The following is a 57671-nucleotide window of genomic DNA, read 5'->3' on the forward strand; positions in this document are numbered from 1 at the left end:
ACAGCCTCGATCCACGCGCCCAGCTCCGGCCAGCAGCCGGTAACAGGAGGAAGGAAAATTACCGGCACCACACCTCCGTCGAGAAGGGCGCTCACCGGAGGAAAGCACCAGCTCCGACTAGGGGTGGCTTCGCCGGAGCAGAGGCGAGCGCAACACCATCACCTCCGCCGAGCCCGTGTTCGTCGGAGAACAGCCTCGATCCACGCGCCCAGCTCCGGCCAGCAGCCGGTAACAGGAGGAAGGAAAATTACCGGCACCACACCTCCGTTGAGAAGGGCGCTCACCGGAGGAAAGCACCAGCTCCCGCGCATACCTTAAAAAATGTCGGATATAAGCAATCAAATGGCATGGAATCCACTCCGGAACAGGGCTAAACTGTAAAGTGACAGTGGGCAAACCCACGGATGAAAGCGCATACGAGAGAGGGCGGATAAAATGATAGAGCAAAAATTCAATGACAACTGGAAATTCTGGGAGAACAAGGACTCATTTGCGTTGGTGTGGAATGTGCCGGAAACTGCCAAGGAAGTAACGGTCCCGCATGATGCGATGTTCGAAAAGAAACCGCACGCGGACAGCCTGAACGGCGGCAACACCGGTTATTACGATGGCGGATTCTATAACTACGTCAAGACGCTCCACGCGCCGGCCGATTACAAGGACAAGACGGTCATGCTGAAGTTCGAAGGCGTGTACATGAACGCCATGATCTACGTGAATGGCGAGTTGGCAGGGAAAAATATGTTCGGCTACTCGACTTTCTACGTGCCGCTGAACGCATTCCTACGCTACGGCGAAGAGAACGAAATCCGCGTCCAGGTCCGCAACGGCGCGATGACGAACAGCCGCTGGTACTCGGGCGGGGGCATCTACCGCGATGTCTACCTGCTGGTTTCGGATGTGACGCACCTCGTGCCGGAAGGGATCCAGATCAAAACGGCGGAAGCCGACGAGACTTTGGCGGTGCTGGACATCGCGACGGAAGTGAAGACAAGGCAGTATGCGCCGTGCCAATTGGTGTTGGAAAATGTGATCCGCGATGCGAACGGGAACGAAGTGGCGAAAGAACGATCGCCGTTTGTGCTGTTCGAACAGGAAGAACGCGTCATCAAGCAGCGCGTGACCGTGGAAAATCCTGCTCGCTGGTCTGACGAAACGCCTAGCCTGTACACTTGCGAAAGCAAGCTGTACGCCGAGGGGGAATTGTTGGACGAAGCGGAGACGACTTTCGGCATCCGGACGCTGCAGGTGGACGCGAAACGCGGCTTGCGCGTGAACGGCGAAACGGTGAAACTCCGCGGCGCCTGCATCCACCACGACAGCGGCCTGCTCGGGGCGGCGACGTACGAGGACGCCCAATTCCGTCAAGTCAAACGGCTGAAGGAAGCCGGCTTCAACGCAATCCGGATGTCCCATCAGCCGATGGCGCCTGCGATGCTGCGCGCCTGCGACCGTCTGGGCATGTACGTGATGGACGAAACATTCGACATGTGGAACCGGATGAAATCCGACTATGATTATGGCCTCTACTTCCAGGAATGGTGGGAACGCGACGTGACAGCGATGGTCCGCAAGGATTACAACCATCCGGCGGTCATCCTTTATTCAGTCGGCAATGAAATTCCCGAAATCGGCCTGCCGCACGGAGCGAAAGTCTGCCATGAACTTTGCGCCAAAATCAAATCTTTGGACGACACCCGTTTCACCTTGGCGGGCATCAACGGCGTTTTTGCCGCAGGCGACAAGGTCGGCCAGATCGTCGGCGATGTCGTTTCGGATCTGCAGGAGAAAGGCGAGATCGAAGGCAACGTCAACGACTTCATTACGCTGATGGATGGCCACTTGGACGATATCGTCGTGCATCCGGCCATTTCGGAACGGTTGGAAACGGCCTGCAGCGCAACGGACATCGCGGGCTACAACTACATGACGGCCCGTTACGAGGGGGACAGCGTGGCCTACCCGAACCGCGTCATGGTCGGCAGCGAAACGTATCCGCCGGAAATCGCCCGCAACTGGGATCTGATCGAAAAACTGCCGCAGGTGATCGGCGATTTCACCTGGACCGGCTGGGATTATCTGGGCGAAGCGGGCATTGGTGTGCCGGCTTATCAATGGGGCGAGGGCGGTTTTGGAGCCAGATTCCCTAACCAATTGGCATATGTGGGGGATATCGACCTGACCGGTGTCCGTCGCCCGGCTTCCTACTTGCGCGAAATCGTCTTCGGTTTGCGGAATAATCCTTACATCACGGTCCAAAATCCGTACAGATACGGCCAGCACCTGATGAAAACGCCTTGGGTCATGAGCGACAATCTGTCCAGCTGGACTTGGCCAGGCTGCGAAGGCAAACCGGTGATCGTCGAAGTGTACGCGCCGGGAACGGAAGTCGAACTGTTCCGCAATGGCGAATCGTTGGGCAAACAAGCTGCCGGGAAAGCAGCAGGCTACCGCGCACTTTTTGAAACCGTCTATGAGCCGGGCATGCTGACAGCCGTCGCATACGAAAACGGTGCAGAGATCAGCCGCTTCGAGCTGGCGACTGCCGGAGCAGAGCGCAGACTGGTCTTCGGTCTGGAAGAAATCATGGAGGAACTCATTTATGTTCCCGTCACTTATTGCGATGCAACCGGAACGGTCGCGACCGATGCCGACCAAACCATCCGCTTGGCTGTGTCCGGCGGGGCCGAACTGGTTGGCTTCGGCAGCGGCAATCCCCAACCGGAAACGACGCTTGAAAACGACGAGACGCAAACATTCAATGGCCAAGCGCTGATCATCCTCAAGAAAAATGGAGAAGCGGAGAACGTCGTCTTGACCCTGACGGCAGCGAACGGGGCTGTGGAGACTTTGGAACTGCAGCTGGCAGAATCGGAACTGGCGAGCCAAGGCTTCGCGTTCCAGGAGGCGTGATGCGATGATCAAGAATCCGATTTTGCCGGGCTTCTACCCGGATCCATCGATTTGCCGGGTTGAGGATGATTTCTATCTCGTGACCTCCAGTTTCAGTTATTTCCCGGGCGTTCCGATTTTCCACAGCAAGGATCTGGAGCAATGGGAACAGATCGGCCATGTGCTCGATCGGCCGGAACAGTTGCCGCTCACGCATGAGATGATTTCGGCGGGCATTTTTGCCCCGACCATCCGCTATCATGACGGCACGTTTTATATGATCACGACCAACATGAGCATGGGCGTCGTCAATTTTGTCGTCACGGCTGAGGATCCGGCCGGGCCTTGGTCGGAGATGCACATCATCCAAGGCGCGGACGGCATCGATCCTTCCCTGTTCTGGGACGATGACGGAAAATGCTACTACACCGGGACGACCCGTTTTGATGACGAAGCCGGGTCCAGGCAAGGCATCTGGTGTTCCGAGATCGATTTGGCCACATTCGAACTGGTCGGCGAGCGCCGCATCATCGGGACGGGGGCGCAGCGGGATGCGGAAGCTCCGGAAGGCCCGCATTTGTACAAGAAAGACGGCTATTATTATCTGATGATTGCGGAAGGCGGGACGGAACATTTCCATGCGGTCACGATCAGCCGTAGCCGGTCGATTTTTGGGGAATATGAAAATCACCAAGGCAATCCGATCCTGACCCACCGCCACCTCGGCAAAGGCTTCCCGATCTGGAATGTCGGCCACGGGGATCTGGTCGAACTGGAGAACGGCGACTGGTACATGGTCTGCCTCGGTTCGCGACTGGCTGAGGGGCAGCACAAACTGTTGGGCCGCGAAACGTTCCTCGTGCCGGTAGTCTGGGAAGACGGCTGGCCCGTCGTCAGCAAAGGCACCGGTAAAGTCGAGTGGAGCTATCCCTCGCCCGGCTTGCCGGATTGGCAACCGCAAACGCGGGCGGCCAATGATTTCAGGCAGCCCGTTGTGGAGAATTTCGACAATGCGCTGGGCTTCGAATGGAATTTTCTGGGCACACCCCGGCAAGATTTCGCCAAGGTGGAGGACGGCTGTCTGCGTCTGACACTGCTGAAAAATGCGACAGTGCCGTGGGAATTCGACAACACCGACGGCAGCGTCTTCAGCCGCATCGCAACGATCGGCAAGACGAAAGAGAACGTCAGCTTCGTCGGCAGACGCCAGCAGCACCTGGGTTTCGAGGCAACGGTCACTGTCCGATTTTCGCCGGAAGAAAGCGAGACGGCGGGCATCGTGATCCTGCAGAATGACGCGAACCAACTGCGCCTGGAAATTGCGAAAAACCAAGAGGACGGTCCCGTCGTAAGATGTATGCAGGTAGTATCGCACTATGATCAGGAAGGCATCCAGCATTTCAGCGAAACCCAGCTCGGCGAAGTTCCTGCGGATTCCTTGCAATCTGACTTTATGCTGCGGGTGAAAGGAACGGGTGCGCGCTACAGCTTTTATGCGGGCAGAAGCGCAGAGCGGCTGGAGCCGGTTGCGGAAAGTGTGGACGGATCCTTCCTGGGTTCGGAAACAGCCGGCGGTTTTGTCGGCGCCTATATCGGGCTGTTCGCTTCCGGAAACGGGCAAACGAAAGAGAAATACGCAGCGTTCGAAACCTTCAGCTACGAGGGTTTCGATCAGGAAGGGGAACAACAGCGATGATGGATGTGCAGACGCAAAAAATCGAAACGTTGCTTGCGGAAATGACTTTGGAGGAAAAAATCGGCCAGCTGCAGCAATGCGGCCCGTCCCTGGTGGGCGCTTTCGAGGTCAGTTTCGAGGAACTGCTGGACATGATGTTCGACGGACGGATCAGCCAGGAAGAGTTCGGCAAACTGATGAGCACGGCCGAACAGGATTTCCATGAGGAGGACCTCCGCGCCGGAAAGATCGGTTCGTACAATGGCGTCGGCGATGCCCTGACGGCGAACCGGCTGCAGAAAATCGCCGTCGAGGAAACCCGCTTGGGCATCCCTTTGCTGTTCGGCTATGATGTCATCCACGGTTTCCGGACGGTGACGCCGATTCCGTTGGCGGAAAGCTGCGCCTGGGATCCGGCTTTGTGGCAGCGTACGGCCAGGATGTCCGCGCAAGAAGCTACGGCGGCTGGCGTCCATATGACGTTCGCGCCGATGGTCGATGTCGCCAAGGATGCCCGTTGGGGACGCGTCAGCGAAGGGGCAGGCGAGGACACGTTGCTGAACGGCGACTACGGCGCAGCCAAAGTCCGCGGGTTCCAGGGCGACGATCTGGCGCAAACGGATGCGCTGGTCGCTTGCCTAAAACACTTTTCGGCCTACGGTGCCGGAGAAGCGGGCAAGGATTACAATCGGGTCGACATGTCGCTGCAACGGTTGTGGGAAGAGTATCTGCCGGCCTACAAAGCCTGCATTGATGCGGGAGCGCGGGCGGTCATGCCGGCTTTCAACGATCTCAACGGCGTGCCGTGCACGGTGAACGACTGGCTGCTGCGCGCTGTTCTGCGCGACGAATGGGGCTTCGACGGCGTCACGGTGAGCGATGCGAATGCGATCGCGGAGTGCGTCAACCATGGCGTCGCGGCGGATCGGCAGGATGCGGCCAAACAGGCGCTGCAGGCGGGGGTCGATATCGACATGACTTCGAATGCCTACTCGGAGAATCTTCAAGGCTTGATCGAAGCCGGGGAAGTCGCGGAGGCTTTATTGGACGAAGCCGTCCAGCGCATCCTCAAACTCAAATTCGAATTGGGCCTGTTCGATCAGCCTTACCGGACGGATGCGGAAAAAGAAAAATTGACTTTGGTGAAGCCGGAATACCGGGCGCTTGCCCGCGAAGCCGCGGCCAAATCGATGGTGCTGCTGAAGAACGAAGGCATCCTGCCGCTGCAGCCGCAGCAGAAGATCGCCGTGATCGGCGGCTTGGCGGATGATGCCGGCCAGATGACCGGCGCCTGGGCCATCGGAGCGCTCGGGGAAGATTGCGTCAGCCTGACCCAAGCCTTGGATGCGCAGGGGATTGCTTACGCGTACCATCCCGGCATCATCGACGGAAGCGTGGCTGCGGATGCGGTCAACCAGGCAGTCGAGACGGCCGATGTGGTGATTTTGGCGATCGGCGAGCAAAAGGAAGAGAGCGGCGAGGCCGCCAGCAAAGCCGACATTTCCTTGCCGGCGATCCAGCTGGAACTGGCGGAGACGCTTGTCCGGACTGGAAAACCTGTTGTGGCTGTGCTGTTCAACGGCCGACCATTGGCGATCCCGACGCTTGCCGAACAGGTCCCCGCGATCCTGGAAGCTTGGCATCCTGGTCTGGAAGCCGGCAACGCGATTCTGGATCTTCTCTACGGAACGGTGAATCCGAGCGCCAAACTGACGACGACCTTCCCGCACACGACGGGCCAATGCCCGCTGTATTATGATCACATTGCCACCGGACGCCCCGGCGGAAAATCGAAATTCACTTCCAAATATTTGGACACGCCGCTTGAACCGGTCTATCCGTTCGGCTTCGGCTTGAGCTATACGACATTTGCCTACAGCGACCTGTGGGCGGAAAAAAGGGCGGATGCGGTCCGGCTCACGGTCACCTTAAAAAACAGCGGAAACCGCGCGGGCGAAGAAATCGTCCAATGCTACGTGCAGGACAAAGTCGCGAAACGGGCGCGGCCGGTCAAACGCTTGGCAGCCTACCGTAAGGTTTTGCTGCAGCCGGGCGAAGCGGTCGCGGTGGAGTTTGCGGTGCCTTTCGAAAAATTGGGCTACTACGACCAACGCATGGAGTTTGTTCTGGAGTCCGGCGCATTCACGTTTTTTGTGGGCGGAAACTCCAGGGATAATCTTGCGGAAACAGTCGATCTGCGTTTCGGATGAATGGGAAAGGCGCGCTGAAGAAATATCGGCTGCGCCTTGTTTTTCATTCCGAATAGAAACTTTACGCTCGTAAAATCTTTTTAAATAAACAAAGAAAACCCTTTCCAGAATATGGATAAGTCACCTTAAAAAATGTCGGTTTATCAGTAAATAATAACATGGTCGTTTGGAAAGCGGTTTACTATAATAACAGTATCAAGCTTGATAGAAAAAAAGGAGTGATACTTTATGGCAGAAAAGACAGAAGCAACAGTGTTGGTGGAAAAAGCAACAAATGCGCCAAAAGAAAAAGTCAGCAGCCTCTTCGCCTGGTCGCACGCTACGTCAGTAAGTGGAACCGCTATGTTGATAGCAGCTATTATCGGAAGTTATTTCTCAGTATATATGACGGACACAATGATGATTCCGGCAGCGGCAGCATCGATGATCATGTTCGTGGCGACTTTATGGGACGCGATCAATGACCCGATGATGGGCGTGATCGCCGACCGAACCAAATCAAGATGGGGACGCTATCGCCCGTATTTTGTCGTCGCACCGATCCTGTTGACCATCTTCGGGACACTGATCTGGCTGAATCCCGACTTCTCGACGAACGGCAAAATCATCTATGTGCTGTTGACCTACATCGGCTACGGCATGACGGTCACGATGTATACGATGCCGCAGATGGCCATTTTGCCTGCGCACGTCAAAACCGATGAACAGCGCAACCGGGTCATCATGATGGGAGCCGGCGCTACCGCAGTCATGTTCACGATCGGTTCATCCTTCACGCCACAAATGAAAGCGTTCTTTGAAGGCGCGTTCGGCGTTTCGAACGGCTACATCCCGTTGATGATCGTGCTGGGCTTGATTTCCTGCATTTCGTTCTGGGGCTTGTTCGCAACCGGAAAAGAAAAATACATCGCCCCTGTCAGCGACACTTCGGTTTGGGGAGATATGAAAAAAATCCTGCGCCATAAAGAACTGACGCCATTCGTCGTCGTTTGGATCATGGCTTCGATGGGATACGGCTTGATGTTCGCCAGTTCCGTGTTCTACGTCATGTATTACTTGGTCCGTCCGGATCTGATCTCCGTCTACATGCTGGTCGTTTCCATGGGCGCTTTGGTATCGATGGTTGTCCTGATGCCGATCTGCCTACGCATCTTCAAAACGGCCCAAAAAACGTTGGTGGTCACGCAATTGATCGCGATTGCTTGCTACGTGACGCTGTTCTTCGTCGGAAACAAAAATATGATGCTTCTTTATGTGATCACGTTCATCGCTACTTCCGTCGCTTCCATGTCGAATGCGTTGGTCAACGTACTGGTGAATGATGCCATCGACTATGTGCAATTCAAGGACGGCATCTCTGCAAACGGCGTCATCTCTTCCATCAAAGGCTTTGCTCAAAAATGTGGAAATACCGTGACGAACTCAGGTATTCTGGCTGTGCTTGCTTGGGCGGGCTACAGAGCCGGTGAAATCGGCAACCAACCGGCGAGCACGATGTTCGCCATCAACTTCCTGCGTTTCGGTGCGCCAGCCATTATCGGCGGTATCCTGCTGATCGCTTTGCGTTTCAATCCGGTCGAAAAACACCGCGCGGATATCCAAGCGATGAAAGATCTGATCCGCGACCACAGCGAAGACAACCACGAAGTGTGATGAACGGTAATTTTTAGCCTTAAAAAGGGTGCTGTCTCCAAAAGGGGCAGCACCTGTCTTGGTTTATTGTGGCCGCGGGTGCGGCCGAGCCGTTACAAGGGTTACAACTCCGGTGAATGATTCTCTCACCGGAGTTGCGGTTGCCGGTAACGTTTGTCCTCCTGCGAGCGAATGCTGGCCGGAGCTGGATCCCCGGTCGCAGGCTGTCCTCCGGCGAACAAAATCTCGTCGGAGGTGAAGACTTTGCGCTCGCATCAGCTCCGGCGTGGGGATTCCCGCCGGAGATCCGGTCGGGGCGCTTCTTCCTCCGGTGAACGATCTTCTCACAGGAGTTGCGGTTGCCGGTAACGTTTGTCCTCCTGCGAGCGAATGCTGGCCGGAGCTGGATCCCCGGTCGCAGGCTGTCCTCCGGCGAACAAAGTCTCGTCGGAGGTGAAGACTTTGCGCTCGCGTCAGCTCCGGCGTGGGGGTTCCCGCCGGGGATCAGGTCGGGGCGCTTCTTCCTCCGGTGAACGATCCTCTCACCGGAGTTGCGGTTGCCGGTATCAGGTTGTCCTCCGGCGAGCGAATGCTGGCCGGAGCTGGATTCCCGGTCGCAGGCTGTCCTCCGGCGAACAAAGTCTCGTCGGAGGTGGAGATTTTGCGCTCGCGTCAGCTCCGGCGTGGGGGTTCCCGCCGGAGGTCCGGCCCCCCGCGCGGGTGCCGAAGAGCAAAAAGAAGCCGCCCCGAAGCGGGACGGCCTGGATGTTATCAGTTCAAACAAAGGGATCGAAGGATTCTTCGCTGTGGTGGTGCTGTTTGCGGTACTGCACCGGCGAAATTTGGTAGGTCGTGCGGAACACGCGCGAAAAGTGGTCGGTCGATTTGTAGCCGACCTGGGCCGCGATTTCGCTGATTTTCAGGTTGGAGTTCTCCAGATATTCGATCGCGTGCGCCAGCCGCAGCCGCCGGACCAGATCGGTGAAGTTGTAACCGGTGTTCTCGCGGATCATCGTCGAAAGGTAAGGCTCGCTGTAGTGGAATTCCTCGGCCAGGCTGGACAAGGACAGCTCCTGGTAATGGTGCTGGATATATTGCAGGATGACGGAAAAATCCGTGCCGATATGGTAATTGTGGAACTGCATGCTTTCGCTGTAGTTGCGCAGCAAGTTGGTGAACATCAGGTTGATCCAATTGATGCAGCTGCTGTTGCTGTAGCTGTCATAGCGGTGGCATTCGACCATGGCGTTGCGGATAAAGGCTTTCAACTCATCGTTCTGATCGGTTTTGAACAGCAGGAAATTGGGGCTCGTGTCGTCCTGAAGGATTTTTCGGAAAAAGTAGGAAAGCAGGTCCTTGCCCGACAGCAACGAAAAGAAAATCGTGTCGAAGGAGCTTTTCCGGAGCATGATCGTGTACACGATGGACTGGTCCTCGATCAGGATATCGTGGCTGGATGATGGTGCGATGATGCACAGCTCGCCTTCCTGCAGGGTAGATATTTCATCCTCAAAAGTGAAACGGCAGCTGCCGCGCACGACGTAATTGATCTCGAAAAAGTTGTGCGTGTGCGGGTTCGGCCGGGTGAACTGCGGGTGGCGGATGATGAAGACGTCGCGCTTGGGCGGGATGATGTCCGCTTCGACGACGGAGGACGACGGCGGGAGCTGCGGCGTCAGGGAAAGGACGAAGGAATCGATGGTCTCCTCGAATTCATCATCCGACATGTTCTCTAAAATGCCGCTCACGTGGGGCATCTCCAGCGTTTCCTGCAGCAAGCCTTTGCGGTAAAGATAGTCCGTCATTTCGGTGAATTGCAGGCGTTTGCCGTATTGGCGGTAGAAATTTGTCATTTGTTTTTGGAATTCACCGTACGTGATATAGTAGGGCATGATTTCTTTTCCTCCCGATCAGAGCTGGATTTGCGTTTGTTGGAAAAGTATAGCAGACAACATTTTTTAATTCAAGAAAGCAGAGGAGCAGTCAGATATGAAAATAAGCATAAAGATAAACGGGATGAAGGAACCGAAAGGCTATCAGTTCGAGCCGCTGCTGGTCAGCTGGATCGTCACCGATGCAAGCGGGAAAAGCCAGAAGAAAGCCGAAGTGAGGGTTGCGAAGGATGAGGCTTTCGAAGAAGTGGTCTGGGAAAAAACAGGACAGCTGGTTGCGACCGGCACGAAAGTCGATCTGGCTCTGCAGCCGCGCACGCAGTATTTTGTGAAGGTTGCGGTGGAAGATGAGCTCGGCAACGTGGGCGTTGGGCTCACGCACTTTGAAACCGGCAAGATGGACGAAGCCTGGGAAGCGCAATGGATCGGCACACCGGCCGATTACCCGCACCATCCGATCCTGGCGACGGCATTCGCGGCGGACAAACCCGTCGCAAAAGCGATGCTGTACATGTCGGGCGTCGGCCTCTATGAAGCGTACCTGAACGGCGAAAAGCTGACCGATGAGGTGCTGACGCCGTTCCTGAACGATTACCGCAGCCTGATCCAGGCCCAGACCTACGATGTCACGGCGCATGTGCAGGCGACGAACGACTTTGCCATCCTCTTGGGGAACGGCTGGTACAAAGGCCGCTACGGACTGGAAAGCCACACGGAGTATTTCGGCAACCAGTTCGCAGCCATCGCCGAGCTGCATCTGACTTTCGAGGACGGCAGCATGCAGGTCGTCAAAACGGATAAGGAGTGGCAGTACCGCGCCAGCAACATTCTGGCCAGCGGCATCTACGACGGTGAAAAAATCGATGAGCTCTGCTGGAGCGACAAGCCGAACCCTTGGCAGCCGGTCGTCGCGGTGGCGATCGATCCTTCCAAACTGCAGGACCGCATCAGCCCGCCTTTGCTGATCCAGGAAGAGGTCGCCGTGGCGCAGATCCTGACCAGCCCGGCAGGCGAAACGATTCTGGACATGGGCCAGAACTTTGCCGGTTGGCTGCGCTTCGAGTCCGATTTCGCGGCGGGGACGGAAATCCGTCTCGAGTTCGGCGAAATCCTGCAGAACGGCAACTTCTACAACGAAAACTACGGGACGGCCACTGGCGGCTTCACTTACCGATCCGGCGGGCAGAAAAAGACGGTCATGCCGCACTTCACCTATTTCGGCTTCCGCTATGTGCGCGTGAGCGGCTGGGAAGGCGAAATCAAGCCGGAGCAGTTCAGCGGGCTGGCGATCTATTCCGATCTGGAGCAGACGGGCTCCATCGAAACGGGGCATGCGAAACTGAACCGCCTCTACCAGAATACCGTCTGGAGCCAGAAGTCGAACTTCATCGATATGCCGACGGACTGTCCGCAACGGGCCGAGCGCCTGGGCTGGACCGGGGATGCGCAAGTCTACGCCCCGACGGCTTCCTACCATATGGACACGCGCGCCTTCTACCGCAAATATTTGCTTGATATGCGCCAGGAACAGCTGCTGATGGACGGCAGCATCCCCAACTATATGCCTTCGATGGGTTCGAACGGCGGCGCGGCCATCTGGGGCGATGCGGCCACGATCCTTCCGATGACGCTGGTCCAGATGTACGGCGCATCCGAAGAACTGGCCTTGCATTATCCCTTGATGAAGGATTGGGTGGACTGGAACATCCGCCAAGTGACCCAGCACAAAGGCTCGGCCGCTGGCGTGCTCGATTTCGGCTTCCAGTTCGGCGACTGGCTGGGCTTGGACGGCGCAACGCCGAGCTCGTTCAAAGGCGGGACCGATGATGCGTACATTGCGACCGTCTACTATTGCCACAGTCTCGAACTGCTGGCGGAGGCTGCGGCGTTGCTGGGCAAAGAGGCGGATGCGCGCCTGTACCGGGAGCTGGCCGACCGAGTGCGCGGCGTCGTTCTGCACGAATACTTCACACCGGCCGGCCGGTTGTCCGTCGATACCCAAGCCGCCTACATTGTGGCCCTGAAATTCGGCATCTTCCGCGACAAGGAAATGATCCTGAAACAGTTCCTCAAACGGCTGGAAAAGGACCTTTACCAGATCAAGTGCGGCTTCGCCGGTGCACCGTTGCTGTGCCAAGTGCTCGCCGAAAACGGGCTGGTGGATCTGGCCTACGAATTCTTGCTGACGGAAGACTATCCGGGCTGGCTGTACGCCGTCAATCAGGGGGCGACGACCATCTGGGAACGCTGGAACAGCGTACTCGAGGACGGCAGCATGAATCCGGCAGGCATGAACTCCCTGAACCATTACAGTTACGGCTCGGTCATGGAATTCGTCTACCAGTCGGTTGTCGGCATCATGCCCGACGGCTATGGTTTTTCCAAGGTGAAGTTGGCGCCGCAGCTGCATGCGCAGCTGAAATTCGTGAAAGGCCGCTACGCTTCCACGGCGGGCACCTACGTGAGCGAGTGGGAAATTTTGGCGGACGGCCAAGTCCATTGTCACTTCGAAGTGCCGTTCAACGGCACGGCGATGATCGTCCTGCCGAACAGCGACAAGCAAGAACAAGTCGTCGGCGCCGGCGTCTACGATTATACGTACCGGCCGAACCGCGATTTCCGCTACCTGTACGATGAAGACACGCGCATGAGCAAAGTGATGCGCGATGAGGCGGCCTTTGCCGCCGTCTGCGAAGCGGCGCACCGGATCGGCGAATTTCTGGCACGTGCCGACAAGGCGCAGCAGAACATGACGCTGAAGCAATTGAGCGGGCTGTTCTATACCGGCATCACCCCGGAAATGGCGGCAGACGCCCTGGAAAGGCTGAAAGCATTCAGGGCTTAGGCCAAAAATGAACATAACGTAAAAAATGGAGGCAATCGCATGAATATAGAGAAATTACGGACCAATCACCTGGAGAATCCGATCGGGTATTTGCTGGAACCAGCCAGCTTTTCTTGGATCGTGTCTGGCCAAACAGTGCCGGACATGGAAACGAAAGTGGTGCTGGCGGCGGATGCGGCTTTTGAAGAAGTGCTCTTCGAAAGCGCGTGGCTGAACGAAATCAATGCGCTGGACTTCCAGCCGGAAATCACGTTGGCTCCGCAACAACGCTACTATTGGAAAGTGCTTGTGCAGGCAGGCGCGGAGCTGTTTGCGGAAAGCGAACCGGCTTTCTTCGAGACGGCGAAAGCCACCGGTGCGTGGGAAGCGCAATGGATCACACCCGGTTCTTCCGGCGAGGGGAATCAGGAGGCGCAGCAAGCGCAGCCGATCCTGAAGAAACAGTTCGTCATCGAAAAAGAAGTTGCGTCCGCGCGCCTGTACATCTGCGGCTTGGGCCTTTACGAGTTCGAGGTGAACGGGCAGCGGACCTGCGATGAATACCTGCTGCCGGGCTACCATGCCTATGACTTTTGGCAGCAATACCAGACGTTCGACGTGACCGACAACCTGAAGGTCGGAGGCAATGCGCTCGGCATCCTGCTCGGGGACGGCTGGTACAAAGGCCGTTTCGGCTTTGACGGCGGCTACACCAACCTTTACGGGGAGGAGCTGAAGCTGATCGCCGAACTGCACCTCGCCTACGCGGACGGAACGGCGGAAACCATCGCCAGCGACGATTCATGGCTGACGAAGCCTGGTCCGATCCTCAAGAGCAGCATCTATGACGGCGAAGTCTACGATGCACGCAAAGAGATCGCCGCCTGGTCCGAGTATGCCGATGATCTTTCGGGCTGGCAGCAGGTTGCTGTTTTGCCGGATGCGACGGATAAATTGAGCCCGCGCCTGAGCCCGGCGCTGAAATACGTCGAGCGGCTGGTTCCGGAAGTGATCCAGTCACCCGCCGGCGAAACGATCCTCGATTTCGGCCAGAACATGGTGGGCTGGATCGCCTTCAAGGCTCATGCCCCGGCCGGAACGGAACTCGGCTATGAAGTGGGGGAATGGCTGCAGGACGGTTGTTTCTACAACGAGAACCTGCGGACCGCGGAAGCGAAATTCACCTACATCAGCGACGGGACGGCACGGGTAGTCCGTCCGCACTTCACTTTTTACGGCTTCCAGTACGCCAAACTGATCGGCTTTGATGCGGCTGTCGATCCCGCCGATTTCAGCGGCTATGTCATCCACAGCGAATTGGAAGTGACGGGCCGGATCGAAACGGCCAACCCGAAAGTGAATCAGCTGATCAAAAATGCGCTTTGGGGCCAAAAGGGCAATTTCCTCGATGTGCCGACGGACTGCCCGCAGCGGGATGAGCGGATGGGCTGGACCGGCGATGCGCAGATTTTCGCGCGCACAGCCAGCTACAATATGTACACACCGGCATTCTACCGCAAGTTTATGCACGACTTGCGCCTGGAACAGGAGCAACTGGACGGCTCGGTCCCGTTCGTCGTGCCGATGCTGAAACCGAAGGACGCGGGTGCTTTCATGGGCAACGGCGCTGCCGCCTGGAGCGACGCCGCGACCGTGATCCCGTGGGTGCTGTACGAACAGCACGGCGACCTTTCGCTGCTGCGCGAGCAGTACGCGACGATGGTCGATTGGGTCGAATACATCCGCCGCGAAGACGAGCGCACCGGATCGAACCGTCTTTGGACGACCGGCTTCCAATTCGGCGACTGGCTGGCATTGGACGGGAAGAACCCGCATGCCCCGATCGGCGGAACGGATCCGAAACTGGTCGCTTCCGTCTACTACTATTATTCGACGACACTGACGGCCAAGGCAGCCGCGGCCCTGGGAAACCAGGCGGATGCCGAAAAGTACACAACTTTGGCGGAAAGCATCAAAGCCGCCATCCAGGCTGAATTTTTGACGCCGAAAGGTCGTCTGGCCGTGAATACGCAGACCGCCTATGTCCTGTTCCTCTACTTCGATCTTGGCCCTGAAGCAACCCGGCACCGGATCATCGCCGACTTCGAAGCGAAGCTGCTGGAGGATGATGTGCATCTGAAGACCGGTTTCGTCGGCACGCCTTATCTCTGCGAAGCGCTGACGAAAAGCGGCCTGACGGAGCTGGCCTACAGCATCTTGCTGAACGAGGACTATCCGAGTTGGCTGTACGCGGTCGATCTGGGCGCAACGACGATCTGGGAAAGGTGGAATTCGGTCTTGCCGGACGGGAAAATCAGCGGCACGGATATGAACTCATTGAACCATTACGCCTACGGATCGATCGTCGAATGGCTTTTCCGTTCGGTGCTGGGCATCCAGGCCAATCCGGCGCAACCGGGCTACCGTCATTTTTATCTGAAACCAGCTCCGAGCGCGCAGTTGGGGGCAGCCAGCGGGGAATACGACTCCTCCTCCGGCAAAATCAAGAGTGCCTGGAGCATCCTGGAGGACGGCAACCTGTCCTTCGCCTTCGAAGTGCCGACATTGAGTACGGCGACGATCACGCTTCCGCATTGCCAAGCGGATGAAATCGCAGGCCAATTGCAGGAATTGGGCTTGGTGCAAGCGGAAATCGTGCAGATCGGCGACGGCGCAACCTTTACGGTCGGCGGCGGGGCCTATGCCTTCACCTACAAACCGCTGAAAGCCTACAAAACCAACTACTCGATTGCGATGACGTACAGGGAACTGCTGGAAACCAAGGCGACGCGGACGGTGATCTTTGACCAGCTGCCGATGCTGAAAGGCAACGACTTGGCGCTGAACCAGCTGGACAGCCCATTCGAAACATTCTCGTCAGTGCCGATCGTGCAGCATTTCGTGAACAAGGAAGTGCTCGCACGGATCGACGCAGCGTTGGCGGAACTGTAAAGCGTTCTCTTTGATGGCTAGCTGCACGGGTTAGCCCTTCGGAAATTAGATAAATCGCTCCTATTGCGCTCTACGATGCTCAGTCGGACCGATTTCCTAAATTTCTTTCAGGGCTGAACGAACCCGTTCCGCTTTTCTTTCATAATATCTTAAAATATGTCGGAAACAGGAAAAGAACGGACCCGGTGCGCCAGGTTCAATGCGCCGGAAACTGCTGTATAATTAGCGTTAAGAAGGAATAATGACAAAGGTGTGATTTGATGGTACGTCTAACAGAAAAGCCGTTTTTTTTATCGGATAAAGAGATTGCTTGGGTAGAAAATACGCTGAGCGAAATGACAATGGAAGAAAAAATCGGACAGGTTTTCTGCCCGATTGCCGGGAATCCGGAAGATCAAGCATTGACGGAGTTTGTGCAGAAATACCAACCGGGCGGGATGATGTTTCGCCCGATGCCGGCGCAAGCGATCCGGCAGGCGCATGGCGTGCTGCAAAAGGAAAGCAAAATTCCGTTGCTGCTGGCGGCCAATCTTGAAGCCGGCGGAAACGGCATCTGCTCGGACGGCACCTATTACGCCCGGCCGATGGGCGTCGCGGCGACAGCCGACAAGCAGGAAGCCTACCGTTTGGGCCATGTTTCCGGCCGCGAAGCGAACGCAGTCGGCTGCAACTGGGCGTTTTCGCCGATCGTGGACATCGACCTGAACTTCAAGAACCCGATCACGAACGTCCGCACATTCGGCTCGGACCTCGATTGCGTGATCGATTTTTCGCTGCAGCAGATGAAAGGCCTGAACGAAAACGGCATCGCTACGGCAGTCAAGCATTTTCCGGGCGACGGCGTGGACGAGCGCGACCAGCATCTGGTGAGTTCCGTGAACAGCCTGTCCGTTCCGGAATGGGACGAAAGCTATGGGAAAGTCTACCAGGCCATGATCGAAGCGGGCACGCTGTCGGTCATGATCGGGCATATCCTGCAGCCGGCCTACAGCAAAGCGCTCAATCCGGCTTTGGCGGACAAAGACATTCTGCCGGCGTCCTTGGCGCCGGAATTGATCAATGGCCTGCTGCGCGACCGCTTAGGCTTCAACGGCGTGGCGGTGACGGATGCGACTCCGATGATCGGCTACAATGCCGCGATGTCCCGCAAAAAAGCGATCCCGGCGACGCTCAATGCCGGCTGCGATATGATTCTGTTCAACAAAAACATCGACGAAGATTACCAAGCGCTGCGTGATGCGGTCAACAGCGGCGAAGTTTCCGCGGAACGGCTGGATGAGGCGGTCACCCGCATCCTGGCGATGAAAGCCAGCATGGGCTTGGTTGCTAAGCAGCAGACCGACAGTCTTGTCCCTGCGGCGGAAGCGCTCGACATCGTGGGCTGTCCGGAGCATCTGGACTTGGCAAGAAAGAGCGCGGAAAAAGCGATCACTTTAGTGAAGGACACGCAAAATCTGTTGCCGATTTCGCCGGAGAAAACCCCGCGCGTGCGCGTCTATATGCTGGAAGACCGCGCGAGCGGCGGCTTCAAAGACGGCGGGACCTCCGAGGACGTCTTCATCGACAAACTGAAGGCTGCCGGTTTCAGCGTGGAAAAATACAACTACGGACAATTGAACTTCCACGAAATTTTCGAAGCAGGCGTGGACGATCTGAAAGCGGAAGTCGATTTGGCCGTTTACGTGGCGAACTACGACACCGCCAGCAACCAGACGACACGCCGGATCGATTGGATCCGTCTGATGGCGGCCGATGCGCCTTGGTTCGTCCAGGACATCCCGACGGTTTTTGTCTCCCTGGCCAATCCGTACCACCTTTTTGATGCGCCGATGGTCAAGACCTACATCAACGGCTACAGCGCGAACGACATGGTCGCCGACGTCATCGTCGACAAACTGATCGGCAAATCCGCGTTTGAAGGCAAGAGCCCGGTCGACCCGTTCTGTGGGGTGTGGGGCACGAATTTGTAAAGGCTTTGGAGAATAACAGAGCGATCGCCGCGATTTCCGGTAATCGATGGAATGTTGGATGGACAGCAAAAAAGTTAAGAGTCGCCTCAAAATAATGAGGCTGCTCTTAACTTTTTTGATTGTTCGGATTTGTTATTGCGGAAGCTCTGATTCGGAGCTACTTGTCAGCTCGGATGCCCTGGCCGACGAATCACAAAACCTCAGAACCCATGCCGCTCGACTTCCAACAGTTCAAAAGTCTTCTCCGCCACATCGTACTCGTACTTGAAGACGCAGCAGTTGGTGATGCCGTCCTTCATCACTTCGTGGGGATCCTGCCAAGCGCTCAAGAAATGGATGCAGGCGCCGGCGTGGGAGACGGCGAGCACAGTCTGGTGGTCATCCTGCTCCATGATGTCGGTGCAGGTGCGGACCATCCGCTCGCGTACTTGGTCTCCTGATTCGCCGCCGTACTGCACGAAAAAGGTGCTTTTGTCTTTGGGATTGAGGTCTTCGCTCTCGCCCTCGAAGGTGCCGAAATGCATCTCCTTCAGGCCTTTCAGGCGCTGGTAGGGCATCAGTTCGTTCGTCACGATCTCCAGCGTATCGCAGGCGCGCTCGGCTGTCGAGCTGTAGGCGTGATCAAGGTCGATATCGTCAAAGTAGGCACTGGCGATTCCAGCTTGCTGGATGCCGAGCTCCGTCAAAGGCGAATCGCAGGCCCCCTGAATTTTTCTGCGGACGTTGAAAAGCGTCTGGCCGTGGCGCATCAAATATAATGTTTTTTTCATATGGGATCCTCCTGGTTTTTGAAGCGGATACATTTCAATTATACTACTTGTGACAGGGGACAAGTCAACAAGTAGTATTTTCTCCTCCGGCGAGCGGAGGCTACGCCGGAGTTCGCTTCGCATTTACAGACTGTGCTCCGGTAAGGACAAACTCGCCGGATAAGAACCCGCAGGGCACCGCTGTCCTCCGGCGGGAGAGTCTTCACCGGAGCAGGGCGACGATTCCGGCGCGCTGCGGCGGAATGAAACGAACGAATGCCGGTCTAGATGCAAAACAAGGCTGTCTCTACTCGAGGCAGCCTTTGCTGTAGTCGAAATTGTCTAATGAAACTGACCTATTCAACAATCCGATGTGGGTTGAGGTGCAAATTGTCGGATGCGGGAAGACATTCGACAATTTCGATAACATTTCTCTTCGGGTTGTCGAATAGGTGACAAGTATTCGTGTTTTTGGCCCGGCCCCCCGGATCTTAGGCCGTATTCCTGATAACCGATATGACCAGCCGGCTATTTGTCAGTCTCACCCGGCTGGCAATCCTCTTTTTCCGTAGCGCTGTCTTCAATCTCATCGGGCGTCATCGCTCCCAAGGGAAAGGTCGGCAGGATTTCTTCCGAGCCTTTCAGGCGGTACTTCAGCGCCCCGGATGGGCAAGTGTGGATGACGCGCGCCACTTCTTCGGGAGAATCCGCATCCGGCAAGATCCATGGTTTGCGTTTCGTATCGAAGATCGCATGATTACCCCGCACGCAGTTGCCGGAGTAGGTGCAGACGCTCAGGTTGAAGTAGACGTCGACCTGTTCCCCTGTATATTTTCGGTAGCCGTGCGCCATTAGTTCAGACTCGTTCATGTAAAGTTCCCCTTTCGGACTGCTTTTTTGGCAGCGGATTCATTTACATCCATTATATCATTCTGATCTTGAAATCCGTACAGGAAAGGTAGCCATAAACGACGAGAAGTAGTAGACTAGGTTTGGAGAGCAGGGGGATTTTCGAGGCCCCTGTGCGACAAGGAAAATAAACAGATTGGGGTGAGGTCAAATGGACGCGGATAGTAGTCAGGGTATGGCAGACAAACCACCTAGGCGCGGTTTCAGCCTGATTGGTTCCGCGCGGAGCCAGCCATCAGGTCTGTTTGTATCCTCAGCCCAATCGCAGATAATATAAACCGGAAACGTGTCGTCTTGGATCTGTCTGTTGTGCCTTCAAAAAATGAATCATTTTGGAGGTGGAGACATGGAATTGAACGAAATGTTGCTGCAGGCAACAGAAAACAAAAACGGTGTGGAGTTGAAAGAGCTCATCGACAATCATTACCCAGTCGATGTCGCAACCGCGCTGTTTGAATTTGAAGACGACGAATTGGCGGCCTTGCTGAACTTGCTGGAAGCAAAGGAAATCGCCGCCATCATAGAAGAAGCGGAAGAAGAGCTCCAGCAAGGCATGATCGGCTTGTTGGACTCGAAGAAGATCGTAAAATTCTTTGCCTATATGTCGCCCGATGACATCACCGACATTTTGGGAACGTTCGGTGTCGAACAACGCAAAGAAATTTTGGGAATGATGAGAAAAAGCGACTCGAATGAGATCCAGATGCTGTTGGGGTATGGCCCGGACACAGCAGGCGGAATCATGACCACGAAATACATCGCTTTGAAAAGCGACCTGAGCATGAAAGCTGTGCTGCAGGAAATCAGGCGCATCGGACCCCGGACGGAAATCATCGAAACGATTTACGTCGTTGACAAGATGAGCAAATTGATCGGATCGGCCGACTTGCGGGATATTTTGGCATCCGCCGAAGATATCAAATTGGAAGAAATCATGAACGACAATGTGCTGTCTGTCACTCCTGAGACCGACCAAGAGGAAGTTTCGCTGATCGTTTCCAAGTACGATCTGAAGGTCATTCCGGTCGTGAACCGCAAAAATGTCATTCTCGGCATCATCACGATCGATGACATCATTGACGTCATCGTCGAGGAACAGACGGAAGACTTGCTGATGCTGTCAGGGGTAAGCAAAGACGAAAAGGTCGGCAGCAAAATCAGCACCTCCGTCAGCAGGCGCTTGCCGTGGCTGGTCATCAATCTGGTGACTGCCTTTCTGGCTTCCTTTACGGTCGGGCTGTTCGAGGATGTCATCATCCAAGTGGTCGCCCTTGCGGCTGCGATGCCGATCGTCACCGGAATGGGCGGCAATGCCGGCTCCCAAACGCTATCCGTCGTCATCCGGAGCATCGCTTTGGGTGAAGTCGATATAAAAAACGATTGGAGATATGTTTTCAACGAGGTCAGTTTGGGCCTGATCAACGGGTTGGTGACCGGGCTGATCACCGGCATCATTCTGTATGTGAGATACGATAATTTCTTTTTGGGACTCATCATTTTGATAGCCATGATCGGAAACCTCGTCATTGCAGGTTTCTTCGGATTTTTGATTCCGTTGGCTTTGAAGAAATGGGATCTGGATCCGGCGATTTCCTCGTCCATCTTCCTGACCACGGCGACTGATGTGTTCGGGTTCTTCCTCTTCTTGAGCTTGGCGAAAATTTTCTTGCCGCATTTGTTGTGACAGGAGTGCATAAAGGGTTATCCGAGAGGCGCTTACGAGTTAAGCGGCCTCTCTTTCTTTCAAATTATGGATGGTGGTATATAATGTAAGCAAATCAGTTTCTTGAAAGTTGCCTTACGCTCGTTCTGGAGGTGGATCAAGTATGTTTAACGGAAAGCGGAGGATGAAAATCCTTTTTGCAACAATACCGATGGTGACTGCTGTGGCTGGCTGCGCGAAGGAACCATACAGCGGTTCTGCAGTCGAAGAATCGGTGGCAAACAAAGTTGCTCCTCATTCATTGGAGGCCTTCCATATCGCTTTTGCCCCTGGCGCTGATGAAACGGAGCGGACGTTCAGCTGGCATACCCGGGGCATGGACAAAAAAGCCGTAGTGGAGCTGAACCGGCTGGATGAAAAAGACAACGTCCTGTCGAGCGAAACGTTTGAGGCGACTGTCGAAGGCATTTTGCGCGGCCAATCAAGACACAAAGCCACCATCACCGGGCTGGAGCAGAACCAGCTTTATGCCTACCGCTTCGGCGACGGCCAGCGTGCCTGGTCGCAAACTTACACTTTCCGGACGCAGGCGACCGAGGACGCTGACTTCAATTTCCTTTTCTTCGGCGATCCGCAGATCGGGGCCGGCGACGGCACGCAGATCGATGCGGCCGGCTGGGATCGGACTGTGACAGCCGCCACGGAACTTTTTCCGGATACCGATTTTCTCGTTTCAGCGGGTGATCAGGTGAACAGAGCCAACAAACCGATCCAATATGAGGGCTGGTTTTCCCCGGAAGAGCTGACCGCCTATCCAATCATGCCGATTGTCGGCAACCATGATGCGGCCTCGTTTGCGGATTATTTCAATGTGCTGAATGAAACCGGCTTGGGAGGGGATTCCGAAGCCAGCGACTTCTATTTCATCTACGGAAACACGCTCTTTATCGCGCTGAACACCCAAAGCGACGCTGTCGGGGAGCACCGGGAAGCGCTGGAATTGGCGGTGTCGGAAAATCCGGATGCCACCCATCGGATCGTGCTGCTGCACAAGTCGCTCTACAGCAGTGCGGACCATGCGCTTGATGAGGACGTCCTGGCTTTGCGCGACGGATTGGTGCCGGTGTTCGATGAATTGGATATCGATGCCGTCCTGATGGGACCCGACCATGTCTATGTGCGGACCTATCAGATGAAAGGCGATGAGGTAGTCGGGGAGACCGCCTACGATAAGGAAGGCGCGGCCGTCGATCCGGAAGGCACGCTCTATCTTACAGGGAACTCGTCCACTGATTCCAAATATTACGAAATGCAGGACCCGTCCATCTACGAACGCTATGCCGCCGTCGCGCTGCAGCTGGAGGAGCCGACGTTCATGAACGTTGGAGTGACGGATGCTTCCCTCACCTTCACAACCTACAAAACCTACAAAACCGCCGATCTGTCGGTCGTGGATAAGTACCGGATCGTTAAGACGGAGGGGGATGAGTAATTAATGGCGTTGTTGCCCAGCCTCCGCTGGCCCAATATGGAAACCATTGATTTTGGGGCTTGATGTTCGGCCGAAAAGATGTTCTAATTTATTAATAGTACAATCGCAGAACCAGAAAAGAGGGAATTCGTTTTGAATCTAAGCCAAAGCCACAAGCTTACACAATCGCAGACACAAAAGCAAACGCTTTCTCCGCAGCTGCTGCAGGGGATCCATTTGCTTCAATTGGGCAGGCTGGATGTCCACGACTTTCTGGAACAGAAGGTTTTGGAGAATCCTTTCCTGCAGCTGAAAGTCAGGGAGTCCAAGGCTTCCGGCAGCGGCGGTCAAGCCAACGATCTGAGTTGGATACCCGACCGGAAACAGTCCCTTTTTGAATACGTCACGGATCAGGTTATGCTGACTTACCGCGACACGTACCTCCGCACCTTGATCTTTTGGTGGATCAACCAGCTGAACGACAAAGGATATGTCATCAAAACGCTCGAGGAAGCCGCTGCCGAAACGCAGGCTGATCCGATCCAACTGATGGATGCCCTGACGCTGCTGCAGCAACTGGATCCGCCGGGCATCGGTGCGCGCAACCTGCAGGAATGCCTGATGCTGCAGACCGAACGCAGGGAGGACGCGCCCGACATCGCTTATGTCGTGTTGGAAGAGTCGTTCGACGATCTGATCAACCGGAAGTGGACCGCCATTTCCAAACGCTATGCCGTGCCGTTGGAAAGCATCCAAAAAGTGTTTGATTTCATCCAGCATCTGACGCCTTCTCCAGGGATGGCTTTCCAATCCGAAGAGCAGATTTCCGTCCGGCCGGATATCATCGTCACCGTCAAAGACGCGCAGCTGCAGATCAGAGAAGCCCGCTATGGCGTGCCGATCCTGTCGTTCAACAAAGCGTACGCGGAGGAACTGGAACAGATCCAGGACAAGGAAGTCGCGAAGTACGTCAAAGACAAAAAGAAAGAATACGAATCGCTGCAGGAAATTCTGGCGATCCGCAGCGAAACGATTTTACGTGTCAGTACGGCTATCGTGCACAGACAAGCGGCGTTCTTCTTTGATGAAGCGCATCCGCTGGCTCCGCTGCAATTAAAGGACATCGCAGATGAATTGGGTCTGCACGAATCCACCATCAGCCGGGCGATCAATGACACGTACATCCAAACCGACTCGGGCATCTACGAGCTGAAACACTTCTTCTCCCGCAAGGCAAAAACGGATCAGCCGGATGCACTCTCGACAAGCTCCGTCCAACAACGGATCCAAAAACTGATCGAGGAAGAGGATAAGCGCAAACCGTTGTCCGATCAAAAAATAGTCGACATCCTGACAGGTGAGCAGATTGACATCTCCAGGCGGACGGTGGCCAAGTACCGGACGGAACTCAACATCCCCTCCACCTCGAAACGAAAACGGTTCGACTGATGCTGCGCGGCAGGCAACAAAAACGGCTTGCTTTTTTATCCCGGATATTTTACTATTACGATGTAATCCGCTTTCTTTCCTGCTGTATGTTTCTTTCTCTCACAAGAAAAAACATCTCAAGAAAGAAGGTTTTACTGTGATCTATGACTATGTGAAAAATTTGGATGTGTACGCAGCGCTGCTGCCGAGGCTCGCAAACTACAAAAATTTTCTGGCTGATTCCAAGGAGTTGGCTGTCGGCCGTTATGAATTGCCGGACGGCGATTTTGTCCTGATTCAGGAAGGCACCACCAAGCCGGTTTCCGAAGGTAAATTTGAGGCGCATGAAAAATTTTTGGATCTGCAGGTGGTCGTTGCCGGCCAGGAACAGATCAAATGGCAAAATGTCGCGTTGCTAAGCGAGACGGCAGCATACGATCCGGCCACCGATAAAGTGAATTTTTCCGGTGAGGGGGATGTCCTCAGCATCACTGAAGGCATGTTCTACATCATGTTCCCGCAGGATGGGCATATGGCTTGTGTGCATCTTGACGCGCCCAGCCCGTATCGGAAATTGGTGATCAAAATCAAACTGTAGACTTTTATATAATAGAGGAAAACCGCTTAAAGACGGGTGAGGATGCCCATTTTTACGCGGTTTTTTATGAATAAGAAACTCAAGACAGGAGGCAGTATGGATGGCGGAAATTGTGTTTATCAGCCCCAACCGGGAATTGACGGATGCCGTGAACAGAGTGATAGCAAAATATCAAATAACGAACATGGATGTGCTGGAAGGGAACCTGGATTACGGGCTGATCATGGCGCAGCGGGCCGTAAATGAAGGCGCGACGATCGTCATCTCCAGGGGCGGGACCTATCAGCTGCTGAAAAGCAAGCTGCACACAATCGTCTTGGAATTGAAGCTGACGATCTTCGATATCGAAAACAGCATCGGGACGATCGTGAAATCGAAGGACGATATCGCGATCATGGGGTACGACAACATGATCCAGGCCTACAGAATGTTGGCCAATCTGAACCACGACCACATCCATATCCATCAGCTGCAATACGATGAAAAGGTCGAACCCTACATCAAGAATTTCGTTGAACAGGGCATCCATTCCTTCATCGGGGATACGATCGTGACGGAGCACTGCAAGAAACTCGGCTATCCTTGCCAAATCATCGCGAGCAGCGATGAATCGGTGAAGATGGCGATCGATGATGCCCAAGCCGTCCTGGAAGGGCAAAAAAAGGAAAGTGAATTCAACAAACGCTACACGGCCCTGATGGACAGCGTGCACGACGGCTTCATCGCAACGGATGAAAACGAAAATGTCATCGCCTGCAACCTGATGGCAGAAAAGATCCTGAATCTGGACAAGAATGACCTGATCGGCAAAGGCATCCGCGCGGTGCCCGAGCTGAATGACTTCCTGAAAATATACAGCGAAGAGGAAACCGTAATCGAAGAACTGGTGCTCATCGACGGCAGGAACATGGCCGTCAGCAATGTGCCGATCCGGGTTCAGCAGGTCAACCGCGGTTCCGTTTTGATTTTCCAGGAAGTGGCTACGCTGCAAAAATTCGAGAACAAGATCCGTAAAAAGGTCATGGGCTCGGGTTTTGCGGCCAAGTATCTGCTTTCGGACATCAAGCACAGCAGCCGCATCATGCGCGAGTGCATCATCCGCGCGAAAAAGTACAGCCAGTACGACAGCACGATCCTGATCGAAGGCGCGACCGGCGTCGGGAAGGAACTGTTCGCCCAGGGGATCCACAATCAGAGTTCGCGGCGCTATCAGCCGTTCGTGGCGGTCAACTGTGCGGCCTTGCCGGAAAGCCTAATCGAAAGCGAACTGTTCGGCTATGAGGAAGGGGCCTTTACGGGCAGCCGGAAAGGCGGACGTCCGGGCATGTTCGAGATGGCGCACAACGGCACGATCTTTTTGGACGAAATCAGTGAACTGCCGCTGCAGACGCAAGGGCATCTGCTCCGCGTGCTGCAGGAGCGCCAAATCGTGCGGGTGGGCGGGACATCGATCGTGCCGATCGATGTGCGCATCGTCTGTGCATCGAACAAAAATCTGGAGCAGGAAGCAGCGGCTGGAAGATTCCGCGAGGACCTTTTGTATCGCGTGAATATTCTGAGCCTGAAGATCCCGAACCTGAATGAGCGCAAGGAAGACATCCCGATCCTGATGGAATTTTACCTCAACAGATACGGCCGGAAATACGACAAAAAAGGGCTCGTTTTCAGTGAAGAAGTCATCGCCTACCTGACCGACTACCATTACAAGGGCAACGTCCGCGAGCTGGAAGGGATCATCGAAAGAGGGGTCATTCTGGCGGACCATGATGAAATAGGTTTGGCGGATATCCAAAAACAAACTTCCGGGCCTGAGCCTGCGGATCGCGAAAAGACCGGCACCGAAGCTGTCGGGGGGCTGTTTGCGGATTTGCCTACCCTGAAAGCCTTGGAAGAGGAATATATCGCGTATCTGCAAAATAAGGTCGCGACCACGAACGAATTGAGCGAAATTCTGGGCATCAACCGGTCCACTTTGTACCGGAAATTAAACGAGAACAAGAGATGATGCAAAAGAAGAACACGGATGATGCATAATGAAACAAAATTAAATTGTGGAAGTGATGGAAAAAAGCGGAAAGCTTGATTCCATCGCTTTTTTTGTTGAACGGAAAAGTTGGCACGCTACTTGCAAATATATAAGTGTGAGAGAAAGAAACCATTACAGACAAAGGAGGGCGGGGCATGATTTTTATTGTTGCTGACGATTTGACAGGCGCCAACGACAGCGCGATTCAGTTCACAAAAAACGGATTCGCGACCTATGTTGCGATAACAGCCAATGATTTGGATCAAAACCAAATATCCGATTATGGTGCGGTCGCCATCAATACGGATACTAGAGCGTTACCGCCAGCGGATGCATTTGCAGCGGTTCATCAATTGGTTAAGGAACAGCGGGCAGCATTCCCTGATGCAGACTATTACAAAAAAATAGATTCCCTGTTTCGCGGGAATCCTGTACAAGAAATTGAAGCAGTGATGGATGCCGGAGCATTTCATTTAGCCTATGTCGTACCTGCGTTCCCTGAAGGCAACCGCAGCATGAAGCACGGAAAGATCGTGAACCTGGGGCAAACGATCGATGTGGCCGACTTGTTCGAGAAAGAATCGATCAAGAAAATCGGGCAGGTCGCCATCGAGGAGGTCCGCGAAGGAAAAGAGCATTTACTTGCGTTTGTTGAAGAATTAAAATGTAAAGGTTGTCAAATCATTTTGTTTGACGGTGAAAGCAACGCCGATCTGGAAACGGTCCATTCCGTTTTTGAGGAAGCGAAGCAGGAGGTTCTGTTGTGCGGAAGCGCCGGAATCGCAAGCTACATAAAAAATCAGTCCGATCAGTCCCAACCGATTCAATCGCCTGACGTAAGAGAAGGCATTTTGCTGTATGCCATCGGCTCAAGGAGTCAGGTGACGGCAAAGCAAGTGAGCCAGCTGATGAAAGAGCGTTCCGACATAAGCGTAGCGATCCTCAACGCTGAGGAAATCAAGCAAGGGGATGCGGCAAAGGAAGTCGCCAGAGTGCTGGATGAACTTTTCCAAGAGGATTTGAAAGAAGAGTGCCTGCTTGTCCTGGACAGCCTTTTTGAAGAATCAGCTTTCGACTTGAAAGTCACTGCCGAGATGGAATCCGCAGCCAAGAAAATAATGAAAGCAATCGGTGATATAGCTGTCCAGATCAATGCCAAGAAACCCATTTCCAAAATCATTGCGACAGGGGGGGACACAGCCCTCGAAATCTGCAAAACGTTCGGCGCCAGCGGCATTATCCTGAAGCAGGAAATCCTGCCGGGCATCCCATACGGGGAAATCGTCGGAGGCGGCCTCGATGGAGCGGTCATCGCCACGAAGTCGGGCGGATTCGGAGAAGAACAAGCACTCATTGACATAAGGAATTTTTTCCTAAATAAACCGAAAGAGGTAATAAAATGGCAATCAATCAATTAAAAGTACCGGGAAAGGTTTTCTCAGGGAATGATTCCTATCTGAAACTGAATGACATCATCGCAGCCGAAGCAGTGAAGGCTGTCATTCTGATCACCGACAAGGGAATCGAAGGCGCAGGCATCACTGCTCCTGTCCTGGAACTGTTGGATGCTGCCGGCGTGAACACGCAAATCTTCTATCATGTCCAAGCCGAGCCTACCTACAATGACGTCACCCAGCTCGTCAACGAAATCGGCGATGCAGCAGCCGATTACATCGTCGCTGTCGGCGGCGGGAGCGTCCTGGACGTCGCGAAACTGGTGAGCGTCCTCAAAGGAGCCAGCTATTCGATCGAAAATCTGCTGGAAACGCCGGGCATCGCCAAGAAGCAAGTGAAAGCAGTGCTGATCCCGACAACCTGCGGCACGGGTTCAGAGGCGACCTGCAATGCCATCGTGGGGGTTCCCGAAAAAGGCATCAAGATCGGGATCGTCAATGATGAACTGATTCCGGATGTGGCGATTTTGGATGCCGGCTTCGTCAAGAAGCTGCCGCAAAAGCATTTGGCGGCTGCAGCCGTTGATGCCTTGTGCCACTGCGTCGAATGCTACACCTCCAACAAGGCGAATGCCTTCAGCGATCTGTTCGCTGCGGAAGGCGCGAAGCTGATCTTCCACAATATCCGCGAAGCCTATGCTGATGCGGCCAACTTGGATGCGCGGGCGCAATTACTGATCGGATCCTTCTACGGCGGCGTCGCCATCACTTCATCCGGCACGACTGCGGTCCATGCCTTGTCCTATCCGTTGGGCGGGGAGTTCCATATCCCGCATGGCGTCGCGAATGCGATTTTGTTCGAAAAAGTGATGCGTGTCAACAAACCGGACATCACCAATGAGTTGGCGGCGTTATGCGATGCGGCTTATCCGCAGCAAGCGGCACTTTCGGCGGAAGAAAAAGCCGAATTCATCATCGAGGAAATCGCCGACATCGTCAAAAAACTGGAAATTCCTGCCGATCTGTCCGGATTCGGTGTCCAGCTGAAAGACTTGGATTTCCTTGTCGAAGCGGGAAGCGGCGTGCGCAGATTGTTGGACAACAACAAGCGGGCGCTGACCAAAGAAGAAATCACGGACATCTACCTGTCCGTCTTGAATGAGCAAACTGGGGGCGAAGAGAATGAGTAAAAATTTACCGATCATCGGCATCACGATGGGCGATCCTTCCGGAATCGGCCCTGAAATCGGCGTGAAAGCCTTGCTTGACGCATCGCTGTACGAGCGCTGCCGACCTTTGTTCGTGGGCGATCCGAAAGCTTTTGAACAGGCTGCCGGCTTCGTCGGAGCGACAGAAGTCGAAATCATCCCGATCAAAGAAGTTTCCGAAGCGAAGTTCGAACCGAACAAAATCGAAGTCATCGACATCGCCACCGAGGCATTTGCCTACCCGATCGGACAGGTGTCCGCGCAATCCGGGGACATCGCCTTCCGCAGCATCGTCAAGGTCATCGATCTGGCCATGAAGAACGAAATCGCTGCGACCGTGACGAACCCGATCAACAAGGAAGCCATGAATTTGGCGGGCCATCACTTTGCCGGCCATACCGAAGTCTATGCGCACTACACGAATACGCCAAAATATTCGATGATGCTGGCGCATGAAGATCTGCGGGTCGTGCACGTGTCCACCCACGTTTCCTTGCGTCAGGCTTGCGACCTCGTCAAAAAAGAGCGCGTGCTGGAAGTCATCAAATTGGCCCAGGCCGCCTGCAAGGGATTGGGAATCGCCGAACCTAAAATCGGCGTGGCCGGTCTGAACCCGCATTGCGGCGAAGGCGGCCTGTTCGGAACGGAAGACATCGAGGAAATCCTGCCGGCTGTGGAAGCGGCCAAGGAAGCCGGGATCAATGCAGAAGGCCCGATTCCAGCGGATACGATCTTCTCGAAAGCGCGCGGCGGCTGGTACGACATCGTGGTTGCGATGTACCATGACCAAGGGCATATCCCTTTGAAAGTCGTCGGCTTTGTCTATAACCGCGAAAAAGGCCAATGGGACGATGTCAGCGGCGTGAACGTGACGTTGGGGCTGCCGATCATCCGCGCCTCCGTCGACCACGGGACCGCGTTTGACAATGCCGGAAAAGGCATCGCAAGTGCAGCAAGTTTGGTGAATGCAATCGATTATGCATGCATGTTATCTGAAAATAAATAGGACCGGGAGGAAAAAATAGTGGTAGATATCAAAGGGATCATTTCCGCAAACGTAACACCGATGGACGCAAACGAGGACATCAATGAAAAAGAACTCCGCAACCATGTGAACCGTTCATTGGCTGCCGGTGTGGACGGCGTGTTCTGCTTAGGGACAAACGGTGAGGCCTACGCACTCAATAAGGACGAGAAAAAATTCGTGATCGAAGCTTTCGTTGATGAAGTGAAAGGCAGAGTTCCTGTCTACGCAGGAACAGGAGCCGCCACAACAAGGGAAACGATCGAACTGTCGAAAATCGCCGAAGCCGCCGGTGCGGATGTCTTGTCGGTCGTGGCGCCGTTTTTCGCTTCTGCTTCGCAACAGGAAATCTACAATCACTATGAAGCGGTAGCCAAGAGCGTGAATCTGCCGCTCGTGATGTACAATATCCCGGCCCGTGCCGGCAATGCCATCGCTCCGGAAACTGTGCAGAGACTGGCGCAGATCGACAACATCGTCGGCGTGAAGGACTCCAGCGGCAACTTCGACAATATCCTGCAGTACCTTGAATTGACCGATCCGAAAGAATTCGCTGTCCTTTCGGGGAACGATTCGCTGATCCTGTGGACGCTGCAAGCCGGAGGAGCGGGCGGCATCACAGCCGTTGCCAATCTGTTGCCGGAAATCATGGTTTCGATCTATTCGAAATTCCTGGAAGGGGATTTCCAAGGCGCGAAAGCGTTTCAGGATTCCATCCGTCCGATCAGAAACTGCTTCAAGTACGGCAACCCGAACACCATCATCAAAAACGCGACCAATATGCTCGGCATGCCGGTCGGCAACAACCGGGCGCCGTTCAATTACATTTCGCCGGAAGCAAAAGATGCGATCCAAGCGACGTTGGAGCAGTATTACTCTGAGTATTTCGTCAAATAAGGCATAAAAAAGTTTACAAAAGTTTCGAACAAGCCGGCATGGGCCTTGTAACCATGCTGCTTGTATCTCGAAACAATGTAAACGCTAGCAAAAACAGAACCGAATCATAAACAAACTAGGAGGATTTAGAATGGCAGTGAAATTACCGAGTGTTAGACAATCAGACCCAAATGGTGTGGTATACCGTGACGAATTTTTGAATGTGGACTTTGCGTTGATCCCGACAGGCGGAAAAAATACGGCCCATGCGCCCGCTTTGATCGAAACCGCGGACGGCGGCATGCTGTGCGCCTGGTTTGCCGGAAGTTTTGAAGGCAGCGGGGACATTTCCATCGCTGTTTCAAAATTGGATCCGGAAACGCAAGTCTGGTCGGCTACCGAAATCGTCTCCAAAGGGATCGACCGCAGCGAACAGAACCCTGCCTTCTTCCGGGCGCCGGATGGCCAAATCTGGCTGATCTACACCTCGCAAGTCAGCCGCCAGGAAGGCAAAGACAATATGCAGTTCACTTCGATCATCATGGTCCAAAAATCAAGCGACGAAGGCCAAACGTGGGGCGAACCGGAAGTGCTGTTCGACAGCGAAGGGACTTTCTCGAGACAGGCTATCCAAATTTTGAGCAACGGCCGTTGGATCTTCGCAACTTGGCTGTGCGAAGACTCGCCCGAAGGCTTGACCAATGACCCGACTGAATTTCAGGTGTCCGATGATCAAGGCCAGACTTGGAAAGCGGTCCGCATGCCGGACAGCAACGGCCGCGTGCATGCCAATGTGATCGAAGTCGAACCGGGCCACCTGGTCGCCTTCATGCGCAGCCGTTTCGCGGACCATGTGTACACGAGCGAATCGTTTGACTTCGGCGACAGCTGGACTGTTCCGGAAGCGAATGTGTTGCCGAACAACAACGCAAGCATCAGCGCGATCAAACTGCAATCCGGCGAAATTGCCTTGGCCTACAATGTGAATGCAGCCAACAATGCCGAGTTCGGGAAAGTCGCTTGGCCGGGCTTGCGTAATCCGGTGGCGGTCTCCGTTTCGGAAGACTTCGGCAAAACGTGGCCGATCGGAAGAGTGTTCGAATGCGCAGAGGGCTTCATCGGCATCGAAAACAAAACCAATAACGCCCAATACGAATACCCTACCCTTTACCAAGACAGCAAAGGCGTGTTGCACCTGGTTTACGCGTACAAGAACAGAATCTGCGTGAAATATGTCCGTTTCACAGTCGCTGATTTGTTCGGCGAAAAACGGGAAACAGAAGGTTTGTACAATCCGACTTCAGGAGAAGGCGTAGAAAAATAGTAAGCGCCGCTGATCTGGCGCGGTCATCCGCTGACCGCGTCGGGACAATGGCAAGTCAACAAAATATCCAACCAAATTCTTTATGAAAAAAAGAGGAGATGTAAAAAATGACACTACAAATGATTCTCGCCCTCGGTATCCTGATCCTGATGATCGTCATGATCATGTCCGACAAATTCGCTTTCGGCGCACCGCCGCTAATGGCCTGCTTGCTGTTGGTAGTCACCGGTTTGTCCACTGTCCAGGAAGCTTTCGCAGGCTTCATCAATCCAAGCGTTGTCATGGTTGCCGGCTTCATGGTCGTTATGGCGGGTCTGATGAAGACCGGTCTGATCGGCAAGGTCCAGTCCGCGATGATCGCGCTGGTAAATAAAGGCGGTTACAAAAGCTATGCCCTATTGATCATTGTTGTTATGTTGGGTGCCAGCCTTGCGGGTGGCGGTTCCACTGGTTATTATGTACTTATCTTATCCTTAGTATCGACAATCCCTTACAACAAAAAAATGCCTACTTCCAAGCTGATGATGCCATTGGGCTTTGCGACCAACCACCCGTTGGTTCCTTTCAACGTTGCTTTGTTCTACGGTGTCACTGTCAGCGTGCTTGAGACTGCAGGCTATACCGGCGGACTTTCCATGCCGCGCTTTGCGATTGTGAATTTCATCCTGGCACTTGGTTTCTTGGCCTGGAGTTTGGTTGCTTATCGTCTTTTGCCGGATCACCCGATCATGGAAGCTGCTGAGGATGGCGAAGAGGTCCAGCAAACTTTAACCGCTGTCATGCCCGCTTGGAAAGAATTCATCACCATCGCGGCTTTCATCATCAGTGTCATCGGCATGATGATGATGAGCGTATTGGGCAATGCGGCGTATGTGATCCCTGGTATTGCCGGAGCGATCTTGCTGATGATCGACGTGCTTGACTTCAAGGAAGTCCGCGACAATATGGGCGCACCTGTAATCATCATGATGGCCGGTGTTATCGGTGTAGCTGACGCTTTGGCGAATTCCGGATTCACTGTCATGATCGGGGATGTCGTGGCGAAAACATTGGGCAACAACATCAATCCGTTCATTCTTATCCTGATCTTCGCGTTGCTGACTAGTACAAGTGCTACTTTTACTGGATCAAATATGGGTTCTGTTTACATCTTTGCGCCGATCGCGATCGCAACAAGCATGAGCTTGGGCCTGAATCCTGTCGCAGCCGCAGCTGCAGTAGTCGTATCCGGATGGAACGGCGGCTACATGCCGGTCGACGGTATGCCTGCCATGATCTTGGGTATGGGTAAATACAAACTGCCGGAGTTCTGGAAGTTCTCCGTGCCGATGTATCTGATCCGTATCCTTGCGCTGTGCGTTGGCGCGATGATCATGTTCCCGGTGAACGGATAAGCTGAGGGAATAGGGAACATTTTGCTGAAGGGCTGTCTCATTTGAGGCAGCTCTTGCGCGTTATCTTCAATACGAATGGGAAAGGTGAATGCAATGATCGATATGATGAATGAAGTTACACTAGTCTCACCCTTGGCCGGCAAGCTGTTTCTGGAAGAAGTAAAAGGGAACGTGGCTGCGCAGAACACACCGGAAAACAACCTGGAAGTGAGTGCCGGAAAAAACCGGACGATGTATGTGTACGCTCCGGCGTCAGGCTGCTTCGATCCCAAACAGACGCAGGTGCTGATGGTTTTGCGGGACGAGGCTAATGAGGCGTCGGCGGCAAGGGTGATGGCCGCATATGGTCTCGATAAATTGGCAGAGGAGAAGCATCTGATCCTGCTGTTCCCGAATCCGACCGAGGCGGGATGGAACTATGCGGAAAAGCAAGAGCTTGAAAACGATATGGATTTCCTGAAGCGCTGCTTTGTGAGCCTAGCTTCGGGGAAGGCGGGAGTGGCCGGGTTCAACGGGATGATCTTCTATCTCGCGACCTCGGAGGCTGCTTCTGCCATGGCATTCACGTTGGCGTCGCTCTCGCCGATCGATGCTGCAGGGATCATGATTTCGGATTTTCCCGCTGATTACCGGATCCCTTCCGGTGCGCTGCATGCCCCGCAGGTCGCCTATCTGAACGGGAACAATAAAGAGGCGGAAGCCTACTTGCGGAAGAGCAACGGCATCTGCGGGATGAGCAGCATAGCGGGTGGCCGGATTGCCTATTCAAACAGCAATAATGAATGCATCAGGCATGTCATTTCCAGAAAAGCGCTGGATCAGGCGGAAGTCTGGTTCGCTTGGGAAGAGCTTTTTTCCGAAACGAGACGCTGGCGCAATGACACGTTCGGCACCTATCAGAAGCGGCCGGACTTCTCGGCGCGCGGATTCGAGCAGCATGTGGACGAAGAGCTGCCCGGTTTGGCGGCCGGCTCAAAAAACACTTGGTACGAATACGTTCCGCCTCAGTTAAGAGGAAGCAGCGTGAAAGTCCCGCTGGTCATCTACTTCCACGGCATCGGCTGTGTGCCGCTTTACGGGGCGGAGCAGAGCGGCTGGCACGATATCGCCGACAGGGAAAATTTCATTGTGGTCTATCCCCAGCCTTCAATCGAAAAACGCTGGAATGTGTGGGACGACGACCGCTTGCCGAGCGACTTTGCTTTCATTTTTGCGTTGATTGAGCACCTGGAAAGGAAATACTCCATCGATGCGACCCGGATCTACATTTCCGGCTTTTCGATGGGGAGCATGATGACGAACGCCTTGGCCGCTGCGTACCCGGAAAAATTCGCCGCCGCGGCGCCCTGCAATGCGCCGCATCTGGGCTATCTGTCCACGCTCTCCGGGATGGCGCCGCTGCTCATGAGATTGAACCCAAAATCGGGTGTCCGTGCCTTGGGGCTGGAGCCGGCTGGGGGAGCCTCGGCAGTGAAAAAACTGGCGGACGCCAAAAAGCAGTCCTTTGATTACCGGATGCCGGTCATCCAGAATATCGGTCTGTTGGATCTGGAGTGGTCGTTGACGGATCCGGCCGGGCCTTGGAGAAAGACGTTCGATTATTGGAAGGGATATAACGGGATTGCGGGCCGTACGGACGAAGCCGGCAGTCTTTATGAATCTGGGCTGGTGGCGGATGAAAACAGCTATATTGGTGTGGATCAGCGCTTTTTGCGGCACAGCTGGTACAGCGGGGATTTTCCGGATGCGCCGCTTTACGAATTGGTCTACGCGAAAAGGATGCCGCATGCTGTCGATCTGCGGCAGATCGAAATGGCGTGGGAATTCATGAAGAAATTTGCGCGCAATGCGGACGGATCGCTGGCATTGCTGGATGATTGTTGAAGGGGTGTTGAAAATGAAAAGTGGTTCGTTCAGAGATAAAATAGTACTCGTGACAGGCGGTGGCCAGGGCATCGGCAAGGGGATGGCGCTGGCTTTTGCGGAAGAAGGCGCCTCGTTGGCTATCGTCGGCAGGAGTTTTGCAGCGCTGGAAGAGACGCAAAAAGAAATCAGGGAATCGGGCGGGGAATGCCGCTGTTTCCAGGGTGATATTGCGGATGAAGAAGTCTGCCGGGAAATCGTCGGCCAAGTGCTGGCTGCCTACGGAAAAATCGACGTTTTGATCAATAATGCCGGAGTCATGAAGCGGACCGGAACGCTGGATACGAGCAACGATGAGTGGAGAAACGTCATCGATGTGAACCTCAACGGCGTCTTCTATCTGTCCAAGCTTGTGCTGGCGGAAATGAAGGAAAGAAGAGCCGGAAACATCATCAACATCACCTCTGCCAATGGCGTGACGCCGCATCCGAACGCTTCCCCGAGCTACGGGGCTTCGAAGGCTGCCGTGACTTATTTGACGAGGCACTTTGCGATGGAGTTTGCGGGCGACGGCATCCGCGTGAACGCGATCCAATGCGGTCCGATCGCGTCGAAGATGACGGATCAGTGGTCGGACGATTACCGCCAGCAATCACTGGCGAAAATCCCGTTGGCAAGGCTGGGTACTGCGCAGGATGTGGCTTCCGCCGCGCTGTTTTTGGCGTCAGACGAGGCCGCGTTCATAACCGGAACGAGCCTGAATCTGAGCGGCGGGAAGCTGATGCAGTAGGGGGTACGTGATGAAGAAATATTAAGAAAAACGCTGATTGCGGTTTTGCAATCAGCGTTTTTTCTGTGGAACAAGCGTTTTTTAGTCTGGGTACTGCGGGGTTACTTCTGGATGGCTGCTTCCAGCGCAACTATAATCATGTCGTTGAAAGTTGTTTGCCTTTCTTCGCTGGAAGTCAATTCGCCCGTGATCAAGTGATCGCTGACCGTCAGGATGCTGAGCGCATTGACATGGAATTTGGAAGCCAAGTAGTAAAGCCCTGCTGTTTCCATTTCGACCCCGAGCACACCATATTTACTCATGTTGTCTGTGATATTGGAATCACTGTAAAAGCTGTCGGATGAGTAGACATTTCCGACGTGGATCTTCATTCCTTGCTCTTTCCCGAGCGTATGAGCCTTGTTGATCAAGTCATAATTTCCGATCGGCGGGAAATAGGCTGGCGCGAAATCCTTGTAAATCATGGAGGAGTCCGTTGCGGCAGCCTGTGCGATGATGACGTCACGGATATGTACATCTTCTTGAATAGCCCCGCATGTACCGATACGGATCAACTTCTTGGCGCCGAAATCATTAATCAATTCATGGATGTATAAGGTTGCGGAAGGCATCCCCATTCCCGTGCCTTGAACCGATATTTTTTTGCCCTTATAAGTACCTGTATAGCCCAGCATATTTCTGACGGTGTTATAGCAAACCGCATCTTCCAAGAATGTCTCCGCGATATATTTCGCACGAAGCGGATCCCCCGGTAATAGAACGATTTCTGCGACTTGCCCTTTTTCTGCATTAATGTGAAGACTCATAATGATTTCCTCCTCTTTAGTGGTTAGTACCAATGATAGAGCAAAGGAGGATGAAGTGTTATGAAATCGCTCCCATCGTAAGTGTGAGGATGTTCACACTTATTTTGTTAAAGGGTTCATTCGTGGGAAGCGTTTTCTTTGTTAACATGAAGGCACGACATCAGCGGATTAGATGTTTGCGTAAGCTTCCAACTTCGAAAGGTTTAGGATGCGAATCTTTTTTGACTCCAAAGCAATGATTTTTTCGTCCTGCAGATCTTTGAATGTTTTTGAGACAGATTCCCGGGTTGCTCCGATAATGCTGGCAATCGTACTTTGGTTCGTATGCTGGATGATCAGATCAGCGGAGGAATCGCTGTTTTCAAGGAAATCAAGCAAGGTACGGCAGACGCGGGTATGGACGCTATGGAATGTGAGATTCTGTATTTGCCTATTCAATGCTTTAAATCGTTGATTATAAATACGGAAGATATTTTTCAGAAGGACTTTATTTTCATTCAGCAAGGTAATGAAGTCAGCTTGGGATAAATAGTAAATTTCTCCATCTTCAATCACTTCCACAGAAGACAAGGCATTGCCATCCGAAAAAAGTTCAATTTCGCCTAGCACTTCATGTTTTTTTACGAAACCGAGTATGAGTTCTTTCCCCTCATGCATACGATATACCTTCAGCATACCGCTCTTGATGATATAAATTTTTTCGATAGGATCATCCTCGAAAATCAGCATATGGTTTTTCTTGTATTTTCTCGATGGGAGCTTCGAAAGGATGGTTTGTACTTGTTCATCAGTCATACCATCAAATAGTTGAATGCTTTTACTCATAATTTCACCTCATTCAAAATTGTAACATGAAACAGAAAGGAAGGATATCGTGAAAAGTAAACGAATACATTTGATCGTATTGGATTCTGTTGGAATCGGGGAGGCTCCGGATGCGGCAGTTTTCCATGATAGCGGAGCCCACACTATAGGTCACATTGCCGAGAATATGGCATTGCGGCTGCCCAATCTCGAAAGATTGGGGCTAGGCAATATCGCTGATATAAAAGGGATAGAAAAGGTGAGCCATAGCAAAGCGTATTGGACAAAGTTGGCTGAAAAGAGCGCAGGAAAAGACACGATGACAGGCCATTGGGAAATTGCCGGCCTGCAGATCGATACGCCATTCAGGGTATTCCCGGATGGTTTCCCCGAGGAGCTGTTGAAAAAAATAGCATCCTACTCAGGCAGAAAAATCATTGGCAATAAGCCTGCTTCGGGGACAGCCATCCTGGATGAGCTGGGACCGGAACAAATGGAGACGGGAGCTTTGATTGTGTATACATCCGCTGACCCTGTCCTTCAAATCGCAGCGCATGAGGGCATCATTCCATTGGAGGAGCTGTATGATATCTGCGAATATACGCGCCAGACCACAAAAGATGATCCTTATATGATCGGCCGGATCATCGCACGGCCTTACATCGGAGAACCCGGTTCCTTCCAAAGAACGGCGAACCGGCATGATTATGCGCTGAATCCATTCGGAAAGACCGTGTTGGATCAGCTGAAAGACAATGGGAAAGACGTCATCGCCGTCGGGAAAATCAACGACATCTTCAATGGCCAAGGCATCACCAAAGCCATCCGGACAAAGAGCAATATGGAGGGTGTGGATCAGTTGCTGAAGGTGATGGCTCAACCGTTCGAAGGACTCTCATTTACAAACTTGGTTGACTTCGATGCACTGTACGGGCATCGCCGGGATGTTGAAGGATATGGAGAAGCTTTGATGGCATTTGATGCACGATTGCCAGAAATAATTGATCAAATGGCCGAAGATGATCTGCTGATCATTACAGCAGACCATGGAAACGATCCGACAGCACCAGGAACGGATCACACGCGCGAATATGTACCGTTGCTAGTTTACTCGAAGCAATTGGTTGAAGCAGGCGAATTGACGACAGCCCAGCATTTTGCGGATATTTCCGCAACCATTGCGGATAACTTTGGTGTACCGCAAGCCGAACACGGGAAAAGTTTCTTAACGGAACTAAAATAAAAAAATCATAGGAGTGATTCAGATGAAAAAATTTACAGTTAGAACGATTGGTCTTTCTTTGTTGGCAACGACCCTATTAGCGGCCTGCGGAAACGGCGGCTCAAGTGATAGCAGCGAAAGCGGCACAACTGCCGGAAAAGAGTTTAAAGTCGGAATGGTAACGGATCTGGGAAGTGTGAACGACAAGTCCTTCAACCAAAGCGCTTGGGAAGGGCTGCAAAAATTACAAGCAGACTTCGGCTACGATGTGAAGTATCTCGAACCACAATCCGATGCGGAAGTGGAACCAAGCTTACTGCAATTTGTCAACAGCGGAACGGACTTGACATGGGCAACTGCAGCAACATTAGCTGATGCCGTTACAAACATAGCCAAGAACAACCCCGATGCCAAATTGGGAATTGTCGATGCCGATATTGAAGGGATCGACAATATTGTATCGATCTCATTCAAGGAGAATGAAGGGGCGTTCCTGGCTGGTATTGTTGCAGCGAGCATGTCCGAAACGGATAAAATCGGATTTATCGGTGGAATGGAAATTCCTGTTATCCAACGCTTCCAAGCCGGTTTTGAAGCCGGAGTCCGCGAAATCAACCCGGATGCAGAAATCGTTGTTAACTATGCGGGCGTCTTCAACCGTGTGGATATCGGGAAATCCGCTGCCTCCACTATGTACAATGATGGTGTGGATGTCATCTTCCATGCTGCAGGCGGCACTGGAAACGGGATTTTCAATGAAGCGCAAGAACGCTTCAAAGCAGGGGAGAAAGTTTGGGTCATTGGCGTCGATAAAGATCAGTCCTTGGAATTCGGGAATGATGTTACGTTGACATCCATGATCAAGAATGTCGACACTGCCGTCTATGAAGTATCCAAACAAGCAGCCGAAGGGGAATTCCCGGGTGGGCAAGTCGTGCGTTTAGGTTTGGCTGAAAATGGCGTTGGTTTGGCTGACACTTCTGATATCAATGTTCCAAAAGAAGTGTTGGATGTAGTGGAAAGCTATAAGGAAAAAATCATTTCAGGAGAAATCACAGTACCTGAACAGCCGTAAGGAGAATACTATGATGAATCAGGCGAAGATCGAAAAAGTATTGGAATTGAAGCATATCACAAAGAAATTTGGTGATTTTGTCGCTAATGATGATATTTCGTTGACAGTAGGACGTGGAGAAATCCACGCCTTGCTCGGCGAAAATGGAGCTGGGAAATCCACCTTGATGAATGTGGTGTTCGGAATGTATCAACCAGACGGCGGCGTCATATCCGTTTATGAAAATGAGACGAAAATCGAAAACCCGAATCATGCTATCCATTTGGGCATCGGAATGGTTCATCAACATTTTAAGCTGATCGAAAACTTTACAGTAACCGAAAATATCATTTTAGGAATGGAACCAAAGGATGGCATCCGCATCAATATGAAGGCAGCGGTGAAGGAAGTCAGCGATATATCAACAAAGTATGGATTGAAGGTCGATCCGACCAGCAAAATAGAAGACTTGCCCGTTGGCATGCAACAAAAAGTTGAAATCTTAAAGTGTCTCTATCGGGGCGCCAATCTGTTGATTTTTGATGAACCAACGGCGGTTTTGACCCCGGATGAAATTGGGGAACTGCTCCAGATCATGAAAAAATTAGTGGCGGAAGGCAAGTCGATCATTCTGATCACCCACAAGTTGAAGGAAATCATGCAAGTAGCCGACAAATGCACCGTCATCCGCAAAGGGAAATTCATCGCCAACGTGGATGTGGCGGAAACGAACGAAGAAGAGCTTGCGGAGCTGATGGTAGGAAAGAACCTTTCCCGTGAAATCAAGAAGGCAACCTATAATCCGCAAGCAAATGTGCTGGAGATCAAGAAGCTTACCTCGTTCAGCGCTAGCAAAAAGCGTATTCTGGATGACATTAATCTTACTGTTGCGGCCGGCGAAATTTTGGGGATCGCCGGGGTGGACGGGAATGGACAAAGCGAGTTAGTGGAAGCAATCGTCAAGATGCATGCGTTCGAAGAAGGGGACATCCTTATCAACGACGTTTCCGTCAAGGAGAAAACAACGCGTGAAATCTATGAGTCCGGCGTGAGTTATGTGCCGGCCGATCGGCATAAACATGGCCTTGTTTTGGATAATGACATAGCCGAGAACCTGATTTTGATCGAATATTACAAGGAAAAGCATAACCAAGGAATCAAATTGGATAAAGTACGGATGTACGAAGAAGCCCGTGAAGCGATGAAAAACTATGATATCCGTGCAGCAAATGAATATACGGTTGTGCGGGGCATGTCCGGCGGTAATCAACAAAAAGTCATCCTATCGAGGGAAATCAGCCGTGACCCGAAACTTCTTATCATCGTGCAGCCGACAAGAGGTCTGGATATCGGCGCCATCGATTTCATTCATCGCCAAATCATGCGTTTGCGTGATAACGGAGTCGCTATTTTATTGGTTTCTTTTGAACTGGAGGAAATTTTGACTTTGTCAGACCGGATAGCAATCATATTCGACGGTAAAATCGTCGGTGAAACAAAACCGGATATTACAAACGACAGAGAGCTAGGCATGCTGATGGCTGGTAAAGGATCGAGTGAGGGATGATACCATGGAAAAAGTGAAAAAAAAGACTAGAAGCAGTAATGTACTGGTTCCGATCATCGCTGTACTGATTGCACTCGTCATCGGAGCAATTGTGATGGTTATCGGTGGGTACAATCCGTTGATTGCCTATCAGTCGTTGGTTACAAAAGTATTCGGATCGGTTTATGATATTGGGGAAACAATTCGTGCCATTATTCCGCTAATTTTGAGTGGACTTGCTGTTGCGGTGGCCAATAAAGCGGGTATATTCAACATCGGGGTGGATGGCCAGATTATTATGGGCGCCGTCAGTTCCCTTTTGGTAGGTACGCTCATCGAGATGCCGCCGATCCTACACGGTATTGTGGCCATCTTTGTCGGTGTCGTTGCGGGTGGGTTATGGGGCGTTTTGGTTGCGGGATTCAAGACTAAATTTGGGATCAATGAGGTCATCAGCTCAATCATGCTGAACTATATCGCCTTGTATCTCAGCCATATTTTGATCAAGAATTTTGCGGCACAGGAAGGGACGCAACGTTCTGCCATGATAAAAGAATCAGCTGGCATCACGTTCCCCTCCTTGAATGAAGTATTCAATGGCGCACGGATCCATTGGGGATTCTTCCTGGTACCGTTCATCATCTTTGCTTTTTACTACTTTTTTGAGAAGACCCGCTGGGGATACGAAACCAAAGTCGTGGGCTTGAATCCGAATGCAGCTTCCTATGCCGGCATACAGGTGAACCGTATCATGACCCGCACAATGTTCCTTTCAGGGGCTTTAGGTGGCTTGATCGGTACTTTGGATACGCTGGGCGTTTATGGGTATGTCGCAATCAGTTCATCCACAAGCGGTATAGGTTTCGATGGGGTAGCCATTGCATTGTTAGGTGGGAACTCAGCATTGGGGACGACCTTATCCGGCATCTTGATTGGGGCCTTAAATTACGGTTCGCAAGGGATGCAGTTCGGCGCGGGAGTGCCAAGTGAAATCATCGGTATTGTGATATCGCTCATTATTTTCTTTGTGGCAGCACCTGGGATCGTCAAAGCATTATTACCAAAGAAACAATCGCGTAAAGAGGAGGCGAACTAGATGGTAGCCAATATTATAAGCGGCAGCTTGATTTTTGCTGCAGCATTGCTGTTCGGTGCACTAGGTGGGATGCTCAGCGAGAGGGCAGGCGTCATCAACTTAGGCGTGGAAGGGTTCATGATTTCAGGAGCTTTCTTCTCCGCTATCGGCGCCAACTTCGCCGAATCGATGGGAATGGGCGGATTCAGCCCTTGGATCGGGTTACTGTCAGCCTTCGTGTTCACTTCCTTGTTCTCAGCTTTGCATGCGCTGGCGACGCTGAAATACAAGGCTGATCATGTCATCAGTGGGGTGGTAATCAATTTGTTGGCCGCCAACTTCACCTTTTTCTTGGTGAAATTGCTGTTTGACGGTGCGGCAGATACACCACGGTTACGGAATATGTTCGCAAAAGTTAACATACCGGTATTATCCGACATCCCGTTCATCGGGGATGCCCTTTTCCGTTCTTATCCTACAACCTATTTGGCTTTCATCTTGGTTTTTGCCATCGGATTTTACTTCTTCCACACGTCTGCAGGTTTACGGCTGAGAGGGGTCGGTGAAAATCCTGGTTCCATCGATACTGCAGGGATTAACGTCATGAAAATTAAATTCTGGGCTGTGATGCTCAGTGGTTCGATTTCTTCCTTGGGAGGAGCGACGATAGTGTTGACGACAAATGGAAACTTTTCGTTCAACACTATCGCGGGTCAAGGTTTCATCGCGATTGCAGCAGTCATTTTGGGACGCTGGAACCCATACGGCGTCATGATGGGAGCATTACTTTTTGGCTTTGCACAAGCGATCAAAGACCAAATCCAAATCTTGGACTTTGCAAGTGCCATCCCGACTGAATTCTTCTATATGCTGCCGTACATCGTGACGTTATTGGCGCTTATCTTCACAGGAAGAAAAACGCGTGGACCGAAAGCATTGGGTGTCCATTATGACGCGAGCGTGAGATGATGGGGTTATTGCAAGAACTATTCCGCGTGAAAGAGAAAGGCAGTTCGCTACGGACCGAAATGTTGGCGAGCGCGACTTCCTTCTTCTCCATCGTGTATATTGTGGCCGTCAATGCGCTGATTTTGTCGCAGGCGGGCATGGATTACAATTCTGTCGTGATTGCGACGATACTGACGACGGCCGTTAGCAACATTCTGATGGGGCTGTATGCCAATTCGCCTTTGATACTGGCTCCTGGAATGAGCGACAATGCGTTCTTCACCTATATTTTGGTCGGCGCCTTTGCCTTTACTTGGCAAGAAAGCTTGTCGATTATCTTTATCGTCGGGTTGTTCTTCTTTCTGTTGACGCACTTCAATGTGGTCGATCTGCTCCTTCGCTCCATCCCGGTGACTTTGATCAAAGGGATGAGTGCGGGAGTAGGATTCTTCTTGATTTTCCTTGGCTTGAAGAATGGCGGAATCATCGTATCCTCCGAGGGTACAATCGTGGCGCTGAATAATATTTTCCAACCGGTGCCATTGACGTTGCTGGCGACACTGCTGGTCGGATTGATCCTGTTCGTCCGAAACGTAAAAGGCAATTTTTTGTTGACGATCATTTTCGGCGTCCTCATTTCCATCGCTTTGGGCGTAACCGACATCAGCTCATTTTCCTATTCCTTTATCGATTTCGGTTCCTTGGAGCCGTTCATTTTCCAACTTAATTTTTCGGGTGTGCTGTCGATGGACTATTGGGTCGCTGTATTTTCGCTCCTGATTTTGGTCGTTTTCCAAAATTTAGGGACACAGGTCAGTTTTTTGACATCCGAACAACTCAAAGTATTGAAACGAACGCTGAAATCGAATGCCTTATCCGTCATGGCTGCCGGTTTGCTGGGCTGCAGTTCCACCTGCACGAGTGCGGAAGGCGCAACCGGGATCGCTGTTGGAGGGAGGAGCGGTTTGACGTCCTTTATGGTGGGCGTGTATTTTCTGTTCACCATCGCATTGATCCCCTTCATTGCCCTCATTCCGCTGGCGGTCATTTCGGCTTTGCTGATCATTGTGGGATCCTTGTTGGCGGCCAATAATCTGAAAGGCATCAATTTTGATGACTTCACGGAATATTTCCCGGCCATCCTGATGGTGCTGATGATGGTATTGACGTTCAATATCGCGGACGGCATCGGCTGGGGCTTTATACTGTACACGTTCATCAAAGTATTCTCCGGCGATCGGCAGGCTGTTTCGAAAATGATGTACGGCTTGACCGGAATATTCGTGCTGTATTTCCTGCTGAAGTTCATGTAGGTTAATTTCAGCATCCGAAAATGCGGAGCTAATTCTTTGATATATCAACAATTCTTGAATACTACCTATCCAAAATGAATGTTTGGATGAGATAAGCATAACCAAAAGGCAAAAAGTCCGTCTCTTCGAGATAGACTTTTTGCCTTTTGGGCGCTACGCAGGATTCCCGGGAAATATTGACTTATTCGGGACTGTCTTTTCAGCGCACAACGAAATCCCCGAATGCAAGAACGTTATTCAGGAATTTGACTCCAACGCACGCGATTACTTTTTCGTTCGAGATGTTTTCTTGCGATGCATCCTTCGTGCCAGTTCTGCATTCACGTCCGCCACAATCGCTTTGGCGTTGCTGTTGAGGAGGCTCAGCTCTCCATGCAGGACTTCATGGCGGCTGTCTTCATAGGGAGCATCATTTTTGGCGGCTGTACAGACCGGATAGACCATGCCCTCTGCCGGCTGAAGGATTTTCTCCAGCACGATTTTGTGGCGCCAATCATCCCCGAAATCATAAGTGTAACGGGCGTGATCTTTTTCAACCACAAAGTGATCATGCAGGTGTTCCTCTTCCTCTGTGTAGCTGGTTTGCTCGTCTTTGAAAAAGAAGTTTGCGAATGTGGGATCGCTATCGGCGGATTCGATGGTAACATTTTTTTGCCGGATGCCATTCGACTTTTGGATTATGAAATCATGCAGATGCTCATCTTGCCAATCGAACAGGATCTGGATGATTTTGTGCAGCTCCAGGAAAGTGCTGTTGCTGAGGACCTGAACTTTCCGCCAGACAGGGACGCCGACGTCTTCGAGCGTGATCTTGAATGAGTAGAGTTGTGTCGGCTTAGGTCCGGAAGTTGCTGTTTTAGTTTTTTCGGCGGATGTACCCAGTAACTGTGTCAAGCTATTCAACTTTTCTTTTAAATTGTCATAGCTTTCTCCACGCTCGGGGGACAAATCAACGATTTGGTTGAGTTGGGCCAATATTGTTGCTGCAGGAGATAATATTTTGTTCAGCGTGAGGGTATATTCATTTGGGCTATCCTGGACGGAGGTATACGCTGCGGAATCCCCGGTCTTCTTGAAATAGCTTTTAAGAACGACATCCTTTTCATATAAACAATCTGCAAAAAGACGGGTGCTCTCGGATTCATCGTTGTAATCAAAGGGATCTGCATCAGCCTGGTCGGTGAAGGATTGCTGCTGAATTGTGGTACCGGATTGCTTTTTTCCGTTTGAGCGTATAATCCGGAAGGAATGATTTCTGGGGCTAATCTCTTTAAAGGCCTCCAAAACCTGTTGATGAAGTTGCTCAAATGTGGAATTTTCCTCGATCCAGATCATGCGTGTATTCAGTCCCGTAGAAAAATTTTTTTCTATCATCATTTCGTAAAACACATAAAAGCCCCCTTGGTAAGAACCGTCTTAGTTTGAGTGATGTTGTTTGTTCCCATCATACCCAATTAAGGATGCAGGAAGCAACCCGATTTTGCAATAGGGTATTCAAAAAAATGGCGTTGGCCTGTAGAAAGGCTGTGCTATCAACATGCACCAAAGTCAATTTTGTGACATGTTCACATAGTGGATTGGGCCTTAGATGCAGGTGTATGATAGGGACATCGAAGGTTGCAACCATTTCGGAGATCTATTTATTTTTGATCGCTGTGCTTGTGATTTGTGGGATATTCTCTGAAAGAGAGGCTGATGAGGATGTACGAGGATAATATTTTTGAGAGCCATGAGGAGACGGCACGAATGGTTTTTGGAGTGGACTGGGAAGAGGTATTGGATGGATTGCGTGATGACGGAACGCCGGAGGAACGATTGAACGAATTGGCTGCTCAGGATGGACGCTTTCCGTTTCTCGAACTGCATTTTCAGGAGCTGAGGTGTCTGAATCTGATGGATGAACAGCAATACGTCAGCGGAAATGAATCTGCAGCATTCTATAAAAGCATGGCGAATACATACGGCACCAGAGTGATTGATGGAACCGAATATGCCCTCATGGACAATTTCGCGTATCATTATTTTCATGAAATGCTGACGGTTGAGGCGGTGGACCGCCAAGGCAGGCAGTTCGTCATGATCTACGGCATGCCCGATAACTGGGAGGAAATTGAGCGTCAGGTAGAGGAAAAGGTCTGGGATCCCAGTGAGGAGGATGAAGTGGCGGCAGCTGATGGAACCGAGATGTGGGAGCACCCGGATATGGTTATCAGCATGATTGATTTCCGCAATGAAATCATCAACCGGGCAGCGCTTGAGTTCCGTAAAAATGGCGTCCCGTTGGAACTGCATTTCCTCTCCAAACGGATGTTTATTGACGATATGCTTGCTTCGAGGGCGGTCACGCATCAGATGCCTGGCATAATCGCGGCCTTTGAAAAGGTCTCCGCAAACTTCAGCGACGTCGACCATTTGGCGTTTTCGTTGGACGAGAAAAGGATCCGTATCTTTTATGCCGACATGGATGAAACGATCGACCATATGCTTACGGCTTGCGGGAGGATAGCGCACGGATCGGCAAAACAGGCCGGCATTGGCGAAATTTATTATGACACCTTCCTGGATCGGATCGAACGCGCTCTTTTCGAAGGGATTTTCCTTGTCAACAAACCGACAGATGAATTGGCATTCGTGAGCGGGGTCGCGATGCAACGATTGGATGCGATTCGGGCAGGCGAACTGGAGTTGGAGGAACTGAATTTGGACGAGGTAAACCGCTTGATACTCAGTTTTCCGGAATTGCTGAATTTGGATTGGCTGTTCGTTTAAGAAAGTGAGGTTGTTAACGCTCGATCAATCCCTGTAGAGCTTTATCGTATTCAGCCATGGATTCAAACACACATGCTAAAAAGATTTTCGAATCATTCGACGGTTGCTTTGATTGTGCGGAAAGCAATTTAGTTCGTGATTTTGATGAGAGCCGAATGATTCTGGCGGATGCTCTTTTGGCTGAGAACCGATTTATCTTTTTCATACTGTTCACGCCTTTCAAAGAAGTGGATTTTAGGTATTCATAGCTTATCAGAAAACCTTAGCAATTGTATCACTATTTCCCCTCCCCATCTGAAAAACGCTTGTAAATTTGCCGTTATAATGGTACATTCTCATTATAATCTAATGTTCGTAGGAAAGAAGGTAACCCCATGAATTACGTATTTATCTCCCCGCATTTTCCCAGCAATTTCAAGAATTTCGTATTCGGTCTGAAGAAGGCGGGCGTGCATGTCTTCGGCATCGCCAGCGAGCCATATGAGTTGTTGGATGCGGACTTGCGCGAGAGCCTGACGGAATATTATCGCGTCAATGATATGGAAAACTATGACGAAATGTTGCGCGCGGTGGCTTACTTGACTTACAAGCACGGCAAGATGGACCGGATCGAATCGCACAACGAATACTGGCTGGCGCAGGATGCGCGCTTGCGCACCGATTTCAACGTGTTCGGCTTCAAAAACGAGGACATGGCCTTCGCAAAACTGAAGTCCGCCATGAAGGAAAAGTTCAGTGATGCCGGCGTCCGGGTGGCGCGCGGGCGCGTCATCGGCGACTACCACGATGCGCTAGGGTTGTGCCACGAATACGGCTTCCCGGTCTGCATCAAACCGGATTCCGGCGTCGGTGCAGCGGATACGCACAAAATCCGTTCCGAAGAGGAGCTCGGTCACTTTTTCCATGTGAAGAATCCTTACGAGTCCTACATTCTCGAGGAATTCATCGACGGGAAAATCGTCACGTACGATGGTCTGACCGATGCAAACGGGAATATCCTTTTTGATGCCACGCTGGTTTATGAAAAAGCCGTGCTGGAAATTGTGGAAAAGAATGCGGATATGTTCTACTATGTCGACCGCAATATGCCGGACGATCTGCGCGAAATCGGCACCAAGCTCGTGCAGGCTTTCAATGTCCGCGAACGCTTCTTCCATTTTGAGTTTTTCCGTCTACCCGACGGCAGCCTCGTTGCCCTGGAAGCCAACCTGCGTCCGCCTGGCGGGCATACGATGGATATGTGGAACTGGGCCAATGATGTCGATCTTTACGCCGCTTATGGCGAGCTGGTCGCGACCGGCCATTTCAACGCGCAGATGCACGCGCCTTACTATTGTTGCTACGTCAGCCGCAAAGGCGTCCATCCGTACCGCTTCACGCATGAGCAAGTGATGGCCCGTTACGGCGGCAATGTCGTCCTGTTTGAGGAGATGCCCGGCATTTTTGCGGCCATCATGGGCGATTTCGGTTACGTCATCCGTGCGGCAGAATATCAAGAACTGATGGACATCATCCATATGATTTCCGTGACCGAATAGACTGGGGGAAAAAAGATGCACGTAGAATATTCATCACAATGGAGCGGTCATTTGAACCGTGAGATGCGTTTCAATCGCTATGGACATGCCGGGAAACCGATCATCGTCTTCCCATCATCGGGAGGCAGCCACAACGAATACGCCGACTTCGGCATGATCGAAGCCTGCCAGTGGTTCATCGACCAAGGCTTGGTGCAGTTCTATACACCGGACAGCGTGGACAACGAATCCTGGCTGTGCGAATGGAAAAGTCCTTACGACCGCGCCAACATGCACGAACGTTATGACCGTTATATCATCGATGAACTCATTCCGCACATCAAGTATCAGACCGGTTATCAAGGACCGTTGCTTACGACCGGCTGCAGCATGGGCGGCTACCACAGCCTGAACTTCTACTTGCGCCATCCGGATGCTTTCGATACCGTCATCGCCTTGAGCGGTTTGTATGATGTGCGTTATTTCTTTGGGGATTACCACGACCGCAACGTCTACGAGAATTCGCCGATCGATTACTTGTGGAATCTGAACGATGGCTGGTTCCTCGACAAATACCGTTCCGGCAATATCATCGTCGCCACCGGCCAAGGCAACTGGGAAGAAGTCAGCATCAAAGACACCCGCAAAATCGAAGAAGCGCTGCGCTTCAAGAACATCCCTGCCTGGATCGATTTCTGGGGCTCCGACGTCCACCACGACTGGGAATGGTGGCGCGTCCAGATGCCGTACTTCCTGGGCAAACTGAATGAGCAAGGTAAATTGAATTGAGAAGAAACTATCGTCCTTCCGGCATTTTGCTGGGAGGGCTTTTTTGTGCGTGGGGATGGATAACTCGCCGTTATCCATGTTTTTCGTCCGGCTATAGCCCAAAACCATGAATAAATGAATTTTATCCATGTTTTCCATATGCCGGACGCGCAAAACCATGAATACTTTTCGGTTATTCGTCTTTTTTGTCTCCGAACTGCCAAAAACCATGGATAACTCGCTGTAATCCATGGTTTTCACCATCAACAACAAACACGCTGTTCGCTTGTGCCTGTCAATCCTGTTCGGAATCGTGTGCTTTTCAGGCTGTGGCTGCGGTGGTAGACTTTGTCTATCAAATCAAAGCCATACAGAAAAAAGCAAAGAAGAGGAAAGTACTTGTTGGTTGGTCCTTCAGAGAGCTCTTGGTCGGTGGGAAAGAGCGGACGGCAGCACAGGAAAAATGGCCTCGGAGTTGATGCGCTGACAGGGAATCCTGCAGGCGCATCCGGACGCCCCCGTTAGACAGGCAACGGTATCGAGCGCGGTAAAAGGCTCCGTACCGGTTGAGGCGGCCAGCGCAAGCTTTCCGCGAAAAAAGGTGGAACCACGATGTCACTGTCGTCCTTTCTGGAAGCACTCCAGGAAGGGCGGCTTTTTATTTTGCACTTGGCTAGCTTCAGGGCTAAGCGAACCCATTCAGCTTTTCTAAATTCGAGGAGGAATACATATGACAGACAACAACAGAAAACAATTGATTTTTGACGCTTTCGACAACAAGGAAACGGAGCGTGTGCCGGTCGGATTTTGGTTTCACTTTGTTTTCGGTGATGCTCAATTCCGTGGTTTGGAGGACAGAGCGATTTTGGATCGAGTGATCGACGGACACAAGGAATTCTACGACGCCTTCAATCCGGATTTCGTGAAGATCATGAGCGACGGCTTTTTCGGACATCCGAGCCTGTTGGCAAAAACGATCGAGCAGGCGGATGACCTTTACAACGTGAAAGCGGTGGGACCGGATCATCCGTGGATCACGGAGCAGGTCAAGACGGTGAAACGGATCAAGGAATCCTTCAACGGCGAGATCGCAACTTTCTACAATATCTTTTCGCCGGCGAACTATATCCGCATCGCCTTCGAAGCGTGGGACAAGGATCCGGAAAAATTCCCCCGTTTCTTTGAAACCGAGCCGGAAGCTCTCGCGTTTGCGGCGAACGAAATTGCCAAGGATATCGCAGTCTTGACCCAAAAAGTCATTGAAGAAGCGGGCGCGGACGGCATCTACCTGAGCGTGCAGAATGTCCAAAGCAGCGCGGCGACCAAAGAAGCCTACCATAACTATATTGCGCCGAGCGAGTTGGCGGTGTTGGCGACGGCGAACCAAGCCAGCGACTACAACATTCTGCATATCTGCGGCTACGAGCATCACCAGAACGATCTGTCGTACTACCAGAACTATGAAGCGAAGGCCTACAACTGGGCGGTCCACACCGAAAAGATCAGCCTGAAGGAAGGCAAGGATTTCTTCGGCAACAAAGCGGTGATCGGCGGCTTCGACAACAACGCCGGCACGCTGTTGGACTCGGGGGACAAGGCGGACATCGCCCAATTCACAGCCGATCTGATCCAGGAAACGGGTGACAGAGGCGTCATCATCGGGGCTGACTGCACAGTCGATCCGCGGATCGGACTGGATCGCTTGGAATTGGTAAGGCAAACAGCTGTGGGTATCACCGGCACGAACCACAAACAAACGACGTCGCTGCAAAAATAAAACGGGGCGGCAGGAGCGGTGTTCGCCAAAGCCGGTCAACCCTGATAGCAAATCGGTATTATTTTTAAAACATTCACCATGTTAGAATCAAGCACATAACTCAAACAGCCGTCTTCCGAAAGTGGAGGGCAAAGAAAGAAGGAAAGGAGGGGTCCCATGGTCGGGATTGTCATCATCGGTTGCGGGGATGTTTCGAAACAGCGGCACGCCCCTCTAAGCCACAAAAGCGAAAAAGTCGAGCTGATCGGCTTCTATAACCGCACCATTGCCAAATCGGAAGCTTTCCAAAAGAAGTACGGCGGCAAAGTCTATCGGACCCTGGAGGAAATCTGGGAAGATGGGACGGTCGACGCCGTCATCGTCGCTACGAACGAACAAATGCACAGCCCCATCACCATCGCCGCGCTGGAAGCCGGCAAGCATGTATTGTGCGAAAAACCGATGGCGGACTCGGTGGAGGAGGCGGAACGAATGCGGCAGGCAGCCGAGCGGACGGGCAAAAAGCTGATGGTCATCCATAACCAAAGGCTGTATCCCGCGCACCAGCTGCTGAAAGAGCTGCTGACGGAAGGGGCGCTCGGAAAGGTCCATGCTTACCGCACAACCTTGGCCAACCCAGGCCAGGAAAATGACGGTTGGGGAACGGCATTCCCTGATTTCTACGACCGGATCGGCCATACGAACGGGGCTCTGGCGCAGGTGGGCGTCCACCGCATCGATTTGTTGAACTACTTGTTCAGCGAGGACCCCGTCGTTTCCGTGCTGGCTCAGACTGCGACGCAAGGCAAGCGGTTGGCTGACGGCAGCCCGGTCCCTTATGAGGATTATGCCGTGTTGCAGTTGCAGCATCGCTCGGGCATGCAAGGGACGCTGTTGACCCACTGGTTCGATTATTCGAACGAAAAACAGACCGTCGTATACGGCGAAAGCGCCACTGCCGTTACTTATGCGGACGGGCATCCGATCGCACTCTACCGCAAGAACGGGGAGAAGGCCTACTTGGATGATCCATCGCAGGACGGCTTATATGCAGAACCATTGACGCCGATCATTGATAAATTCGTCGAAAGCATCGAACAGGACACGGTTCCCTTCGTTACGGCGGAACAGGGGGTAACGGCATTACGCATTCTCGCTGCAGCCTACCGATCGCAAGCAACGCAGACATGGACACCCATCGAACAGGAGGACGCACGATATGACAGAAACATTTAATGGAAGAAAACGAATAGAAGCAGCACTCAAGAAGCAGCCTTTGGACAGACCGGCAATTTCCGGTTGGCGCCATATGCCATTGGTCGACCGTGATTTCGAAGCGTTCGCCGACGCGACGATCGCCTTCACGGATGAGAACGATTGGGATCTGATCAAGCTGATGTCGCAAGGGCAATTCTTTGCGGAAGCCTATGGGACACCGATCGAATTTTCGACGGATGCGAAGGAATGGGCAGGCAAAATTCTGGAGTATCCGATCCGGAACGCAGCTGATCTGACGCGCTTGGAGCCTTTGCAAGCCGACAATCCTGTGATCCGGCGCGAAGCCGCTTTTGCCAAAAAGATCGTGGAGCACTACAACGGCGAAAAAGTCGTCGTCGGCACCGTGTTCTCGCCGTTGTCTTGGGTGAAGCAATTTGCGCCCGGTAACGATTCGATCGCGCACATCGTCGACGGACCGGAGGAAAGCCCAATCGCAGCTTTTCTGGAGAACCACCGGGAGGAACTGAAAGCAGCGCTTGATGTGCTGCATGCCTCGAATAAAGTGTTCGTGGACGAATTGATCGCTGCCGGTGTGGACGGCTTCTTCATCGCTGAGCAGTACAGCCAACGCGGCGATATTTCCGAAGCGGACTACGCTGCTTTCGCCAAACCATATACGGATGAGCTCTTGGCTTACATCAACGACCGCACCTGGTTCAACATCCTGCATGCGCATGGGCATGTCGATCTGGCCGTGGAACGCTTCATCGATTACGATGTCCAGGCCATCAACTGGGAAGACGGCAGCGACCACGCGGAGGACCCGACCCGGTTGAGCTTCCGCAAGCTGCGCGCCTTGACGGATAAACTGCTGATCGGCGGGATCTCGCCGAAATCCGATCTGACATTCTCGGATAATGCCCAGGCAGTCGAGGACTTGTTGGTGGATCGTTTGGCCGACGTCGTTGCCGAAACCGGCGACACGGGCATCGTATTTGCGCCGGGCTGCGCGATTTCCTTGGAAGCCAATCCGGATTTTTACCAACGCATCAACGCAGCCGCCCAAAAAGTGCAGGCGACAATCCTAAAAACAGCAAGCCATTAACGAACCGAAACATACAGAACCTACAGGAGGAGTAAATTATATGAAGAGAAAAAGATTATTGACGACAGTTGGTTTATTGGGGATCACCTTACTGGCTGCTTGCGGCCAGACGGATGCGGAAACGACGAGCGAAGCAACGAGTGAAGCGGCGGCGGAAACGACGGAAGTGACCACCGTGACGGTAGCGCACACGCAAAGTTCCGCGCCGATGAATTATGTGGATGAGAACGGCGAGTCGACCGGTTATGAAGTCAGCGTGCTGAAGGCCATCGACGAGTTGTTGCCGCAGTATGAATTCGAATATGTGCCGACTTCCGACGAGGATCTGCTGATTGGGATCGAATCGGGCAAGTATGACGTCGGCACGAAAGGCGCTTGGTACACCGAGGAACGCGCCCAGAAATTCATTTTCCCTGAAAATTACATCGGCGCCAGCAGCATCGGCGTGTTGATCCGTTCGGAAGATGCAGAAGAAATTACCGATTTGGAATCCTTTGCGGCCGCAGGCAAGAGCCTGGTTCCGATTTCGCCGAACAATGCGCAATATAATGTGATCCAAGAATTCAATGAAGAGCACCCGGATACGCCGATCGAGTTGGCTGCGGCGGATGTATTCGAAATCGCGGATGCTTATACTTGGTTGTTGGAAGGCCGTTATGACGGCTACTTCGCTGTGAAGACCGCTTATGAGGTGAACGTGTTGGCGGAAGGCGCGCCTTACAGCCAATACAAGGATGACTTCTCCTACTTCGTCTACGAAGCGCTGCCGACTTGGCCGTTGTTCAACAAAGAACAGCAGGAATTGGCGGACGCATATGATGAAGCCTTCGTGCAATTGGAAGAGGACGGCACCATCGATAAATTGATGAACGAATTCCTTGGAGAGAACACCTTCCAATATGTGAAGGAATAATAATCGAAGTGGCGACGGGGAGGACTGTCTGGGGGAGTGGAATGTAGCGGACCGGATCAAGTCGAGGAGAATGTCGGATAACGGTTTGATATCCGACAAATCAGCCCTGGCATCGCGTGAAATAGTCGAATGTCATTCCGCATTCGACAAATTGGTCCCTGCGCCGCGCGAAATAGTCGAATGATCGCCCAACATCCGACAAACCGCACCATCTCGCACCACCCTGCGCCATCCGGCACCTAGCTCGGCTGGCGCTTCCGGCCCGAAAAGCCAGGCAACACATGACAGACAAGAGGAGGGAGCTTAAAAATGAATCGTCCATTCGACATCACCTATATATGGAAGGCTGTGCCGGAAATCCTGTCCGGCCTGGGCGTAACGCTGCAATTTTTGATCGGTACGATCGTGATCGGAGGGCTGCTGGGATTCCTGGCGACTTGGGCAAGGCTCGGCGGGCCGAAATGGTTGCGGGCGATCGTCCATGGTTACATCTGGATCATCCGCTGCACCCCCTCGATCGTCATGATGTTCTTGGTCTTCTACGGCTTGCCGGAGGTGCTGTTGGGCGTCTTCGACATCGACATCAACAGCTGGAACCGCATCTACTTTGTCGTCATCGCCTTGGCCATCCTGTTTTCGGCGCCTTGTTCGGAAATCATGCGTTCGGCTTACTTGGCAGTCGCAAAAGTGCAGCGCGAGGCCGCCCTCAGTATCGGCCTCAGCGAAGCGCAAGCATTCAGAAGGATCGTTTTGCCACAAGCGCTCGTGAGCGCCTTGCCGAACCTCGGCAATTCGTTCATCCTGCTGATGAAGGAGGGGGCTTTGGCTTACACAATCGGCATAGTTGATATCATGGGCAAAGGCCAGCTGATCATCGCGCGCAATCTCGGCGGTTATTCGATCGAGACCTACATTGCCTTGGCTGGCATCTATTGGCTGTTGACGCTGGCGATCGAGAAAGCCTTCAAGCTGGCGGAAGACAAATTATCGGCAGGAAAACAACCGCTGCGCGCGGCCTAAGAGAAGGGAGCGAGACGCATGACCATTGATTCAGCCTATATCCAGGAAATTCTGATCCTCGTATTGCAGGGCATCCCGACGACGCTGCGCTTGACCTTTATTCCCTTACTGCTCGCGCTGCCGTTCGCTTTCCTGATCGCGTTGGCGAGACAGCGGAACATCAAAGTGCTGGCGCGGATTTCCCAAGTCTACGTGTCCTTCATCAGAGGGACGCCCCTCATCGTCCAGATTCTGGTGATGTACAGTCTTTTCCCGAGCCTGCTGAACGTCATCGTGAAGAGCCGGGGGACCGATTACGACGTTTTCGGCATCAATCCGATCTATTACGCGTACATCGTTTTTACGCTGAACACGGTTGCGATCCTTTCGGAGGTTTTCCGCTCGGCCCTCGAAACGGTCGACAAACGCCAACTCGAGGCGGCCCTGTCGATCGGCTTGCTGCCGGTACAGGCTTATCGGCGGATCGTGATTCCACAAGCACTGGTGGCGGCAACGCCGAATTTGTGCAACAGCACCGTCAATCTGCTGAAATCGACCTCGCTGGCCTTTCTGATGTCGGTGCAGGATATCACAGCCATCGCCAAGACGGAAGCGGCATTCGGCTACAATTATCTCGAGTCCTATCTGGTGATTTTCATTGTCTACATCGTCCTCTGCTCGCTCGTCCAGGTGTTTTTCCAACTGTTGGAGCAGCGCCTGTCCGTCTATAAGCGCGGGCGTGCGGTTGCGAAAAAAACAGTGATGCAGCCGGAATACTATGAGGACGCACGAAAGGAGCGGTACCATGCTGGCATTGAAGAATATTCATAAGAAATTCGGCGAACTGGAAGTGCTGAAAGGCGTGGACATCGCCGTCGAAAAGGGTGATATCGTCGTGATACTGGGCCCGAGCGGTTCGGGGAAAACAACCTTGCTGCGCTGCATCAACTTCCTGGAACGCGCCGACGAAGGCTCCTTGCATTTCGACGAAATCCAGACCGATTTTACGAAAGCAAGTAAGAAGGACATCAACGCAGTCCGGAAAAAATCGGCTTTCGTTTTCCAGAACTACGGCCTGTTCGACAACAAAACGG

Annotated in this window: 41 protein-coding genes, 1 pseudogene and 1 other annotated feature (1 of these 43 running past the window's edge); of the genes and pseudogenes, 36 read left to right on the forward strand and 6 right to left on the reverse strand. The window is 52.6% G+C overall.

The window, feature by feature from the left end; genetic code table 11:
- Positions 1 to 435 precede the first annotated feature (435 nt).
- The 4 genes from BMX58_RS08955 (at position 436) to BMX58_RS08970 (ending at position 8430) form a co-directional block, all read left to right on the forward strand.
- On the forward strand, positions 436 to 2913 hold the full coding sequence (locus tag BMX58_RS08955) for a glycoside hydrolase family 2 TIM barrel-domain containing protein (protein ID WP_068623526.1): 2478 nt from the start codon (positions 436 to 438) through the stop codon (positions 2911 to 2913).
- Between the two features lie 4 nt (positions 2914 to 2917).
- On the forward strand, positions 2918 to 4588 hold the full coding sequence (locus BMX58_RS08960) for a glycoside hydrolase family 43 protein (protein ID WP_068623528.1): 1671 nt from the start codon (positions 2918 to 2920) through the stop codon (positions 4586 to 4588).
- Positions 4585 to 6777 carry a glycoside hydrolase family 3 N-terminal domain-containing protein gene (locus tag BMX58_RS08965; protein WP_093088829.1) on the forward strand — a complete coding sequence of 731 codons (2193 nt, stop codon included), beginning with the start codon at positions 4585 to 4587 and terminating at the stop codon, positions 6775 to 6777. Before BMX58_RS08960 ends, BMX58_RS08965 begins: the two co-directional genes overlap by 4 nt.
- A gap of 228 nt (positions 6778 to 7005) precedes the next feature.
- On the forward strand, positions 7006 to 8430 hold the full coding sequence (locus tag BMX58_RS08970; protein ID WP_084253963.1) for an MFS transporter: 1425 nt from the start codon (positions 7006 to 7008) through the stop codon (positions 8428 to 8430).
- A gap of 755 nt (positions 8431 to 9185) precedes the next feature.
- Here BMX58_RS08970 and BMX58_RS08975 read toward each other — a convergent pair.
- On the reverse strand, positions 9186 to 10301 hold the full coding sequence (locus tag BMX58_RS08975; protein ID WP_068623532.1) for an AraC family transcriptional regulator: 1116 nt from the start codon (positions 10299 to 10301) through the stop codon (positions 9186 to 9188).
- Positions 10302 to 10398: 97 nt separating this feature from the next.
- On the opposite strand from BMX58_RS08975, the gene BMX58_RS08980 reads away from it, so the two are divergent.
- From BMX58_RS08980 to BMX58_RS08990, 3 genes are all read left to right on the forward strand, one after another.
- Positions 10399 to 13146: an alpha-L-rhamnosidase gene (locus BMX58_RS08980; RefSeq protein WP_068623534.1), complete on the forward strand. Its 2748-nt coding sequence runs from the start codon at positions 10399 to 10401 to the stop codon at positions 13144 to 13146.
- Between the two features lie 39 nt (positions 13147 to 13185).
- Positions 13186 to 16077 (forward strand): alpha-L-rhamnosidase, encoded by a 2892-nt coding sequence (locus BMX58_RS08985; protein WP_068623537.1) that lies wholly within the window; start codon positions 13186 to 13188, stop codon positions 16075 to 16077.
- 260 nt (positions 16078 to 16337) lie between these two features.
- Positions 16338 to 18047, forward strand: coding sequence for a glycoside hydrolase family 3 protein (locus tag BMX58_RS08990; protein WP_068623539.1), 1710 nt, complete (start codon positions 16338 to 16340; stop codon positions 18045 to 18047).
- Between the two features lie 200 nt (positions 18048 to 18247).
- Here BMX58_RS08990 and BMX58_RS08995 read toward each other — a convergent pair whose 3' ends face one another.
- Positions 18248 to 18817 carry a histidine phosphatase family protein gene (locus tag BMX58_RS08995; RefSeq protein ID WP_068623541.1) on the reverse strand — a complete coding sequence of 190 codons (570 nt, stop codon included), beginning with the start codon at positions 18815 to 18817 and terminating at the stop codon, positions 18248 to 18250.
- A 618-nt stretch (positions 18818 to 19435) separates the two neighbouring features.
- Positions 19436 to 19666 (reverse strand): annotated as a pseudogene (locus tag BMX58_RS09000) ((4Fe-4S)-binding protein); the annotation flags it as partial.
- Between the two features lie 385 nt (positions 19667 to 20051).
- Here BMX58_RS09000 and mgtE point away from each other — a divergent pair.
- From mgtE to BMX58_RS09065, 13 genes are all read left to right on the forward strand, one after another.
- The gene (gene mgtE / locus BMX58_RS09005) at positions 20052 to 21389 is read left to right on the forward strand and encodes a magnesium transporter (RefSeq protein ID WP_068623545.1); all 1338 of its coding nucleotides are present in this window, start codon (positions 20052 to 20054) and stop codon (positions 21387 to 21389) included.
- 142 nt (positions 21390 to 21531) lie between these two features.
- Positions 21532 to 22860: a purple acid phosphatase family protein gene (locus BMX58_RS09010; RefSeq protein ID WP_068623547.1), complete on the forward strand. Its 1329-nt coding sequence runs from the start codon at positions 21532 to 21534 to the stop codon at positions 22858 to 22860.
- A 132-nt stretch (positions 22861 to 22992) separates the two neighbouring features.
- On the forward strand, positions 22993 to 24288 hold the full coding sequence (gene rpoN / locus BMX58_RS09015; RefSeq protein WP_068623549.1) for an RNA polymerase factor sigma-54: 1296 nt from the start codon (positions 22993 to 22995) through the stop codon (positions 24286 to 24288).
- Positions 24289 to 24424: 136 nt separating this feature from the next.
- Positions 24425 to 24865, forward strand: coding sequence for a NanQ anomerase/TabA/YiaL family protein (locus BMX58_RS09020; protein ID WP_068623551.1), 441 nt, complete (start codon positions 24425 to 24427; stop codon positions 24863 to 24865).
- A 100-nt stretch (positions 24866 to 24965) separates the two neighbouring features.
- Positions 24966 to 26870, forward strand: a complete 1905-nt coding sequence (locus BMX58_RS09025) for a sigma 54-interacting transcriptional regulator (protein WP_068623553.1) — start codon at positions 24966 to 24968, stop codon at positions 26868 to 26870.
- A 176-nt stretch (positions 26871 to 27046) separates the two neighbouring features.
- Positions 27047 to 28309: a four-carbon acid sugar kinase family protein gene (locus tag BMX58_RS09030; protein WP_068623555.1), complete on the forward strand. Its 1263-nt coding sequence runs from the start codon at positions 27047 to 27049 to the stop codon at positions 28307 to 28309.
- Entirely contained in the window at positions 28291 to 29475 is a 1185-nt protein-coding gene (locus tag BMX58_RS09035; protein WP_068623557.1) for an iron-containing alcohol dehydrogenase, read from the forward strand. The genes BMX58_RS09030 and BMX58_RS09035 overlap by 19 nt, the downstream gene beginning before the upstream one ends.
- Positions 29468 to 30499, forward strand: a complete 1032-nt coding sequence (gene pdxA / locus BMX58_RS09040) for a 4-hydroxythreonine-4-phosphate dehydrogenase PdxA (protein WP_204243793.1) — start codon at positions 29468 to 29470, stop codon at positions 30497 to 30499. Before BMX58_RS09035 ends, pdxA begins: the two co-directional genes overlap by 8 nt.
- A gap of 18 nt (positions 30500 to 30517) precedes the next feature.
- Positions 30518 to 31414 (forward strand): 4-hydroxy-tetrahydrodipicolinate synthase, encoded by an 897-nt coding sequence (gene dapA, locus BMX58_RS09045; protein ID WP_084253965.1) that lies wholly within the window; start codon positions 30518 to 30520, stop codon positions 31412 to 31414.
- A 130-nt stretch (positions 31415 to 31544) separates the two neighbouring features.
- Positions 31545 to 32717, forward strand: coding sequence for a sialidase family protein (locus BMX58_RS09050; RefSeq protein WP_068623559.1), 1173 nt, complete (start codon positions 31545 to 31547; stop codon positions 32715 to 32717).
- A gap of 107 nt (positions 32718 to 32824) precedes the next feature.
- Complete coding sequence (locus BMX58_RS09055) at positions 32825 to 34111, forward strand: SLC13 family permease (protein ID WP_068623560.1); 1287 nt, start codon at positions 32825 to 32827, stop codon at positions 34109 to 34111.
- A gap of 93 nt (positions 34112 to 34204) precedes the next feature.
- Complete coding sequence (locus BMX58_RS09060; RefSeq protein WP_162268632.1) at positions 34205 to 35995, forward strand: PHB depolymerase family esterase; 1791 nt, start codon at positions 34205 to 34207, stop codon at positions 35993 to 35995.
- Positions 35996 to 36008: 13 nt separating this feature from the next.
- Complete coding sequence (locus tag BMX58_RS09065) at positions 36009 to 36764, forward strand: SDR family NAD(P)-dependent oxidoreductase (protein WP_162268633.1); 756 nt, start codon at positions 36009 to 36011, stop codon at positions 36762 to 36764.
- A gap of 101 nt (positions 36765 to 36865) precedes the next feature.
- On the opposite strand, the gene deoD is transcribed toward BMX58_RS09065, so the two are convergent.
- Positions 36866 to 37570: a purine-nucleoside phosphorylase gene (deoD, locus tag BMX58_RS09070; RefSeq protein ID WP_068623564.1), complete on the reverse strand. Its 705-nt coding sequence runs from the start codon at positions 37568 to 37570 to the stop codon at positions 36866 to 36868.
- Between the two features lie 168 nt (positions 37571 to 37738).
- On the reverse strand, positions 37739 to 38395 hold the full coding sequence (locus BMX58_RS09075; RefSeq protein WP_068623566.1) for a Crp/Fnr family transcriptional regulator: 657 nt from the start codon (positions 38393 to 38395) through the stop codon (positions 37739 to 37741).
- A gap of 49 nt (positions 38396 to 38444) precedes the next feature.
- On the opposite strand from BMX58_RS09075, the gene deoB reads away from it, so the two are divergent.
- Genes deoB through BMX58_RS09105 form a run of 6 tightly spaced genes read left to right on the forward strand, consistent with a single transcriptional unit; the run spans position 38445 to position 45532 of the window.
- Complete coding sequence (gene deoB / locus BMX58_RS09080; RefSeq protein WP_068623567.1) at positions 38445 to 39617, forward strand: phosphopentomutase; 1173 nt, start codon at positions 38445 to 38447, stop codon at positions 39615 to 39617.
- A gap of 22 nt (positions 39618 to 39639) precedes the next feature.
- Positions 39640 to 40671, forward strand: coding sequence for a BMP family lipoprotein (locus BMX58_RS09085; RefSeq protein ID WP_068623569.1), 1032 nt, complete (start codon positions 39640 to 39642; stop codon positions 40669 to 40671).
- Positions 40672 to 40684: 13 nt separating this feature from the next.
- A complete protein-coding gene (locus BMX58_RS09090; RefSeq protein ID WP_068623571.1) occupies positions 40685 to 42217 on the forward strand; it encodes an ABC transporter ATP-binding protein in 1533 nt (510 codons plus the stop codon).
- 4 nt (positions 42218 to 42221) lie between these two features.
- Entirely contained in the window at positions 42222 to 43292 is a 1071-nt protein-coding gene (locus BMX58_RS09095; protein ID WP_068623573.1) for an ABC transporter permease, read from the forward strand.
- A complete protein-coding gene (locus BMX58_RS09100) occupies positions 43293 to 44240 on the forward strand; it encodes an ABC transporter permease (protein ID WP_068623575.1) in 948 nt (315 codons plus the stop codon). It abuts the gene before it with no gap.
- On the forward strand, positions 44240 to 45532 hold the full coding sequence (locus BMX58_RS09105) for an NCS2 family permease (RefSeq protein WP_162268634.1): 1293 nt from the start codon (positions 44240 to 44242) through the stop codon (positions 45530 to 45532). Before BMX58_RS09100 ends, BMX58_RS09105 begins: the two co-directional genes overlap by 1 nt.
- A gap of 264 nt (positions 45533 to 45796) precedes the next feature.
- On the opposite strand, the gene BMX58_RS14685 is transcribed toward BMX58_RS09105, so the two are convergent.
- On the reverse strand, positions 45797 to 46426 hold the full coding sequence (locus BMX58_RS14685; RefSeq protein ID WP_162268635.1) for a plasmid pRiA4b ORF-3 family protein: 630 nt from the start codon (positions 46424 to 46426) through the stop codon (positions 45797 to 45799).
- An 852-nt stretch (positions 46427 to 47278) separates the two neighbouring features.
- On the opposite strand from BMX58_RS14685, the gene BMX58_RS09115 reads away from it, so the two are divergent.
- From BMX58_RS09115 to BMX58_RS09160, 10 genes are all read left to right on the forward strand, one after another.
- Complete coding sequence (locus BMX58_RS09115) at positions 47279 to 48301, forward strand: hypothetical protein (RefSeq protein ID WP_068623581.1); 1023 nt, start codon at positions 47279 to 47281, stop codon at positions 48299 to 48301.
- Between the two features lie 374 nt (positions 48302 to 48675).
- Positions 48676 to 49839 (forward strand): ATP-grasp domain-containing protein, encoded by a 1164-nt coding sequence (locus BMX58_RS09120; RefSeq protein ID WP_068623583.1) that lies wholly within the window; start codon positions 48676 to 48678, stop codon positions 49837 to 49839.
- Between the two features lie 15 nt (positions 49840 to 49854).
- The gene (locus tag BMX58_RS09125; protein ID WP_068623585.1) at positions 49855 to 50607 is read left to right on the forward strand and encodes an esterase family protein; all 753 of its coding nucleotides are present in this window, start codon (positions 49855 to 49857) and stop codon (positions 50605 to 50607) included.
- 353 nt (positions 50608 to 50960) lie between these two features.
- Positions 50961 to 51218, forward strand: a binding site (T-box leader).
- A 98-nt stretch (positions 51219 to 51316) separates the two neighbouring features.
- Positions 51317 to 52363 carry a uroporphyrinogen decarboxylase family protein gene (locus BMX58_RS09130; protein ID WP_068623586.1) on the forward strand — a complete coding sequence of 349 codons (1047 nt, stop codon included), beginning with the start codon at positions 51317 to 51319 and terminating at the stop codon, positions 52361 to 52363.
- 156 nt (positions 52364 to 52519) lie between these two features.
- Positions 52520 to 53578, forward strand: coding sequence for a Gfo/Idh/MocA family protein (locus BMX58_RS09135; RefSeq protein ID WP_068623588.1), 1059 nt, complete (start codon positions 52520 to 52522; stop codon positions 53576 to 53578).
- Positions 53562 to 54665 carry a uroporphyrinogen decarboxylase family protein gene (locus tag BMX58_RS09140; protein WP_068623589.1) on the forward strand — a complete coding sequence of 368 codons (1104 nt, stop codon included), beginning with the start codon at positions 53562 to 53564 and terminating at the stop codon, positions 54663 to 54665. Before BMX58_RS09135 ends, BMX58_RS09140 begins: the two co-directional genes overlap by 17 nt.
- A gap of 40 nt (positions 54666 to 54705) precedes the next feature.
- A complete protein-coding gene (locus BMX58_RS09145; protein WP_068623591.1) occupies positions 54706 to 55578 on the forward strand; it encodes a transporter substrate-binding domain-containing protein in 873 nt (290 codons plus the stop codon).
- A 309-nt stretch (positions 55579 to 55887) separates the two neighbouring features.
- Positions 55888 to 56598 (forward strand): amino acid ABC transporter permease, encoded by a 711-nt coding sequence (locus BMX58_RS09150; RefSeq protein WP_068623593.1) that lies wholly within the window; start codon positions 55888 to 55890, stop codon positions 56596 to 56598.
- 24 nt (positions 56599 to 56622) lie between these two features.
- A complete protein-coding gene (locus tag BMX58_RS09155; protein WP_204243795.1) occupies positions 56623 to 57408 on the forward strand; it encodes an amino acid ABC transporter permease in 786 nt (261 codons plus the stop codon).
- Positions 57383 to 57671 carry the beginning of an amino acid ABC transporter ATP-binding protein gene (locus BMX58_RS09160; protein WP_068623597.1) on the forward strand. Its footprint extends 452 nt past the window's final position, so 289 of the gene's 741 nt are visible here — the first part of the coding sequence; it begins with the start codon at positions 57383 to 57385; its stop codon lies beyond the right edge, outside the window. The genes BMX58_RS09155 and BMX58_RS09160 overlap by 26 nt, the downstream gene beginning before the upstream one ends.

The organism is Trichococcus ilyis (assembly GCF_900109135.1).
Lineage (GTDB): Bacteria > Bacillota > Bacilli > Lactobacillales > Aerococcaceae > Trichococcus > Trichococcus ilyis.

What these genes read in the sequence shown, in the direction of transcription:
- BMX58_RS08955 (WP_068623526.1), top strand. Translation starts at nt 436, where the DNA reads ATGATAGAGCAAAAATTCAATGACAACTGGAAATTCTGGGAGAACAAG.
- BMX58_RS08960 (WP_068623528.1), top strand. Translation starts at nt 2,918, where the DNA reads ATGATCAAGAATCCGATTTTGCCGGGCTTCTACCCGGATCCATCGATT.
- BMX58_RS08965 (WP_093088829.1), top strand. Translation starts at nt 4,585, where the DNA reads ATGATGGATGTGCAGACGCAAAAAATCGAAACGTTGCTTGCGGAAATG.
- BMX58_RS08970 (WP_084253963.1), top strand. Translation starts at nt 7,006, where the DNA reads ATGGCAGAAAAGACAGAAGCAACAGTGTTGGTGGAAAAAGCAACAAAT.
- BMX58_RS08975 (WP_068623532.1), bottom strand. Translation starts at nt 10,301, where the DNA reads ATGCCCTACTATATCACGTACGGTGAATTCCAAAAACAAATGACAAAT.
- BMX58_RS08980 (WP_068623534.1), top strand. Translation starts at nt 10,399, where the DNA reads ATGAAAATAAGCATAAAGATAAACGGGATGAAGGAACCGAAAGGCTAT.
- BMX58_RS08985 (WP_068623537.1), top strand. Translation starts at nt 13,186, where the DNA reads ATGAATATAGAGAAATTACGGACCAATCACCTGGAGAATCCGATCGGG.
- BMX58_RS08990 (WP_068623539.1), top strand. Translation starts at nt 16,338, where the DNA reads ATGGTACGTCTAACAGAAAAGCCGTTTTTTTTATCGGATAAAGAGATT.
- BMX58_RS08995 (WP_068623541.1), bottom strand. Translation starts at nt 18,817, where the DNA reads ATGAAAAAAACATTATATTTGATGCGCCACGGCCAGACGCTTTTCAAC.
- mgtE (WP_068623545.1), top strand. Translation starts at nt 20,052, where the DNA reads ATGGAATTGAACGAAATGTTGCTGCAGGCAACAGAAAACAAAAACGGT.
- BMX58_RS09010 (WP_068623547.1), top strand. Translation starts at nt 21,532, where the DNA reads ATGTTTAACGGAAAGCGGAGGATGAAAATCCTTTTTGCAACAATACCG.
- BMX58_RS09025 (WP_068623553.1), top strand. Translation starts at nt 24,966, where the DNA reads ATGGCGGAAATTGTGTTTATCAGCCCCAACCGGGAATTGACGGATGCC.
- BMX58_RS09030 (WP_068623555.1), top strand. Translation starts at nt 27,047, where the DNA reads ATGATTTTTATTGTTGCTGACGATTTGACAGGCGCCAACGACAGCGCG.
- BMX58_RS09035 (WP_068623557.1), top strand. Translation starts at nt 28,291, where the DNA reads ATGGCAATCAATCAATTAAAAGTACCGGGAAAGGTTTTCTCAGGGAAT.
- pdxA (WP_204243793.1), top strand. Translation starts at nt 29,468, where the DNA reads ATGAGTAAAAATTTACCGATCATCGGCATCACGATGGGCGATCCTTCC.
- BMX58_RS09050 (WP_068623559.1), top strand. Translation starts at nt 31,545, where the DNA reads ATGGCAGTGAAATTACCGAGTGTTAGACAATCAGACCCAAATGGTGTG.
- BMX58_RS09055 (WP_068623560.1), top strand. Translation starts at nt 32,825, where the DNA reads ATGACACTACAAATGATTCTCGCCCTCGGTATCCTGATCCTGATGATC.
- BMX58_RS09060 (WP_162268632.1), top strand. Translation starts at nt 34,205, where the DNA reads ATGATCGATATGATGAATGAAGTTACACTAGTCTCACCCTTGGCCGGC.
- BMX58_RS09065 (WP_162268633.1), top strand. Translation starts at nt 36,009, where the DNA reads ATGAAAAGTGGTTCGTTCAGAGATAAAATAGTACTCGTGACAGGCGGT.
- deoD (WP_068623564.1), bottom strand. Translation starts at nt 37,570, where the DNA reads ATGAGTCTTCACATTAATGCAGAAAAAGGGCAAGTCGCAGAAATCGTT.
- BMX58_RS09075 (WP_068623566.1), bottom strand. Translation starts at nt 38,395, where the DNA reads ATGAGTAAAAGCATTCAACTATTTGATGGTATGACTGATGAACAAGTA.
- BMX58_RS09085 (WP_068623569.1), top strand. Translation starts at nt 39,640, where the DNA reads ATGAAAAAATTTACAGTTAGAACGATTGGTCTTTCTTTGTTGGCAACG.
- BMX58_RS09090 (WP_068623571.1), top strand. Translation starts at nt 40,685, where the DNA reads ATGAATCAGGCGAAGATCGAAAAAGTATTGGAATTGAAGCATATCACA.
- BMX58_RS09095 (WP_068623573.1), top strand. Translation starts at nt 42,222, where the DNA reads ATGGAAAAAGTGAAAAAAAAGACTAGAAGCAGTAATGTACTGGTTCCG.
- BMX58_RS09100 (WP_068623575.1), top strand. Translation starts at nt 43,293, where the DNA reads ATGGTAGCCAATATTATAAGCGGCAGCTTGATTTTTGCTGCAGCATTG.
- BMX58_RS09105 (WP_162268634.1), top strand. Translation starts at nt 44,240, where the DNA reads ATGGGGTTATTGCAAGAACTATTCCGCGTGAAAGAGAAAGGCAGTTCG.
- BMX58_RS09115 (WP_068623581.1), top strand. Translation starts at nt 47,279, where the DNA reads ATGGTTTTTGGAGTGGACTGGGAAGAGGTATTGGATGGATTGCGTGAT.
- BMX58_RS09120 (WP_068623583.1), top strand. Translation starts at nt 48,676, where the DNA reads ATGAATTACGTATTTATCTCCCCGCATTTTCCCAGCAATTTCAAGAAT.
- BMX58_RS09125 (WP_068623585.1), top strand. Translation starts at nt 49,855, where the DNA reads ATGCACGTAGAATATTCATCACAATGGAGCGGTCATTTGAACCGTGAG.
- BMX58_RS09130 (WP_068623586.1), top strand. Translation starts at nt 51,317, where the DNA reads ATGACAGACAACAACAGAAAACAATTGATTTTTGACGCTTTCGACAAC.
- BMX58_RS09135 (WP_068623588.1), top strand. Translation starts at nt 52,520, where the DNA reads ATGGTCGGGATTGTCATCATCGGTTGCGGGGATGTTTCGAAACAGCGG.
- BMX58_RS09140 (WP_068623589.1), top strand. Translation starts at nt 53,562, where the DNA reads ATGACAGAAACATTTAATGGAAGAAAACGAATAGAAGCAGCACTCAAG.
- BMX58_RS09145 (WP_068623591.1), top strand. Translation starts at nt 54,706, where the DNA reads ATGAAGAGAAAAAGATTATTGACGACAGTTGGTTTATTGGGGATCACC.
- BMX58_RS09150 (WP_068623593.1), top strand. Translation starts at nt 55,888, where the DNA reads ATGAATCGTCCATTCGACATCACCTATATATGGAAGGCTGTGCCGGAA.